General features: G+C 64.6%; 51 protein-coding genes and 1 tRNA gene (2 of these 52 only partly in view). 25 read left to right on the forward strand and 27 right to left on the reverse strand.

The annotated features are described in order from the left end of the window. The 3 genes in view from X265_RS29550 to X265_RS29560 are tightly spaced (at most 54 nt apart) and all read right to left on the reverse strand, a layout consistent with a single transcriptional unit that may run on beyond the window. A protein-coding gene (locus X265_RS29550) for a molybdopterin biosynthesis protein (protein ID WP_128968030.1) crosses the window boundary here: on the reverse strand, positions 1-1909 show its 5' portion. Its footprint begins 41 nt before the window's first position; only the first 1909 of its 1950 coding nucleotides appear in the window; its start codon is at positions 1907-1909; its stop codon lies beyond the left edge, outside the window. A 13-nt stretch (positions 1910-1922) separates the two neighbouring features. Further along, on the reverse strand, positions 1923-3029 hold the full coding sequence (locus X265_RS29555) for a molybdopterin-binding protein (protein WP_128969460.1): 1107 nt from the start codon (positions 3027-3029) through the stop codon (positions 1923-1925). Between the two features lie 54 nt (positions 3030-3083). Beyond that, on the reverse strand, positions 3084-3911 hold the full coding sequence (locus tag X265_RS29560) for an ABC transporter substrate-binding protein (RefSeq protein WP_128968031.1): 828 nt from the start codon (positions 3909-3911) through the stop codon (positions 3084-3086). Between the two features lie 29 nt (positions 3912-3940). On the opposite strand from X265_RS29560, the gene X265_RS29565 reads away from it, so the two are divergent. From X265_RS29565 to X265_RS29575, 3 genes are all read left to right on the forward strand, one after another. Further along, positions 3941-4195, forward strand: coding sequence for a hypothetical protein (locus X265_RS29565; protein WP_128968032.1), 255 nt, complete (start codon positions 3941-3943; stop codon positions 4193-4195). A 9-nt stretch (positions 4196-4204) separates the two neighbouring features. Beyond that, a complete protein-coding gene (locus X265_RS29570; RefSeq protein ID WP_128968033.1) occupies positions 4205-5098 on the forward strand; it encodes a substrate-binding domain-containing protein in 894 nt (297 codons plus the stop codon). 104 nt (positions 5099-5202) lie between these two features. Continuing rightward, complete coding sequence (locus tag X265_RS29575; RefSeq protein WP_128968034.1) at positions 5203-6417, forward strand: ABC transporter substrate-binding protein; 1215 nt, start codon at positions 5203-5205, stop codon at positions 6415-6417. 27 nt (positions 6418-6444) lie between these two features. Here the strand turns inward: X265_RS29575 and X265_RS29580 are convergent, their stop codons facing one another. Continuing rightward, on the reverse strand, positions 6445-7419 hold the full coding sequence (locus X265_RS29580) for a TAXI family TRAP transporter solute-binding subunit (RefSeq protein ID WP_128968035.1): 975 nt from the start codon (positions 7417-7419) through the stop codon (positions 6445-6447). A 104-nt stretch (positions 7420-7523) separates the two neighbouring features. Between X265_RS29580 and X265_RS29585 the strand changes: the two genes are divergently transcribed. The 3 genes from X265_RS29585 to X265_RS29595 all read left to right on the forward strand — a co-directional run bounded on the left by X265_RS29585 (position 7524) and on the right by X265_RS29595 (position 9884). Next, on the forward strand, positions 7524-8498 hold the full coding sequence (locus X265_RS29585; protein WP_164938848.1) for a Bug family tripartite tricarboxylate transporter substrate binding protein: 975 nt from the start codon (positions 7524-7526) through the stop codon (positions 8496-8498). Between the two features lie 339 nt (positions 8499-8837). Next, positions 8838-8913, forward strand: a tRNA-Ile gene (locus tag X265_RS29590). 653 nt (positions 8914-9566) lie between these two features. Continuing rightward, positions 9567-9884, forward strand: a complete 318-nt coding sequence (locus X265_RS29595; protein WP_128968037.1) for a hypothetical protein — start codon at positions 9567-9569, stop codon at positions 9882-9884. Positions 9885-9979: 95 nt separating this feature from the next. Here X265_RS29595 and X265_RS29600 read toward each other — a convergent pair whose 3' ends face one another. Beyond that, positions 9980-13024, reverse strand: coding sequence for an EAL domain-containing protein (locus X265_RS29600; RefSeq protein ID WP_244659423.1), 3045 nt, complete (start codon positions 13022-13024; stop codon positions 9980-9982). A gap of 530 nt (positions 13025-13554) precedes the next feature. Between X265_RS29600 and X265_RS29610 the strand changes: the two genes are divergently transcribed. Together X265_RS29610 and X265_RS29615 are read left to right on the forward strand one after the other, a co-directional pair. Continuing rightward, entirely contained in the window at positions 13555-13767 is a 213-nt protein-coding gene (locus X265_RS29610) for a hypothetical protein (RefSeq protein WP_128968040.1), read from the forward strand. 81 nt (positions 13768-13848) lie between these two features. Beyond that, a complete protein-coding gene (locus X265_RS29615; RefSeq protein ID WP_128968041.1) occupies positions 13849-14160 on the forward strand; it encodes a c-type cytochrome in 312 nt (103 codons plus the stop codon). Between the two features lie 22 nt (positions 14161-14182). On the opposite strand, the gene X265_RS29620 is transcribed toward X265_RS29615, so the two are convergent. From X265_RS29620 to X265_RS29630, 3 genes are read right to left on the reverse strand one after another with little or no spacing between them, the layout of a single operon-like run. Further along, positions 14183-15679 (reverse strand): SLC13 family permease, encoded by a 1497-nt coding sequence (locus tag X265_RS29620; protein ID WP_128968042.1) that lies wholly within the window; start codon positions 15677-15679, stop codon positions 14183-14185. Positions 15680-15723: 44 nt separating this feature from the next. Next, positions 15724-17823 carry an acetate--CoA ligase family protein gene (locus X265_RS29625; protein ID WP_128968043.1) on the reverse strand — a complete coding sequence of 700 codons (2100 nt, stop codon included), beginning with the start codon at positions 17821-17823 and terminating at the stop codon, positions 15724-15726. Beyond that, positions 17820-18620, reverse strand: coding sequence for an enoyl-CoA hydratase/isomerase family protein (locus X265_RS29630; protein WP_128969461.1), 801 nt, complete (start codon positions 18618-18620; stop codon positions 17820-17822). The genes X265_RS29625 and X265_RS29630 overlap by 4 nt, the downstream gene beginning before the upstream one ends. 309 nt (positions 18621-18929) lie before the next feature. On the opposite strand from X265_RS29630, the gene X265_RS29635 reads away from it, so the two are divergent. Continuing rightward, positions 18930-19706, forward strand: coding sequence for an IclR family transcriptional regulator (locus tag X265_RS29635; RefSeq protein WP_128968044.1), 777 nt, complete (start codon positions 18930-18932; stop codon positions 19704-19706). A gap of 2 nt (positions 19707-19708) precedes the next feature. Here X265_RS29635 and X265_RS29640 read toward each other — a convergent pair whose 3' ends face one another. Next, positions 19709-20656, reverse strand: a complete 948-nt coding sequence (locus X265_RS29640) for a LysR family transcriptional regulator (protein WP_128968045.1) — start codon at positions 20654-20656, stop codon at positions 19709-19711. 243 nt (positions 20657-20899) lie between these two features. On the opposite strand from X265_RS29640, the gene X265_RS29645 reads away from it, so the two are divergent. The 7 genes from X265_RS29645 (at position 20900) to X265_RS40765 (ending at position 25199) form a co-directional block, all read left to right on the forward strand. Then, a complete protein-coding gene (locus tag X265_RS29645) occupies positions 20900-21823 on the forward strand; it encodes an MBL fold metallo-hydrolase (protein WP_128968046.1) in 924 nt (307 codons plus the stop codon). 16 nt (positions 21824-21839) lie between these two features. Further along, on the forward strand, positions 21840-22835 hold the full coding sequence (locus X265_RS29650; RefSeq protein ID WP_128968047.1) for an alpha/beta hydrolase: 996 nt from the start codon (positions 21840-21842) through the stop codon (positions 22833-22835). 235 nt (positions 22836-23070) lie between these two features. Further along, the gene (locus X265_RS29655) at positions 23071-23589 is read left to right on the forward strand and encodes an Hsp20/alpha crystallin family protein (protein WP_128968048.1); all 519 of its coding nucleotides are present in this window, start codon (positions 23071-23073) and stop codon (positions 23587-23589) included. A 70-nt stretch (positions 23590-23659) separates the two neighbouring features. Then, on the forward strand, positions 23660-24382 hold the full coding sequence (locus X265_RS29660) for a CBS domain-containing protein (RefSeq protein ID WP_128968049.1): 723 nt from the start codon (positions 23660-23662) through the stop codon (positions 24380-24382). Positions 24383-24404: 22 nt separating this feature from the next. Continuing rightward, positions 24405-24584, forward strand: a complete 180-nt coding sequence (locus tag X265_RS29665) for a hypothetical protein (RefSeq protein WP_128968050.1) — start codon at positions 24405-24407, stop codon at positions 24582-24584. A gap of 221 nt (positions 24585-24805) precedes the next feature. Continuing rightward, complete coding sequence (locus tag X265_RS29670) at positions 24806-25006, forward strand: hypothetical protein (protein ID WP_128968051.1); 201 nt, start codon at positions 24806-24808, stop codon at positions 25004-25006. A 28-nt stretch (positions 25007-25034) separates the two neighbouring features. Continuing rightward, positions 25035-25199: a hypothetical protein gene (locus X265_RS40765; RefSeq protein WP_164938849.1), complete on the forward strand. Its 165-nt coding sequence runs from the start codon at positions 25035-25037 to the stop codon at positions 25197-25199. 42 nt (positions 25200-25241) lie between these two features. Here the strand turns inward: X265_RS40765 and X265_RS29675 are convergent, their stop codons facing one another. Then, entirely contained in the window at positions 25242-26000 is a 759-nt protein-coding gene (locus X265_RS29675; RefSeq protein WP_128968052.1) for a CBS domain-containing protein, read from the reverse strand. 116 nt (positions 26001-26116) lie between these two features. Here X265_RS29675 and X265_RS29680 point away from each other — a divergent pair, with 116 nt between their 5' ends. Both X265_RS29680 and X265_RS29685 read left to right on the forward strand, forming a co-directional pair. Continuing rightward, complete coding sequence (locus X265_RS29680) at positions 26117-26839, forward strand: c-type cytochrome (protein WP_128968053.1); 723 nt, start codon at positions 26117-26119, stop codon at positions 26837-26839. Between the two features lie 127 nt (positions 26840-26966). Continuing rightward, the gene (locus X265_RS29685; RefSeq protein WP_128968054.1) at positions 26967-27335 is read left to right on the forward strand and encodes a rhodanese-like domain-containing protein; all 369 of its coding nucleotides are present in this window, start codon (positions 26967-26969) and stop codon (positions 27333-27335) included. Between the two features lie 21 nt (positions 27336-27356). Here X265_RS29685 and X265_RS40770 read toward each other — a convergent pair whose 3' ends face one another. After that, the gene (locus X265_RS40770) at positions 27357-27527 is read right to left on the reverse strand and encodes a hypothetical protein (RefSeq protein WP_164938850.1); all 171 of its coding nucleotides are present in this window, start codon (positions 27525-27527) and stop codon (positions 27357-27359) included. 284 nt (positions 27528-27811) lie between these two features. Between X265_RS40770 and X265_RS29690 the strand changes: the two genes are divergently transcribed. Further along, positions 27812-30730 carry a tetratricopeptide repeat protein gene (locus X265_RS29690; protein ID WP_164938851.1) on the forward strand — a complete coding sequence of 973 codons (2919 nt, stop codon included), beginning with the start codon at positions 27812-27814 and terminating at the stop codon, positions 30728-30730. A gap of 54 nt (positions 30731-30784) precedes the next feature. On the opposite strand, the gene X265_RS29695 is transcribed toward X265_RS29690, so the two are convergent. The 6 genes from X265_RS29695 to X265_RS29720 all read right to left on the reverse strand — a co-directional run bounded on the left by X265_RS29695 (position 30785) and on the right by X265_RS29720 (position 35739). Then, positions 30785-31582, reverse strand: a complete 798-nt coding sequence (locus tag X265_RS29695; protein WP_128968056.1) for an adenylate/guanylate cyclase domain-containing protein — start codon at positions 31580-31582, stop codon at positions 30785-30787. Positions 31583-31665: 83 nt separating this feature from the next. After that, entirely contained in the window at positions 31666-32886 is a 1221-nt protein-coding gene (locus X265_RS29700) for an adenylate/guanylate cyclase domain-containing protein (protein WP_164938852.1), read from the reverse strand. Positions 32887-32999: 113 nt separating this feature from the next. Next, positions 33000-33584: a HutD/Ves family protein gene (locus tag X265_RS29705; protein WP_128968058.1), complete on the reverse strand. Its 585-nt coding sequence runs from the start codon at positions 33582-33584 to the stop codon at positions 33000-33002. 75 nt (positions 33585-33659) lie between these two features. Beyond that, a complete protein-coding gene (locus X265_RS29710) occupies positions 33660-34505 on the reverse strand; it encodes an SDR family NAD(P)-dependent oxidoreductase (protein ID WP_128968059.1) in 846 nt (281 codons plus the stop codon). Between the two features lie 9 nt (positions 34506-34514). Continuing rightward, positions 34515-35066, reverse strand: coding sequence for a carboxymuconolactone decarboxylase family protein (locus X265_RS29715; protein ID WP_128968060.1), 552 nt, complete (start codon positions 35064-35066; stop codon positions 34515-34517). After that, the gene (locus X265_RS29720) at positions 35044-35739 is read right to left on the reverse strand and encodes a TetR/AcrR family transcriptional regulator (RefSeq protein WP_128968061.1); all 696 of its coding nucleotides are present in this window, start codon (positions 35737-35739) and stop codon (positions 35044-35046) included. Before X265_RS29720 ends, X265_RS29715 begins: the two co-directional genes overlap by 23 nt. A gap of 160 nt (positions 35740-35899) precedes the next feature. Between X265_RS29720 and X265_RS29725 the strand changes: the two genes are divergently transcribed. From X265_RS29725 to X265_RS29735, 3 genes are all read left to right on the forward strand, one after another. Continuing rightward, positions 35900-36907 (forward strand): Bug family tripartite tricarboxylate transporter substrate binding protein, encoded by a 1008-nt coding sequence (locus X265_RS29725; protein WP_244659424.1) that lies wholly within the window; start codon positions 35900-35902, stop codon positions 36905-36907. A 22-nt stretch (positions 36908-36929) separates the two neighbouring features. Continuing rightward, positions 36930-37469, forward strand: coding sequence for a VOC family protein (locus tag X265_RS29730; protein ID WP_128968062.1), 540 nt, complete (start codon positions 36930-36932; stop codon positions 37467-37469). Positions 37470-37568: 99 nt separating this feature from the next. After that, positions 37569-38381 (forward strand): class I SAM-dependent methyltransferase, encoded by an 813-nt coding sequence (locus tag X265_RS29735; RefSeq protein WP_128968063.1) that lies wholly within the window; start codon positions 37569-37571, stop codon positions 38379-38381. A gap of 33 nt (positions 38382-38414) precedes the next feature. Here X265_RS29735 and X265_RS29740 read toward each other — a convergent pair whose 3' ends face one another. The 7 genes from X265_RS29740 to X265_RS29770 all read right to left on the reverse strand — a co-directional run bounded on the left by X265_RS29740 (position 38415) and on the right by X265_RS29770 (position 46990). Beyond that, positions 38415-39977 carry a L,D-transpeptidase gene (locus X265_RS29740; protein WP_128968064.1) on the reverse strand — a complete coding sequence of 521 codons (1563 nt, stop codon included), beginning with the start codon at positions 39975-39977 and terminating at the stop codon, positions 38415-38417. A 289-nt stretch (positions 39978-40266) separates the two neighbouring features. Next, positions 40267-40962, reverse strand: a complete 696-nt coding sequence (locus X265_RS29745; protein WP_092302244.1) for an ABC transporter ATP-binding protein — start codon at positions 40960-40962, stop codon at positions 40267-40269. Further along, positions 40962-41711 carry an ABC transporter ATP-binding protein gene (locus tag X265_RS29750; protein ID WP_128968065.1) on the reverse strand — a complete coding sequence of 250 codons (750 nt, stop codon included), beginning with the start codon at positions 41709-41711 and terminating at the stop codon, positions 40962-40964. The genes X265_RS29745 and X265_RS29750 overlap by 1 nt, the downstream gene beginning before the upstream one ends. Next, complete coding sequence (locus X265_RS29755) at positions 41708-43000, reverse strand: branched-chain amino acid ABC transporter permease (RefSeq protein ID WP_128968066.1); 1293 nt, start codon at positions 42998-43000, stop codon at positions 41708-41710. The genes X265_RS29750 and X265_RS29755 overlap by 4 nt, the downstream gene beginning before the upstream one ends. Next, the gene (locus X265_RS29760) at positions 42997-43944 is read right to left on the reverse strand and encodes a branched-chain amino acid ABC transporter permease (protein WP_128968067.1); all 948 of its coding nucleotides are present in this window, start codon (positions 43942-43944) and stop codon (positions 42997-42999) included. The genes X265_RS29755 and X265_RS29760 overlap by 4 nt, the downstream gene beginning before the upstream one ends. 122 nt (positions 43945-44066) lie before the next feature. Then, a complete protein-coding gene (locus X265_RS29765; protein WP_128968068.1) occupies positions 44067-45299 on the reverse strand; it encodes a branched-chain amino acid ABC transporter substrate-binding protein in 1233 nt (410 codons plus the stop codon). Between the two features lie 254 nt (positions 45300-45553). Beyond that, complete coding sequence (locus X265_RS29770; RefSeq protein WP_128968069.1) at positions 45554-46990, reverse strand: lipopolysaccharide biosynthesis protein; 1437 nt, start codon at positions 46988-46990, stop codon at positions 45554-45556. 285 nt (positions 46991-47275) lie between these two features. Between X265_RS29770 and X265_RS29775 the strand changes: the two genes are divergently transcribed. Next, positions 47276-48358, forward strand: a complete 1083-nt coding sequence (locus tag X265_RS29775; RefSeq protein WP_128969463.1) for a glycosyltransferase — start codon at positions 47276-47278, stop codon at positions 48356-48358. Between the two features lie 99 nt (positions 48359-48457). Next, on the forward strand, positions 48458-49525 hold the full coding sequence (locus X265_RS29780) for an endo-1,4-beta-xylanase (protein WP_128968070.1): 1068 nt from the start codon (positions 48458-48460) through the stop codon (positions 49523-49525). A 17-nt stretch (positions 49526-49542) separates the two neighbouring features. Here the strand turns inward: X265_RS29780 and X265_RS29785 are convergent, their stop codons facing one another. The 3 genes from X265_RS29785 to X265_RS29795 all read right to left on the reverse strand — a co-directional run bounded on the left by X265_RS29785 (position 49543) and on the right by X265_RS29795 (position 54840). Continuing rightward, complete coding sequence (locus tag X265_RS29785; RefSeq protein ID WP_128969464.1) at positions 49543-50493, reverse strand: DUF6492 family protein; 951 nt, start codon at positions 50491-50493, stop codon at positions 49543-49545. A 95-nt stretch (positions 50494-50588) separates the two neighbouring features. Then, a complete protein-coding gene (locus tag X265_RS29790) occupies positions 50589-51383 on the reverse strand; it encodes a protein-L-isoaspartate O-methyltransferase family protein (RefSeq protein ID WP_128968071.1) in 795 nt (264 codons plus the stop codon). After that, the gene (locus X265_RS29795) at positions 51376-54840 is read right to left on the reverse strand and encodes an ATP-binding protein (protein WP_128968072.1); all 3465 of its coding nucleotides are present in this window, start codon (positions 54838-54840) and stop codon (positions 51376-51378) included. The genes X265_RS29790 and X265_RS29795 overlap by 8 nt, the downstream gene beginning before the upstream one ends. 135 nt (positions 54841-54975) lie before the next feature. Here X265_RS29795 and X265_RS29800 point away from each other — a divergent pair, with 135 nt between their 5' ends. Then, a protein-coding gene (locus tag X265_RS29800; RefSeq protein WP_128968073.1) for a non-ribosomal peptide synthetase crosses the window boundary here: on the forward strand, positions 54976-57671 show its beginning. Its footprint extends 3730 nt past the window's final position; 2696 of the gene's 6426 nt are visible here — the first part of the coding sequence; its start codon is at positions 54976-54978; the stop codon falls past the right edge of the window.

Here is a 57671-nt window from a genome sequence, read left to right on the forward strand (position 1 = left end):
CCTCATTCGAGCCGAGCGCATCAAGAAAAGCCTGCACGGCCGGACGCTGCTTGCGCGCCGTCACCAGCGCAAAGTCATAATGCTCTTCCGCGAACGGAATGAAACCGAGGCCGGCCGCATCGGCGACCGGCGCAATGGTCATACCCCAATCGGCACGGTGCTGCGCGACGGCCGCTGCAACCGCATTGTGCGAGCGCGGCTGGTTCCAGTAGCCCTCCGGGCGCGTACCGCCAAGCAGACGGTCGATCAGAATGCGCGTGCCGGCGCCCTGGTTACGGTTGACCATGATGCAGGCCGGGTCAGCGAGCGCGGCTGCAACCGCCTCCTTCGCGCCGAGGCCTTCAAAGCGCTGGTCGCCCATGCGGAAGACAATGCCCTGCATCCGCCGCCAACCTGGGACAAGCTCGAGACCCTCGACCAGGTAAGGCGTGTTGTAGGTCTCGGTCTTGTCGTCGAGCAGATGGATCGGTGCGAGATCGCATTCGCCGCGCTTGGCGGCTGCAAGCCCGCCGAGACTGCCGACCGCGATCGAGCGTACGATCAGCCCGCCATGCGAGAGTTGCGCCGTGACGAGATCGAGGCCGGTGCAATGGCTGCCGACGATGACAAGATCGGGCACGCGCACATGCGGCGTGAACAGCGTCACTTCGGCTTCCGTGCCCGCCGGCATCTGGTCCGCGAGCGCCTCGATGCGCAGAAAGCCGTCAGCCTGGGCAAAGGACGTGATCGCGCCAGAGCCTTTGCCGGAGGGATAGGCGATCAGGCCCTCCCTGCCCTCGACCAGCGAGACCATGACGAATTCGGTGCGGCCGAGCTCGGAGGCAATACGCACCGGCACGGTCGCGCTCACCTTGGCATCCGAGCGCGGCGGCAGACCAGCCAACCTGCGCAACACCGGCACGATCATATCGTGGAAAGTGAACATCGCCGATGTCGGAAAGCCCGGCAGGATCACCACCGGCTTGCCGTCGCACACCGCAAGGCACAGCGGCTTCCCGGGCTTGAGCGCCACGCCATGCGCGATGACGCCGGGTTGGCCGAGCCGGCCAATAATGCGATGCGACAGGTCGCCCGCGCCCTTCGACGTACCGCCTGAGAGCACCAGCATATCGGCTTCCGCCAGCGCATCGCGCATGGCGGCTTCGAGCTTAGCCTCGTCGTCGGGGATCGCACCGAGGAAAATCGCTTCGCCGCCATTCTCATCGATCGCGGCCGCAACGATAGCGCCATTGGTGTCGTAGATCGCTGCCGGCGCAAGTGCCTCGCCCGGCTGCGCCAGTTCGTCGCCGGTGGAGATCACCGCGACACGGGGCTTCCGCGCCACATTCACCTCCGCGATCCCGCACGCCGCCAGCATCCCGATCTCGCGCGAGCCGATGATCGTGCCGGCGCGAAGCAGCGCCTCGCCGCGTGCGATGTCCGAGCCCGCGTAGGACACGAATTGTCCCGGCGAGACCGCCCGACGAACATCGATCGCCTGCGAGCCGGCCGGCTGGGTGTGCTCGACCATGACCACCGCGTCGGCACCACGCGGCAGCGGACCGCCGGTGGCGATCGGCGTTATGGTTCCTGCCGCCACTTGCAGCGCCGGCGCGGTGCCGCAGTGAATCGTCTCGCCGTTCAGCACGAGCCGTACCGGCGCGCCTTCACCAGCCGCTGAAAGGTCCCCCGAGCGTACGGCAAAGCCATCGACATTGGAGCGATCGAACGGTGGCACATCGATCGGTGCGGTGATGTCTTCGACAAGGGCTGCGCCGAGTGCATCGGCAAGCCTGCGCCGCTCGCTGGGGATCGCACGCGGAAACAGCGCCGCCTCGAAACGCGCCAGCGCCTCCTCCCGCGAGAGGATTCTTAGAAATTGCTCCTGCTCGAGCGCCCTACGATCTGGCGGCTTTGGGATCATCGTCATGCCGGAACCCTTATCATTCCCGCATCAGATAAGCATCGGCCGGCTCGCCCGCCGCAAATCCTTCGTGGCTGGCGGGAATGAGCAGCCATGCATCCGCGCGGGCGATGGCCTGGAGCGGCCATTCGCCCACGGCAAGCGGCATCCATGTCTTCTGTTCCTCGACCAGCAGCGCGATCTCGGCGACACCCACGTTGGAGGCAATCTTGTGAGCAAGCGGCAAGGTCACTGCGCGGCGCGGCTGCCGCGCAGAGAGGCGATCAACGAGCGGAAGCACCAGCGCAAGCCAGACCGCCAGCGCCTGAGCCGGCGAGCCGGGCAAAGCGGCGACCGGAACTTTTCCGAGCCACCCTGCCGCCGCGGTCCGTCCAGGCTGCAGCGCAAGACCATGGGCAAGTTGTGCTCCGCGCTGAACCAGCGCCGCGATGGCGGCATCCGTACGTCCGACGCCACTGCCGCCGATCGTCAGCAGGAGATCGCAAGAGGAGACGTCGAGCGCCTCCGCGATCGATCTGGCATCGCGCGATCCGGCTTCATGTGCGCTCACATCGAGTCCCATCGCACGCGCGAAGCCGGCGATCATGTGCGTCGTCGCGGTTGCGCCCGGTACATTGACGATACGTAGCCGCGGCCGCCTGACGCTGAGCTTGTCCACACCTGCAACGCGGGCGAGCAGCAGAGCAGCCGCGCCGACCGGACATCCCGCTACGGCCGCGGGCGCATTCTCTGCGATATCGCTGCCACGACGCGCGACGCCTTGTCCCGGCAAGCCCTCCGCCAGCACCAGGGCAAGCGGGCCCGAGACCTCGACCGCGCCGGCATCGAGCACGCAATCACATCCCTCCGGCATGACATCACCGACCTCGACCCATACCGGAAGCTCGGCCAGAGACAGAGGCGAATAAGAGGACGCGCCGACGAGATCGTTGGCGCGCAAAGCCCAGCCGTCCACTGCGGCGATGTCGCGCGGCGGGGAGGCCGGCAGCGATGGCATCCCCGTGGCGATGCAGCCGGCCGCGTCGGCCAGCGGCAATTCGACCGGCGTGACCGGAGCGACGCCGCGCAGCAACGCAGCGAGCGCGGTGTCGAGTGGCGTCAGCGAGGGCGGCAGGCGCTGGGTCATGCCTGACGATGGATCACGCATTGTGCGGTTTGGCAACCGCTGGTGCGTCGGCCATCATCCGCCCGACTTGTCAGCATTCGGAAAGAACACCTGTTGCCCGTCGACCTTGTAGCCGGCGATCGCCGCCTGTCCCTCCGGCGAGATCAACCAGTCGATGAAGGTCTGGCCCAGCTCCTTCTTGACGTTCGGATGCTTCTCCGGATTCACCAGCATCACGCCGTACTGGTTGAGCAGCCGCTTGTCGCCCTCGACAACGATGTCGAGATCGCCGCGATCCTTGAAAGCGATCCAGCTGGCGCGGTCCGAGAGCACATAGGCATTCGCCGTTCGAGCAGCGTCCAGGGCAGCCATCATGCCCGGCCCGCTCTCGCGATACCAGGCCCCCTTGGCGCCGGCGATGTCGATGCCGGCAACGATCCAGAGCGCGAGCTCCGCCGCGTGGGTGCCGGAACGATCGCCGCGTGTCACGAACGGGGTGCCCTTGGCTTCGATCGCCTTCAGCGCCGTGGCGATGTCCTTGCCCTTCACGGCTGCCGGATCGTTTTTCGGCCCGATCAGCACATAATCATTGTACATCACGTCGAACCTCTTCACGCCAAACCCGTCGGTGACGAACTTTTCCTCCTGCGGTCGGGCATGCATCAGCACGACATCGGCCTCGCCGCGTCGCGCCCCGTCGAGCACCTCAGCGCTACGGCGCGCGATCACAGTTACCTCGACACCGGTCTTGTCGCGGAAAATCGGCAGCAGGTAGTCCAACAGGCCGGATTCTTGCGTCGCCGTCGTTGTGGCGAGGACGATACCGCGGTCCTCCGCGGACGAGGCCGCAACGGCCACCGTGAGGCCGCAGGACAGCGCGAATGCAATGGACAGGCGGACCATGTCGGGTTCCCATTGGCTAAGACGTGATCATGATGATGACGGATTGCGCCGCACTCGTGACGCGATGGCTCATCGGGCACGTCTTTCGGGAAATCTCGGCAATGCGCCGAGTGCAATCGCAAGGCGGCGCTCGCGCGCACTCCAAGATCGTTCACCAAAGCAGAAAACGCGCGCGCGGATGTGTTGCAAAGCAGCGAGATGATCGGGCATGGTTCCCGCGGACGAAAACTGAAATGCAGAATTCCACCTGCGTGAACGTCAAAAAGAAGCAAGAATTTGCATAGGAATGCAGGATGGAATTCCTGACGACCAGCGAAGCCGCTGACTATCTCCGCTTAGGCGAACGCAAGCTCTACGAACTCGTCACCAATGGTGCGATCCCCTGCACCAAGGTGACCGGCAAATGGCTCTTCCCCCGGCATGAGCTCGATCTCTGGGTCCTGTCGGGCATGGCGCGACCGGCCGGCATGCTGACCGCAGAGCCGCCGCCCGTCGTGGGCGGCAGTCAGGACGAGCTTCTGGATTGGAGCTTGCGGGAATCCGGCTCTGGCCTCGGATCGATGACCGAAGGCAGTGCGCGTGGGCTCGAGCGTCTGCAACGCGACGAGGTGATGGCGGTCGCGATGCACTTCCACAGCCTCGATGCCGAAGGCAATCTCGCCTCCGATGCCAGCGTGACGGCGCTGCGCGACGCGCCGGATTTGCATGATGCGGTGCTGGTCGCGTTCGCGCGCCGCGAGCAGGGCCTCGTGCTTCCGCCGGGCAATCCGAAACGGCTGCGCGGTCTTGCCGACGTGCTCGCACTCGGCGCCCGGATGGCGACGCGGCAACAGGGCACCGGCGCGCAGATGCTGCTCGACGTGCTGCTGACGCGCGCGGGCGCCTCGATGCGTGATCTGCGGCGGGTGGAGACGCCAGCCCTCACCGGCCCCGATCTTGCCGAGGTCGTCCGTGCCGGCCAGGCCGATTGCGGCGTGGCGACGCGCGCCGCGGCACGCTCCGCCGGGCTCGATTTCGTGCCGCTGGTCTGGGAGAATCTTGATCTCGCGATGCGGCAGCGCAGCTATTTCCGCCCACCCATGCAGGCCCTGATTCGGTTTCTCGGCGAACGGCGGCTGCGCCAGCGCGCCGAGGAGCTGACCGGCTACGATCCCTCGCCCGCCGGGCAGATCCGCTTCGCCGCCTGAGATTGACGCCCACCCCAGAATAGTTGCAAAAGAAACCAATTCAGCCGGGCTGTACCCGGCACAGGCAACTTTCGGCCAACGCGCCGGATCAGGGGAGGACAAACGTGAATCCAAAAAGATTTGGACTACCGGTCGCGGCCGCCTTGACGGCGGCGCTGCTGTCGGGCTCCGCCATGGCGCAGGTGTCCGACGATGTCGTCAAGATCGGCGTGCTCACAGACATGAACGGCCCCGCCTCCGCGCCAACCGGCCAGGGCTCGGTGACCGCGGCGCAGATGGCGATCGACGATTTCGGCGGCACCGTGCTCGGCAAGCCGATCAGCATCGTGATCGGCGACCACCAGCTCAAGGCCGACATCGGCGCCGCGATCGCGCGGCGCTGGTACGACGTCGAGCAGGTCGATCTGATCGTCGACGTGCCGGTCTCGGCCGTCGGCCTTGCAGTGCAGAACATCGCCAACGAGAAGAAGCGGCTGTTCATCACCCATTCCACGGGTACTGCAGATTTCCACGGCAAGTTCTGCTCGCCTTACGCGATCCAGTGGGTGTTCGACACCCGCGCGCTCGCGGTCGGCACCGCGGACGCCGTGGTCAAGCGCGGCGGCGACAGCTGGTTCTTCATCACCGACGATTACGCCTTCGGCCATTCGCTGGAGCGTGACGCTTCGAGCGTCATCACCGCCAATGGCGGCAAGGTGCTGGGCTCGGTGAAGCCGCCGCTGGCAACGCCCGACCTCTCCTCCTTCGTGCTGCAGGCGCAGGCCTCCAAGGCCAAGATCATCGGCATTGCCGCAGGCCCTCCCAACAACATGAACGAAATCAAGACCGGCTCGGAGTTCGGCGTGTTCAAGGGCGGTCAGCAGATGGCGGCGCTGCTGGCCCTGATCACCGACATTCACGGGCTCGGACTGCAAGCCGCGCAAGGCCTGTTGCTGACGACCTCGTTCTACTGGGACATGGACGACAAGACCCGCGAATGGTCGAAGCGCTATTTTGCCAAGATGAACAAGATGCCAACGATGTGGCAGGCCGGCGTCTATTCCAGCGTGATCCACTACCTCAACGCCATCAAGGCTGTCGGCACCGACGATCCGCTCAAGGTCGCAGCGAAAATGCGCGAGACGCCGGTCGAAGATTTCTTCGCCCGTAACGGCAAGCTGCGCGACGACAATCTGATGGTGCACGACCTCTGGCTGGTGCAGGTGAAGACGCCGGAGGAGAGCAAATATCCGTGGGACTATTACAAGATCCTCAGCACCATTTCCGGCGACAAGGCCTTCGGGCCGCCGGACCCGGCATGTGCGATGGTGAAGAAGTGAGAGCGTGACGGTCGCGTCCAGCGACCGTCACTTCACCACCCCGATCTCGCGAAAATATTTCATCACGCCCGGATGGATCAGCTCGGGCTTCGGCGCCGCGGCGACGGTGTTCGCCGCCGTGGTCTCGCAGGCCTGGGCGAGCTTCCTGCAGAAGGTCGGCTCGAGGCCGTGCAGCGTCTTCGCCAGGCGATAGCCGATATCGTCGGGCAGGTCCTCGCGGGTCAGCACAAAGCTCCAGGAGCCGAGCGAGGCGATCGGTTCGGACTGTCCTGGATAGGAGCCGGCCGGCACGGTCAGCGGCTTCAGGAACGCGTGCTTGGCGCGGATGCGGGCGATCTCCTCCGCGTCTGGCGCGATGAAGCGCGCCCCTGTCGCGCTCGAAGCCACCGCCGCAAAGCCGGGCCAGCCGATGCCGGCGCCCCACAGCGCCGCGACGCGGCCATCCTCGACCATCGCAGGGCCGTCGCCGGCACGGTCGAGATAGACGGCCTTGAAATCCTCGTCCTGCCTCAACCCGAGGCCGTCGAGCACATAGCGCGCCAGGATCGGCAGGCCCGAGCCCTTGGCGCCGAACGCGACCGGCTGGCCCACGAGATCGTGGATGGTCCGGTAGGGACTGTCCGCCCTCACCACGAACATGCCGGGGTTGGAATAGATCGCGGTGAGAATCTTCAGCCGCACCTTCGCACGGCCGATGCCGGCGAAGGCCTCATAGGCCGGCTCGCCCGCGACCAAAGCGAGATCGAGCTCGCCCTTCTCCAGCAGCGGAATGTTCTCGTTGCTGCCCTTGGTGTTGCGCGGGGTGATGGTGAGCGCGCTATCAGCCGCATTCATCACCTCGGCAAAGGCGTTGCCATAGAGAGGGAAGCCGCCGCCCGGTGTCGCGGTGCCCAGGCTGATCGTGGTGCTCGAAATGGCGTTGCCTCCGGTTTGAGCGGCGGCGGGGCCTGCAAGGTGATTTGCAAGCAACGCCGCGGCGAGAAGGGTGAGAGCGAATTTCATGGTCGGTCCGGCTGCGCCTGCGTCAACATCGACTTGCGGCGATGTAGGCAGCGGGCGGAATTTGTGAAAGCATGCGCTCCAACAATAAGGCAATGGGAGGCGTCATGTTGCGAATTTTGCGTAACGGTGTGTTCGGGCTGGTCTTGCTGTCGGGTCTTTTCGCCGCCGCCCCTCCCGCCTCCGCCGCCTACCCCGACCGCCCCGTGCACTGGCTGATCGGCTTTGCGGCCGGCGGCCCCGTCGACATCGTCGCCCGCATCATGGCGCAATGGCTGTCGGACCATCTCGGCCAGCAGTTCATCGTCGAGAACCGGACCGGCTCCGGCGGCAACATCGCGGCCGCCGCGGCTATCAACTCGCCGCCCGACGGCTACACGCTGCTGTTCGTCGCGCCCAACAACGCGATCTCGACCTCGCTCTACAAGAAGCTGCCGTTCGACTTCCTGCGCGACACGGTGCCGGTCGCGAGCATCATGCAGCTCACCAACATGCTGGTCGTCTCCAACGCGTTTCCCGCCAAGACGGTTCAGGAGTTCATCGACTATTGCAAGGCCAATCCCGGCAAGATCTCGTTTGCCTCGTCCGGCAACGGCACCTCGGTGCACATGTCGGCCGAACTGTTCAAGGCGATGACCAAATGCGACATGGTGCACGTGCCCTATCGCGGCTCGGCGATCGCCTTCCCCGACATCATCTCCAACAAGGTGCAGCTGATCTTCGACAACCTGCCCTCCGCGATGGAGCAGGCCAGGGGCGGCAACGTCCGCGCGCTCGGCGTGACCTCGCCGCAGCGCTGGCCGAGCGTGCCCGACGTGCCCGCGATCGCCGAGACCGTGCCCGGCTTCGAATCCGTCGGCTTCTACGGCATCTCCGCGCCGAAGGGCACGCCGAGCGAGGTGGTCGAGATCCTCAACAAGGCCGTCGGCGAAGCGCTGAAGGACCCGAAGCTGGTGGCGCGCCTCGCCGAGACCGGCGGCATCCCCAAGCCGATGACGCCTGCCGAGTTCGGCAAGCTCGTCGCTGACGAGACCGAGAAGTGGCGCAAGGTCGTGGAGTTCGCCGGGGTCTCGGTGGACTAGAGCAGCGGCGCGCCACGGGCCTGTCGCCGACGAGACGGAGGGGACCTCCCGGGTCCCCTCGCCTGAAAAATCGAAAACAACCCCATGCACAGTAGAAAGAACACGAAATTACAATGAGTTACGGAACGGATAGGCGAAGTTCGCGGAAAATCGTTTGACTCGTCGGGCAAAACAGGAGCATAAGGGCATCATCGCCGATTTCGGTAATTCGAAAATTTTGGATCTGGGTGCGCACCGGGCTTTCGTCCGCGTGCGCCAGCATTGCACCCCCGCCTCCATCCCTGTAAACGAACCGCGCACCGTTGCCGGCCCGCGCGTTCCCGCGGGGCCGCCGCGGCGGGGCCTGTAGCTCAATGGTTAGAGCCGGCCGCTCATAACGGTCTGGTTGCAGGTTCGAGTCCTGCCGGGCCCACCAGCCTTCGCTCGCTTCGCGAGCTTCGGCTCGGCAAGCCAGTGCCGCACATCAAGAGCGAGACGAGCGAAGGCTGCCGCGCCGAAGACCTGAGAGGGCCAAGGCGGGCGCCCGGGCACGCGAGTTCCGCATCGGACCTCACCCCGCCGCGCCTCCGGATTGCATCTCAGGCGGAGCCTTTCGGTCCGACGACATGAAAGCAAACGCGGAAGAGCAGCCTTCCCCAACGAACCGCTCAATTCCGCTAGGCGCCGCAATGCCTAAACTCGTCAGTTGAGTGCATTTGTTACGGTAGTGAGGACGCATCCTGCCAGCTATCTCGGCGGACGATATTCAGGAGGACAGACCGTCTCTCCGGTGGCCGCTCTGCTGCACGGACCGGTCGCTACGGAGCCCTGCTGAGGCCAGGTGAGCACGAGATAAGCCAGCACGACCGCAACAGCGGCAGCTACACCCGCGATCAGCCATCGCAACCTCATGACCGTCCCCGACGGTGTTCCCCGAGCGGCATGTCAGCGGCCTTATGGTTCGCATTCCTCCGATCTGCTCAAGATTTGTCGATCCCGCCGGGGTTCCGGGATGCCTCGTCTCACCCCGCGCGGCCGGAACGTCGAAAGCTGCGGGTCGTTGACCCCTGCTGAAACTGGAGGACAGAGATGAAAATTGTTCCAAGCATTGGATTGATTGCAGCGTCGCTCGTCGCGGCTACGGTGGCTTCTCCGAGCTTTGCTCAAGGGCCGGGTCCCGGACCCTGCACAAGTTCGGGCAACAGCGCAGTCGGCGTGGAAGGCCCCGCGATGAACGGCGGTCAGTTGATGGCCGGCGTCGGAAACTGTCGTCATCGCCACGCCAGGTGGCGCGACAGCTACGGCTATTATCGGGCGCCGGCCCGCACCGTTTATGATCGCGACTATTACGATCGAGGATATGACGGCCCCGGTGTCACCATCGGCGTCGGACCCGATCGCTGGTAAAGCCCAAGCGGAGGCCGCCCCTGGAGGCGGCCTCTCTCCTAATGACGTTCGGAGCTAATTGTCGGTCGAGGATGGAGTCTTCCCTCGCCGGTCGTTCAGGACACCGCTCGTATCGGGATATTCCGGTTGCGATCGGACGACTCGAGCCGTTGCGGGCGGCCGAGCAGATAGCCCTGCATCTCGTCGCAGCCTTCCTCGACGAGCAGCGACATCTGGGCTTCGGTCTCGATGCCCTCGGCGAGAACCGGGACTCCGAGCCCATGGGCAAGCCCGATCACCGCCCGGACGATGGCGAGCGAGCGCTCGCTCTGTCCGAGCGCGGCGACGAAAGACCGATCGACCTTGATCCTGTCGAGCGGAAACGCTTCGAGGTAGGACAGGGACGAATATCCCGTGCCGAAATCGTCGAGCGCAATCAGGATTCCGAGCGCCTTGAGCGAGGCCATCGTCCGCTTGGCGCGGGACATGTCCTCGATCAGCACGCCCTCGGTGATTTCGAGCTCGAGACGCGTGGCCGCAAGCCCGCTCTCCCGCAGCGCCCGGCGAACCTCGCCGTCGAGGTTTTCCCGGCGGAACTGCGCGGCCGAGACGTTCACGGCGATGCGCAGCGGCCGGTCCCATGACGCCGCTTCCCTGCATGCTTCCATCAGCACCCAATCGTCGATCTGCGCAATGGTGCCGCTTTGCTCCGCGATCGGAATGAACTCTCCCGGCGGAATGACACCGCGCACCGGATGCCGCCAGCGCACCAGCGCCTCGTAGGCGACAAGAGTGCCGTCCCGATGCTGCTGCGGCTGGTACTCCAGATAGAGCTCCCCGCGCTCCACGGCGAGGCGCAGATCGTGCTCCAGCGCACGGCGGTCCCGCAGCTGCTGGTCCATGGCACTGGTGAACAGGCGTATCCCGCCCCTGCCCTCGTGCTTGGCGCGGTAAAGGGCGGCATCGGCGTTCGCCAGCAGCGAAACGGCATTGTCCGCGTCGCGGGGATACATCGCCGCTCCGACACAGAGGTCGATCTTCAGGGCGTGACCATCGACCTCGATCGGACGCTCGAACTCGGCCCGCATCCGCGTAGCGAGCAGCTCGGCCGCTGCAGGAAGGGGCAAGCGGTCGGTGATGCCGACGAACTCGTCGCCGCCGACACGCGCCACATACGAGCCTTGCGCGGCGTCCTGCAGGCGTCGCGAAGCTTCGCGGAGCACGGCATCGCCGACGGCATGGCCGAAACGATCGTTGATCGCCTTGAAGTGGTCGAGATCGATACAGAGCACGGCGAACGGACTGTCGGTGATGTCCGCGCGTTCGATCGCGGCGCCGATCTGCTGGTCCAGGGCCGCCCTGTTGGGCAGTTCGGTGAGCGCGTCGTGGCCGGCGAGATAGCTCACCCGCTGCTGTGCCCGGTTGCGTTCGGTGACGTCGAAGGCCACGCAGACATGAGCCGGCCGCCCCTCGTAGATGAGCGGCCGTGATTCGATCACGACCTCGATCGCCTCACCGTCGGCCGTCCTGTGCAATCCGTGATCGCTTTCGGTGTCCTGCTGCTCGCCATATTCGAGCTGATGTTCGAACATCGCCAGCAGCTCCTGGCGCGAATAGCCGTAGTGCCGGCACATCGCGCCGTTCACGGCAATGAGGTGCCGCGTCTTCGCATCCACCACCCACATCGGAAGCGGATTCTCCTCGAACAGGAGGCGGAAGGAAGCCTCACGGCGCTTGAGGTCGGTGATATCGATGCGAACCCCGATGCTGCCTCCATCAACGGTGCGTCTTTCCTCGACGCGAATCCAGCGGTCGCCCGCCAGATGCTGCTCGTGCGAGTGATGGGGAAGCGCGTGGTGGGCCATGCGCTCCGCGAACCACTCCGCCTCGCGCCCGGCGGCATCAGGATATTGTCCCCCGGCGAGGCCAGTCCGGAGGATGGTTTCGAACAGCGTGCCGACCGCAAGCGCCTGCCGGCTTGCCGAGTAGAATTCGGCGTATTGATGATTCCAGAGGACCAGGCGATCGTCCTTGTCGAACACGGCCAGGCCTTCGGGGACGACATCGAGAGCTTCGGTCAGGTGAGCATGAGCGGCGCGCGCGGCAGCTTCCGCCTGCTCGGCCGCCGCTTTCGCTTCCGCAAGGGCCCTCTCGGTCCGGTGACGATCCGTGATGTCCTCGTGGGTGGCGACCCAGCCGTTGCCCTGCATGGGGCGATGCCGGATGCGGACGATGCGTCCATTGGTCAGTTCGACCGTCGTGTCCGACGGCGCGGCAATCACAGCGGCGCTGTTTCGCCAGACCAGGTAGTCCTGCTTTTCCATCTTCGGCGCGCTGCCGACGGAGTAGCGAAGATCGACGATCTCGTTCAGCTGCATGCCCGGCCGGACCAGCTTCGGATCGAGATCATAGACCTCGAGATACTGCCTGTTGCAGACGATCAGGCGCTGATCCTCGTCGAAGAAGCAAAGCCCCTGGGACATGTTGTTGAGCGCCCTGTCGAAGCGCTCGGCGAAGGCGGTCGCGGTCTGCTCGGCGGCGCGGGCGCGGTCGCCCTCCTCGGACAGCCGGGCGTGGGTCTCGACCAGCTTCACGAAAGAACGGAAATTGGTGCTGATCATCCGGGCAAGCAGGACAAGCAGCGCCAGCAGATTGATCCCGACCGAGACCAGCATCCCCTCGCCCGAGAGCAGCAGCAGCGTGCCGATCGGCACGCCGGCGATCAGCATCGCCAGCCTGGACGAGGGCGGGAAACTGCCGAGGCAATAGGCGGTCCCGACGCATCCCATGAAGAGCAGCAGGGCGATCGAGGCGCGCAGGGCGGGATCGACCACCATGAACAGCGCCAGGATCCAGATCACGAAGCCGGAGCTGATCACCACCGTGGCGAGGCGAACCCTTGCAAGCTCCCGATGCGCCTCCTCGGCGGTGAACTCGGCCTTCTTCAGCCGGAGCCACTGCGCCAGCCTGAAGAGACAGGCCGTCAGGAGAGCGCCCGGCAAGGCAAATCTCAGCCAGGGCGAAACCGTGTTGGGGAGAAACAGCCCTACGCTGATACTGTTGACGAGCAGCACGGCATAGAGAACCGGCACCTGCTCCCGCAGCACCCGGAACTGCTCGACGAGCAGCGAACGACCGAGCGGATCGGTCGTATCACCCACGGAGAAAGAGTTGCGAAGCCGCGCGAAGCCCATCACCTGTTGTCCCAGCCGCCCGAAGGCTAGGGGCAAGAGGCGAAGGACCCGTAAAAGCGCTTGGTGTCTCGGAGCTTAACGGAGTGCTGAAATTATGGAGAGAGCGAGTTCCATGCCCTCCGTCTCTTCGAGGAGGCGACGGATCAGGACGCCCGCTCCCGCCGATCCAACTGCGCTCGTGCGAGGCGACCGTGGCTCTCGTCAGCCAGCAGCTTGCCGGTCGCGCTATTGACGAAGTGGACCGAGCCGCAGGCGAGGCACGTGACGGAAAGATGCGAGTTCCCCGCCTCGGATATGTCGGCAGACGGACCCGAAAGCCGGTGTTGCACGTTCATGCCCGTGCGAGGGCACTTGAAGAGGATGTTGCGATCCATGGACCCAATATGCGCCTTCGCACGCGGCAGCGAAATTGCGGAGCAGTACGTAAGGGCTTGGCCGGATTCCGGGGACGCCTTTGCCAGAGACGCAGAACGTCACGTGAAGGAACAGTAGCCACCATGACCCGCTTCATCGTTCGCTTCATGAAGGAGGTGCTCGGCGAAAGAGGGCAGAGCTCGGAAGTCTGTCAGACTGCCGTCGAGCTGGACGCTCGCAATGCGGAAGAAGCCGAGCAAAAGGCCAAGGATCGCTTCTGTCGAATGCACGGCACGGAGGAGTGGTCTCTGCATGCCGATCACATCAAAGTGGACCCGGCCGATTTTCCATCCTGATCTCGAGCGGAAGGTCTCACCATGGGTCGAAGTCCCGAGCGGCCCGGCCCCATTTCTCTCCCCCAAGCCCGGAGGTCTGGCATGTCGAAAGCGCTGAGTCTCTTGATCCTTGCCGTGGTCGTGTTCGCGCCTCCCAAACCGGCGGCCGCAGCCGATGCACTTCATGGCAAGGACATCGCGACGCGCTGGTGCGCGAGCTGCCACATCGTCGAGAAAGGCCAAACGAACGCGACAGACCAGGCTCCGCCATTCTCCTACCTGGCAAGATCGCCTGATTTCGATCAGAACAAGCTTGCGTTCCTGCTGCTCAAGTCGCACCCGAACATGCCGCAGGTCTCGCTCAACAGGGCCGAAATTTCCGACCTGGCCGACTACATCCGCTCGCTGAAATGACCCCGGCAAGGCCGCAGCGCAATCACTTCCACAACCCGACGAACGGCCAGTAAGTGAACATGAACAGCATGATGAGGCCGTACATGATGACGGCGAGCGGCAGACCGAGCCGCATCATGTCGCGCGTCGTGAAGCCGCCGGCGCCGTAGGCGATCATGGCAGGAGCCGAGGTCACCGGGATGATCGAAAGACATTGGGCGATGAGCGCCACAGCGAGCACGATGCCGACGATCGGCAGGTCCGGATTATGCAGCGAGACCAGGAAGCCGATGATCGCCGGTGTGATCGCGGTGAGGCATGAGGTGATGCTGGTGAAGCAGAAGCGGACGAAGAACACGACGACGAAGATCATGATCGCCAGTGCCGTGACCGACAGGCCTCCCATCCCGGATTCGACGAACGCCACCTTGGACAGCCACGCCGCACCGCCGGTCCTGGTCAGCATCTCCGCCATCGAAATACCCGCGCCGAACAGCAGGATCGAGTTCCAGTCAATTCGCTTGTAGAGCTCGTTGCAGGTGATGACGCCGACACCCGGCAAGACGAGCAGGAGCACGCAAAGCACCGAAATGGCGGATGCCTCGACATGGTGGATCTTGTCGGTCGCCCAGAGCAGGATCGTCAGCGCCATGATGAACGACGCCCGCTTCTCCGCCGTCGACATCGGCCCGATCTCGGCGATGCGCGCGGCGATGTAGTCAGGGCCTCCCGGCAATTCGGCAAACTCAAACTTGAAGAGCCGCGTCGCCAGGAAGTACAGCCCGATCGAAAACACCACCGTGTAGGGAAAGAGGTCGATCAGCCAGTCGAGATAGCCGACCTGAGGCTGACCGGCCCCGGTCAGGAAGTTGACCATCACCGGGTTGGGTGCGGCCCCGGTGAGCACGCCGACACCGGTCACCGACGGCAGGATGCCGGCAAGCAGGAGCATGGCCCTGCCGATCTGGCTGTTGCGGGGAAGACCGAAGGCCTCGGTCAAGCCGATCACGATCGGAACGAGCGTCGCCGCGCGGGCGATCACCGAGGGAATGAAGAAGGTGAGCGCAAAGGCGGTCAGGATGATCCCAAACATGATCGCATGGGTGTTCGCGCCGACCAGCTTGAGGATCAGATAGGCCACCCTTTTCTCGAGCCCCGTGCTGGTGATCGCCGCCGCCATGGCCAGACCCGCCGCGACGAACAGCCAGCCGCTGTTCGAGAAGCCGCTGAGTGCGAGCGGAATGGCCTTTGCCGTTCCGAGCATGGCGCCGGTGCCGCCTGCCGGGGGCGAAAAGCCGAGCGCAAGGATCAGCAGGAAGACGAGCGCGACCGCGCTGACGCCGTACGGAATCGCCTCAGTGATCCACATCAGCACGACGAAAGCCATTACGGCGATGACGCGCTGGCCCGCCGGTGAGAGACCGGCCGGAGACGGCGCCATGATGATCGCCATCGTGATTGCGAGGCCGATCAGCACCGTCAGGAATTTCCTCGTGCCCGGTCCGGTCGTTTCGGACGCAGCATGAACCAGCGTCGACATGCGTTTCCTCCATCCTTTTTTTGTTCGGCGAGGTGCCGGTGGCGTCAGGTTCGACCTGCCGCGCCCAGCATCACGACGCCATCGGCGGCGCGCACACCCTGGCCCGCCGGCAGGACGAAGACCGGGTTGATCTCGGCCTCGATCAGGCGCTCGCCGAGCTGCGCCGTCATCAGCGAAAACGCCACGATGGCAGACTCCAATGCCTCGACGTCCAGCTTCGGCCGTCCGCGAAATCCGTCGAGCAGCGGCCAGGTGATCAGGTCATGCAGCATCGCGAGCGCCTCCTCGCGGCTGAGGCCGCCCATCGGCGGCAGCAGGCGCATGGTCGTGTCCTTGAAGAGCTCCGCGGTGACGCCGCCCATGCCAAGCAGGACCGCCGTGCCGAGCGCATCGCGGTGCATGCCGAGAATCAATTCAGTGCCGCCCGCGACCATCTCCTGAACCAGGAAGCGTTGCGGGCGCTGGCCGGTCGCCTTCTCCACGTCGTTTGCCATGGCGATCAATCGCTCGCCGATCGTATCGGGCGTCAGATTGACGGCGACGCCGCCGACCTCGCTCTTGTGCGTGATCTCTCCGGACAGGATCTTCAGGACGACTTTTCCGCCGAGCTCGGCCGCCGCCGATGCCGCCTCGTTCGGCGTCTGGACAATCCGCTCGCTCACCCCCGGGATGCCGAAGCGCGCGAACAACGCCTTGGCCTCGGCCTCGTCGAGCGAGCCTTCCGGCAGGTCGGCGATGTCAACCTGCCGCTCTAGCAACGAAGCCACTTCGCCCCGCGCGGACCGGCTGGCCTGCAGCAAGCCGGAGAATGCGGAGGCGCAGCTTTCGGCCGATGTGTAAGCCGGCACGCCGCGTGCGGTGAGGACCGCGCCGACATCAGGCGCGTGCGGGCTGACATAGGCGATGACAGGCTTGTCGGATTCGTGCAGACAGTCATGGACGGCGTCTGCCAGCAACGCTGGAGATCCGACCGCCGACGATCCCGCGATCACGACGAGCGCATCATAGGACGGGCTCGCGAGCAAGGCGCGGATCGCACCCCGCAGGATATCCGGATGCAAGCCGGCCAGGGTCAGGTCGACCGGATTGCGGTCGAAATTGGCGTGGGAGCCCGATTGCAGAGCGGCGAGCCGCGCGGCGGTCTTCGCGTCGGGCGCGGGCGTCTCGAAACCGGCGACACCAAGACTGTCCGAGACGATGGTTCCGGCGCCGCCAGTGGACGTGAGGATCGCCACGCGCCTGCCGCCGAGCTTCCGCCCGGCAGCGAGCGCCGCCGGAATATCGAGCAGCTCCTCGAACGTCTTCGCGCGGATCACGCCCACCTGCCTGAACAGCGCATCGTACATCCGATCAGAGCCGGCGAGCGCGCCGGTGTGCGACACCGCCGCCTTGGCGCCGGCCTCGGAGCGGCCGATCTTGAAAGCCACCACCGGTTTGCCGGTTTCGCGCGCCTTTCGTACCGCCTCGCGGAAACGGCCCGGGTGCCTGATTGCCTCGACATACAGCGCGATCACTTTGGTGGCTTCGTCCGCGGCCAGAAACTCGATGAAGTCCGAAAGATCGAGATCGGCTTCGTTGCTGGTGGAGACCAGCTTCGACAAACCGATGCCGCGCGCCGCCGCGCGAGACAGCAGGGCACCGAGAATGCCGCCGCTTTGCGATACCAGCCCGATGGAACCAGCAGGGAAATGATCCATCGCCAGCGCGCCCGAGGCAGACAGCACGATGTTGTCGGTCAGGTTGACGAGACCAATCGTGTTGGGGCCAAGGATGCGCATCGAGCCGGCGGCTTCCAGAAGCACTTTCTGCCGCAGCGCCCCCTCCTCGCCGGTCTCGGTATAGCCGGCGGCAAGGACGATCGCCGCAGCGGCGCCTTTCCTGGCGAGCTCCCGTACGGCGAGATGCGCGCGCTCAGCGGCCAACAGGACAATCCCGACGTCGGGTACACAGGGGAGTGCCTCGATATCGCGGTAGCAGGTCAGCTCCCCGATGCGTTCCACCTTCGGGTTGACGGGGTAGATGGCGCCCGCAAAGCCGTGCTTCTGCAGGAACGACACCGGCCGCCCCGAGGTCTTGTTCGGATCGGCCGAGGCGCCGATGACGGCCACGCTCCGCGGCCGAATGAGACGTGCGACGGCGTTCATGGCGTCACTCCTTCAAGGACCGATTTTGCAAGGAACGCCATCACCGCTTCACGATGCTCGGCGCTGGTGTAGCAGATGGCCTGGGCCTGGCTGCCGAGATCGAAGATCTCGTGCGCCGAACGCTCGAAGGTCTGGTTCAGGATCTTCTTGCTCAGCGCCAGCGCGGTGGGCGATCCCTGTGCGAGCTCGACCGCCCATGCCTGTGCTGCCGATAGCAGCTCGCCGGAAGCGACCTTGCGATCGAGAATGCCGAGCGCGAGAGCCTCTTCCGCCTCCACCATCCGCCCGGTGAAAATCAGCTCCTTGGCCCTGGGGAGCCCGACCCGGCGCGGCAGAAAATAGGATCCGCCGCCGTCGGGGATCAGTCCACGTTTGATGTAGGACCAGGTGAATTTCGAACGCTCCGAGCCGATCAGGAAATCGCATGCGAGCGCGGTATCGGCGCCGAGACCGGCCGCCGCGCCGTTGACAGCGGCGATGGTCGGCTTCGGCAGGTTGAGCAGCATGGATTGCACCCGATGCACGCCCTGCTGCCGGCTCCAGCCATTGAACGCGACTTCGCCCTGCGGAGCTTCCAGGCGCCGCTTCATGCCGCTGATGTCACCGCCTGCACAAAACGCCGAGCCCCGCCCTGTCAAGACCAGCGCCCGGATCGCGTTGTCGCTCGTGACCGCCTGGAGCGCATCCACGAACTCGGTGCGCATGTCGTCGCTCATGGCGTTGCGGCGATCGGGCCTGTTCAACGCGATCGTCGCAACGCCGGCGTCGACCGAGAATTCGATGAGTTGATAGGTCATGTGCAGGCCTTCGATCGTTGTTGGTGCATTCATCGTAGAGGACGCATCATTCCGGCCGCGCCGGCGGTGCCGACCCGGGTCTTGCGGCGCGCTTGCGCCGGGAGATCAACGATGTATCGATTTCAAGCCGGACTCCGTCGCGTCCAAATCGACGAGCCGGGCCGGAAATTATCCAGCAGGACTATGAGACAGCGTTTCGTGCTCCCGAGATGCTTTGCGCTTGGTTTTATGGCTTGCGTCTATAGCGAACTGTCATAGAAAGGTGCAGCCTACGTTTCCATTAAGTGGAATTTGCTCGAGGAGAGGCGGATGGCTCTGACGCGGCAATATGCCGGCGGCGCAAATGGAAACCGATCGCTGGAGCGCGGCATCGAAATCCTGCGCGCGTTCCGGCCCGGCGTCGATACGCTCGGGAATGGCGAGATCGCCGAGCGGACCGGTCTGCCTCGCTCCACGGTCAGCCGCCTGACCAAGACGCTGGTCGCGTTCGGCGTGCTCGACGAAGTCCGGACCGAGCGGACTTATCGATTGGCCGCCGCCGTCCTCAGCCTCGGCCACGCCGTTCGGATGGGATCGCCGGTGCTCAAGGTGCTGGGTCCGCTGATGCGCGCCGAATCCACGCGGCGCCGGCTCAACGTCGGTCTGGCGACGGCCGATCGTGCGATGATGGTCTATCTGGAATCCATCCGCTACAGCCCGCGCCCGACGCTGCGCAGCATCGTGGCGGGTCAACAGGTGCCGATGGAACTGACCTCGCTCGGACGCGCCTATCTCGCGGGGCTTTCGGACGAGAGGCGCGAGAGGCTGCTCGCACAGTTCAGACGCCGCAATGCCGCCGCGACCAGGACCCTGATCGCCGAGGTGCAGAAGTCGATCCGCTCGGTCAGGCGCGACGGCTATTGTGCGGTCTCCTGGCAGCCCGGCGTCCTCGCCGTCGCCACGCCGGTCGTCCTCGAAGGTCTACCGGTTTACGCGCTCAACATGAGCGTGCAAGACATTGAGCCGACCGAAGCCCTTGGTGCGGAGATCGGCAGCTACCTCATCGCGTTCGCCGCGCGATGCAAGGGAGCACTCGCGGGGCGGTGATCTCACGTCGCCGCGGCCGCCTGGTAGAGCCGATCGCGCAGCCAGGCGTGACCTGCATCCTCCTGGTTGCGCGGGTGCCACAGCGCGACGATGCGGGCGGGCGGCAGATCGAGCGGCGGAGGCGTGAGGTCGAGCTCGTGGGCGAAGCGCATCAGGAAGCGCCGCGGCAGCGTGCAGATGCAATCGCTGTGCGCGAGGATGACCGGGGCGAGCGCATAGGTCTGGATCGAGACGGCAACGCGCCTGGAACGGCCGAGCGCAGCCAGCGCGTCGTCGACCAGGCCTGCGAAGCCGCCGCCATCCGCGGAGATCAGCAGATGGTCGGATGCGCAAAACTTGTCGAGATCGAGAGCACCTGTTCCGCGCGGGTGGCCCTTCCGCTGCGCGGTCAGGAAGCTGTCCTCGAACAGTGGACGCTGCATCAGCTCGCCGCTGGTCCGGTCGGGCCCTGTGACCAGAACATCGATCTCGCCGCGTTCGAGGCGATCGACGATATCGGGCGTGGGGTGGACAAGCGCGAGCCGCGTGCGCGGAGCCATCGCGGTCAGTTGGGCGACGAACCCGGGCGCCAGCGTCACCGCCGGATTCTCGTGAATGGCAACGACGAAGGTGCGCTGGTCCCGCGCAGGGTCGAATACCGCCGGTCCCTCGACCATGCGGCGCAGCCGGCCGAGCACCTCTGCGAGCTCCGCCTGCAGCTCTACGGCCCGCGTCGTCGGCACTACGCCCCGCCCCGACGCTGCGGGCACGAACAGCGGGTCGGCGAACACCTGCCGCAGCCGGTTCAGCCGGGCCGACAGCGCCGGCTGCCCGATGTTCAGCCTTAACGCCGCACGGGTGACGTTGCGCTCGCGCAGCAGCGCCTCCAAAGCGAGCAGCAGGCCGAGGTCGATCTCGGCGAGGTCGGAATCGTCGACCGGCCGGCCCGGACCACGTTCGACATCCGTCATCGAGACATCTCCATTTACGCAGACGAGCGCGGCCGGATGAGCCGCGGAGACACAGTTAGGGCTTTCGCGCCGGCATGAAAAGGCAGGCCGCCAGCCCGCGGCATCACCGGCATCGATGTGACCTATCGAGCTCGCGGTACTCCCGGCGGCGCAGCCCGGCTCGTACCTCACGGCCACCACGGCGGGTCCGGGACGTCGGCAATTACGCCGCGTCCGGCCTCAAGCGAAGCGAAGGAGGCCTCGGTGACGCAGGAGACGAAGACCTACCACATTGGTGATGCAGCTATCACGCGGATCGACGAACTGGCGCTGGCGGCCTTTCAGTTCGGCACGCTCTATCCCGGCGCGGATCCGGAGGCGCTGGAACGCCAGCGGGGGCGGCTCGAAGCCGGATCGTTCGATCCTGCGACCGGCACATTCATCCAGAGCATCCACAGCTGGCTGGTCAGAACGCCGCACCACACCATCCTGATCGATACCGCAACCGGCAACGACAAGGACAGACCCGACATTCCGCCGCTGCACCGGCTCAACCAACCCTTCCTCGCGCGGCTGGCTGCTGCGGGCGTCACGCCGGAGGACATCGACTATGTGCTGCTCACCCATGTCCATGCCGATCACGTCGGCTGGAACACGCGCCTTGTCGACGGTCGCTGGGTCCCGACGTTCCCCAACGCGACCTACATCTTCTCGCGCGTCGAGCAGGCCTATGGCGAGAGCCTGGCCAAGGGCGCGGAGCCGGACACGAATCCGGCGCTCGGCCCTGCCCTGCGCAAGCCCGCCGATCGCGTCTATGACGACAGCGTGCGGCCGGTGATCGATGGCGGCCTGGCCCGGCCTATCACCGTGGACGGCGGCGAGGTCCTGGAGGGAATTTCGTTCATCCCGACGCCGGGCCACAGCGTCGACCACGCCTCGATCCGCCTCGTCTCGCGCGGCGAGACAGCGCTGTTCGCCGGCGACGTGATGCATCATCCGCTCCAGGTCTACGAGCCCTCGCTCAACTCCTGCTTCTGCGAATTCCCGGAAGCAGCGCTCCGTTCGCGCAAATTCGCGCTGGAGGACGCGGCCGAGCGCGGCGCTGCCGTCTTCACCACCCATTTCGCGCAGTCCTCCGCCGGGCGCATCACGCGCAACGGCGAGCGCTTCGCCTGGCAATTCCTTTGATCGGGGAAGAACGACGATGGACCAGTACGTTCCTGCACATGAATACAGCGCCGATCTCGTCGTCGAGGATTTCATGATCCCAAGCGACAGCGCCGGCATTTCGCTTCACCTTCGCAACAAGCGCGCCGCCGCGCAAAAGGCTTGCTCCGCCGAGCGGACCATCCTGATGGTCCATGGCGCAACCTATTCGTCGACGAGCCTGTTCGATGTGCCGCTCGGCGGCACCTCCTTCATGGATCATCTCGCCGCGCAGGGCTACGATGTCTTCGCGCTCGACGTGCGCGGCTATGGCGGATCGACCCGGCCACCGGAGATGGACGCGCCGGCGGAGGCTTCGCCGCCGCTCGTTCGTACCGATGTCGCGGTGCGCGACCTCGCCAGTGCGGTCGCGTACATCCTCGAGCGTCGCGGCATCCCGCGGCTCAATCTCGTCGGCATGTCCTGGGGCGGCTCGGTCGCCGGCGCCTACACCGCCGACAACAACGACAAGATCGAGAAGCTCGCGTTGATCGCGCCGCTGTGGCTGCTGGACACTCCGGCTCCGATCGATTCCGGCGGCGCGCTCGGCGCCTATCGCAAGGTTCCCGTGCTCGGTTTCAGGGAGCGCTGGCTCGCGGCGGCGCCGGAGGCGGCGCGCGCGAGCCTCATTCCGGAGGGCTGGTTCGAGCGCTGGGCGGAAGCCTCGCTCGCGACGGATCCGCAAGGCAACACCGAACGCCCCCGCGTGATGCGCGCGGTGAACGGTCCGATCCAGGACATCCGCGACTACTGGGCCGCCGGCAAGCCGCTCTATGACGCCAGCGACATTCGCGTCCCCGTGCTGCTCGTCCACGCCGAATGGGACCGCGACGTGACCACGTCCTCGACGCAGGATCTCTTCCTCTCGCTCAAACGGGCACCGTACCGACGATGGGTGGAAATCGGCGAAGGCACCCACATGGTGCTGCTCGAGAAGAACCGGCTGCAGGCTTTCAATGCCATCAGTCAGTTCCTGGCCGAACGCTGCACATGAAGGACACCGCTGATTGCCGGCGGCCAAAAACGTCTGCAAGGCTGTCCTATGATGCTTGATTGAGCAGGTATCCACGCGCTGCAAGCCGGCTTGGCCATGATCCCGGCAACTCGCAGCCATGCAACTGATGCACCGACGCCGCGTGCAAATTTGCGCGAAATCAACCTGTGCATCAGGAGCCGGGACTACGCTTCGCGGCGACCGGAATGGTCGACCGCGAAAGGAGAGCATGATCATGGCAACCGAGACCAAATTACCCGTCACCAAAACCTCCGCCGCCCCCGCGACCGGCGAGGCGTGGCAGCCGTTCCAGGCGCTGAGAAACGAAATCGACCAGATCTTCGACGATTTCGGCAACGGCTTCTGGAAGCGGCCGTTCCGCTCGCTGGCCCGGCTCGAGCGTGACCTGTCCAGGAATTTCAATGCGCCGGCCGTCGACATCGCCGAAAGCGAGAAGGCCTACGAGATCACGGCTGAGCTTCCCGGCCTCGACGAGAAGAACATCGACGTCAAGCTCGTCAACGGCGGCCTCACCATCCGCGGCGAGAAGAAGGAAGAGACCGAAGAGAAGAAGAAGGACTATTACGTGTCCGAGCGTCGCTACGGCTCTTTCGAGCGCTACTTCGCGCTACCGGAAGGCGTCAACGCCGACAAGATCGAGGCGACCTTCAAGAACGGCGTGCTCAAGGTCGTCCTGCCGAAGACCGAAGAGGCCCAGAAGCCGGCCAAGACCATCGACGTGAAGGCCGCCTGAGGCCCACCGACGCGAGGCTGCGGCCATCGCAGCCTCGCCTCACCCATTCGCCGGCGAACAAGGATCGAACATGCGCGCGCATCATATCATGACGAAAGACGTCGTTTCCGTAACACCGCACACCACGATCGAGGAGGCGGCCAAGATCATGCTCCAGATGCACATCAGCGGTCTGCCGGTGATCGACGATGCGGGCAATCTCGTCGGCATGGTCTCGGAAAGCGACTTCCTGCGTCGCAGCGAGATCGGCACCGGCCGCAGGCACGCTGCATGGTTGAAATTCTTCATGGGACCGGGACGGGCAGCTGCGGAGTTCGTTCACGAGCGCGGCCGCAAGGTCGAGGACGTCATGACCAAGCAGGTGGTCGCGGTGCAGGAAGATACCGGTCTGGCCGAACTCGTCGACCTCATGGAGAAGAACGACATCAAGCGCGTCCCCGTCCTGCGCGGCAAGGCGCCGGTCGGAATTGTCACGAGGACGAATATGCTGCAGGCCGTGGCGAGCCTGGTGCACGAAATTCCCGATCCGACCGCCGATGACGAGCACATCCGCGAACGCATCACACGCGCCGTCAACGCTACCGACTGGCGCCCGATCGGCTTCGAAGTGAATGTCCGCGAGGGTGTGGTGCATCTGCACGGCCTGATTACCACCGATGAGGCCCGTCAAGCCGCAATCGTCGCCGCCGAGAACACCTCCGGCGTCAAGAAGGTTCACGACCATCTCTGCCTCGTCGACACCTATTCCGGATTCTATGTGGAATCGCCCGACGACATGAAGGCCGCGGGCTGAACGCCCGCGGAGCGAAGCGACAATGCTTGGATGGATCGTTCGGATTCTCTTTGCCATAGCAGCGCCGATCACGGCGCTGTTCGTGGCACGTGATGCCCTGAACTTCGGCTTGATCCAGACCATCGTGACCATGTTGCTGGTCACCGGCCTGGTCGGGCTGGTAGCCGCCTTCTCCGGGCGAGACCGACAAGCCCCCCGGTAACGGCCGGCGGGACGCGGCGGCCTCCTCATTCCCGACCCGTTGGTTCTCCGGCTGCTGCCGAACCGATTGAGTGTCCACGGTCCGGCGGGATTCGAGGACGTGACGGCTGCTGTCTCTCCCGTGCAGCTACGGATATCCCCTTAGGTGATGCTCCCAAATTTCGGCCAGAGAATTTATGCGTTAGAAATGATTCATCAGCACGCACCAGCAAGGGGCCTGCAATGAATCACTCGATGCACACGGCGGACAGGGCAACACATCTGAAGGTAGTCGTGGCCGGGCTGATTGCCGGCACCGCGATCCTCACGACAGCGCTGGCTTTGCACCTGACCTATCCTGACATGGACGTGCAGAAGCCGACGACGGTGGCGGTCCACCAGCCTCACCCGGCCCATGTTTTGACCAGGATCGCACAACGCTAGCAGAGAAGGCCTTGCGGAGGATATCCAGATGACCAACGAAGCAATCAAGGCGCTGATGGTTCTCGCGATGTTTGGCATCCTCGAGCTTGCGCTTTATTTTTCGTCGATGACCAGACCTGCCAGGCAGCCGGTCCGCTCGAACAAAGGCCGGGGCCCGACCCGCCCTTTCAGCCGTCGCGCATCCGTAGACTAGGCGATCGCTCACCTGATCAATCGCAGTATCGGGACAGGCAGGTTACAGCGGCTCATCATCCAGCGTGGATGGCTCCGCCTGCACCGAAACGAAGTCCCCACCGCCATACTCGTCCTCCGGATCGGGGCGGGTCGACTGAAGGCACAGGCGGTCATCGACTTCGCGAACGCCTGAAGCGTTCTCACATGCCACGATCGCCGCCTGGCGCGCATTGTCGCCGTTCACGACGCCTCGCAGCGTCACCACGCCGTTCCTGACGCTGACGTTCAAGCCGAGGGGCTGCCAGGACTTCCCCGCCATCGCCGCGAGAACCGTTCGGCGAATCTGGTCGTCGTCCTCCGAATAGCCGGAAGCGCCGGTCAGCGGACCGGCAACCGCAGACAGGAAGTCAGAGCGGGTAATGATGCCGACGATGTGCTCATCGCGCATGATCGGGACGTGGTTGAGATGCCGGCGCTCCATCAGATCGGCAATCTCCTCGAGGGACGCGTCCTCCCCGACCGTCGCGAGATCGCGCGTCATCACCTGCTCGACCTTGCGCCCATGCTCCTTCACGAACTCGCGCGCGATCCGGTCCGCGCCAAGCAGGACGCTCAGCAGCCGGTTGTGGCTGTGCTCCGTTTCCAGCTCCGCCCGCCTGAGAAAGTCGCTTTCGCAGATGATGCCGACCAGCTTTCCCGCCGGATCCGTGACCGGCAGACCACTGATGTGATGCGCCAGCATGATCTTGATGGCCTGAGCGATGGAGGCTTCAGGCCGAATAGTTATGACCCGCCGGGACATTATCTGGTGCGCGCGCATGTCTTCCACTCCGCAGAGAGCCTACAGGTAGTTGCTGGCTCCAACGGGGTCTTGATTGAGATCAACTCCCGGCCGCGATCGACTGTCATGCTGCCGTGAAATCCGGGATATTGGCCATGCGTCTGCCAGCTTTGCTCATCGCTGCGATCTTGACGGCAGTGGCCGCATCGAGCGTCGAGGCGCCGGCTCAAGGCACGTCCGTCGGCGGCTCCGCCGCGCTTTCCGACCTCATGACCCGGCTTCAGCTGCAGCATGCCAAGCTGTGGTTTGCGGGCAAGCTCAGCAATTGGAGCCTGGCGAACTACGAAACCCTGCAATTGGACGACGGCCTTGAAAGGGCGAGCAAGCTCTTGCCTGATCCGGCACGCACCGCGCCGGCCAAGCTTCAGCTGCAAGCCGTGCGACAAGCGATACAGCAGAAAGATGTAGCCGGGTTCATCAAAGCCTATTCGGCCTTGACGGACGAATGCAACAGCTGCCATCGGGCCAGCGGATTCGCCGCGATCACAATCCAGGTACCGCTTCGGCCGCCGGTCGAGAACCAATTGTTCGTCGATCAGATTGCGGAAGGCCGGGCGCAGGCCCATGGGTTCTGCGGAACGTGCCATATCGTGGAGGATGCCGCCAAGGAATCGCCGGCGTACCGCCCCTCGCCACCGAGCTTCCTTGAGATCATCAATCGTCCCTCGTTCTCCCCCGATGCCATCAGGCAATTCCTGACGTCGAGCCATCGCAGGCTTGGACCCGACCAGGCCATGCCCAACCCGCGACTTGCGGATTACCAGATCGACGCGATCGTGGCGTATCTCGAAACATTGAAGGCCCGCTCGTCGCGCTAGGCCGTGCCTTGCTTCCCAGCGCCCATGGCTCCGCGCCAAAGCCGCGATACTCCTCCGATAGGAGGAGGCGAAGCGCGAGCGGTATGCTATCTTCTCCGGCGGCAACAGAAAGAACCGGAGAGAACCAATGGCCACCAGCGTCAAGCAAATGCTCGAAGCAGCGAATGCGGCAGTTCCCAAGATCACGTCGGAACAGGCTTCCGAGATGATCAAGAACGGCAATACGCTTGTCTTGGACGTTCGCGACGCACCGGAGGTCGCGGCCAGCGGCAAGATCGCCGGCGCCGTGAACGTCTCGCGCGGCATGCTGGAATTTCGCGCCGACCCGGAGTCGCCCTATCACGACAAAGCGTTCGACAAGAGCAAGACCGTGATTCTCTACTGCGCGTCCGGCGGCAGATCGGCGCTGGCAGGCAAGTTGCTCAAGGACATGGGTTACGAGAAAGTGTTCAACGTCGGCGGATTCAAGGACTGGACCGGGGCGGTCGAGAAATAGGGCGGCGTCACCGCCGCCGGCCTATTCCATCCACCTCTTGTCTTTCAGGTCCCGGATCCGTCGCTCGGCCTCTTCCCTGGAGGTGACGATCTCGGACTCGTCCGGCACGCGCGCTTCCCTGCTCAATTTCCTGAGCTCGGCCAGTTGTTCCTGGGTGGGCTTTTCCATCGCTCGAACCTTGTCGTAATGCATGGAGGATGACCCGCTTCGCCCACCGGCGGAGCGGCCTTTCGGCAGGCGTGCCGAGCGAACCAGCAAGCCAAGCCTTGGTTCCTAGCGGACGCAGATGCGTGCGAAAGCACCACCTGCGCCAGCCTCACACCAGCTTCGCACCAGAAACTGCGTCGACCGGGATGCCACAATTGCGCTCGGCAGCAACCCGATATCCTCCAGTTTCTGATCAGCCTATGAACCGTCAAGAGCGCCGGTCTGCGGCCAGGCCATCCCGGAACGTCGCAGCGCCAAGTCTCGCCGCCGTGCAGCAAAGTCTGGAAGCCGCGAAAAAAGGCCAATCGCTCTTCAATCTCGGCCGGTATGCGGAAGCGCTGGAATGCTTCAACGCATTCGACAAGCTCAATCCCGGCGTCGCCCCTCTGTATCAGACGCGCGGACTTTGCTTGCAGCGGCTGGGCCGGTTCGACGAGGCGCAGGCCGACTTCGAGAGATCGATTGCGCTGTACCCCCGCGAGTCGGAGACGCACAAGAATCTCGGCACGCTTCATGCGAGATTGGAGCGGATGGAGCAGGCCTTCGCGTGCTTCGATCGCGCGCTCGCGCTCCGTCCGAATTTCCCCGCGGCGCTCAACGAAAAGGCGCGGGCGTTGTGGAGCCAGCTCCTGCTGGACGAGGCTTTTGCGATCTTTCACCAATCGCTGGCCGTCGACCCCGGCAATGCGGACACGATCTGGAATCTGGCGCTGCTCCAGATGCTGACTGGCGATTTCGAGCGGGGTTGGCGCGGACGCGAGGTCCGGTGGAAGGCGTCGTCTCTCGGCCTCGCCGGTCGCAGCTTTTCCCAGCCGCTCTGGCTTGGGGAGCAGTCTATCGAAGGCAAGACCATATTGCTTCATGCCGACGAGGCACTGGGCGACTCGATCCAGTTTGCGCGCTATGTGCCAATGGTGGCCGCGCTGGGGGCCCGGGTGGTCCTGGAGGTCAGGCCTGCAGTCAGGTCGCTGCTGGCCGGGATGCCCGGCGTTGCAACCTGCATCGACCGGTCGTCGACGCCCTCGCTGGCATTCGACCTGCATTGCCCTCTCGGCAGCCTGCCGCTGGCATTCGAAACGCGGCTCGACACGATCCCGTTGGCAGAATCGTATGTCCCCCCGCCGTCCGCGGCGCGCGTGAAGGCGTGGGACGACCGGCTCGGCCCGCACACGCGCTTGCGTGTCGGCCTGGTCTGGTCGGGGGATCCGGGTCACAAGAACGACCACAACCGGTCGATCCTCCTGCGCATGCTTGCGCCTGTGCTGGATTGCGACGTCCAGTTCGTCTCCCTGCAGAAGGGCGTCCGCGATCAGGACCGCGCCTTCCTCAGCGAACGCCATGACATCGTCGACCTGACCGAGCAGCTCACGGATTTCAGCGAGACGGCCGCGCTGGTGTCCTGCCTTGATCTCGTGATCTCTGTCGACACCAGCGTCGTCCACCTCGCGGGCGCACTGGGCGCGCCGGTCTGGACGCTGTTGCCCTTCAATCCGGACTGGCGCTGGCTGCTCAACCGCAACGACAGTCCGTGGTATCAGTCCATGAGGCTGTTCAGGCAGCCCAAGCGAGGCGACTGGGCCAGCGTCGTGGACAGCGTTCGCTGCGAACTCGAAGGGCTGGTTTCCGCCTGGCGACCGGGAGCACGGCAGCACCAGAGCAAATCCGCGACCGCCAAACCACAGGAGGCGGTCCTCTCGAATTGCCTCGGCCATCTGTTCTGGCAACGCAAGCGCATGGAAGAGGCTGTGCTGCATTTCCAGCGGGCGCTGCAACTTGATCCGCAATACCTGGAAGCTGCGAACAGCTGCGGCTGCCTGCTCTTCAACCTCGGCCGTTATGCGGAAGCGCTGGAATGTCTCGATATCGCCGAGAAGCTGGATCCGAATTCCGCAGCCCTGTATCAAATGCGCGGCGCCTGCCTCCAGGAAGCGAACCGGTTCGAGGAAGCAGAGGCCGATTACGAGAAGTCCATTGCGCTGGACTCCGGCCTGGCGGAGACGCACAACAATCTCGGCCTGCTTCATTCGCGGCTTGGCCGGTTCGAGCAGGCCATTGCATGCTTCGATCGGTCGCTTGAACTTCGTCCGGATTTCTCTGCCGTGCTCAACAACAAGGCGCTGGCCTTGATGAATCTGCAGTTGCTGGATGACGCTTCGGCGACTTTTCACAGATCGCTGACGGTCGAGGCGGGCAATGCGCCGGCGACCTATAATCTGGCGACGCTTCAGCTCATGACCGGAGACTTCGAGCGCGGCTGGCTTGGACGCGAAGCGCGCTGGAAGCTTCCTGTCGGTTTGCCCGAACGCGGCTTTGCCCAGCCCCTTTGGCGCGGCGACCAGCCGATCGAGGGCAAGACCCTGTTGCTCCATTCCGAAGAGGGATTGGGCGATGCCATTCAGTTCGCGCGCTATGCGCCCATGGCCGCCGCACTCGGGGCACGTGTCATTCTGGAGGTTCAGGCGCCGATCCGGCAGCTCCTGGCCGGGGTGTCCGGCGTCGCCCATTGTGTCACTCGGCCGTCTGCAACGTCGCTGGCATTCGACCTGCACTGCCCTCTCGGAGGCCTGCCACTGGTGTTCGGAACGCGGCTCGATACGATCCCCTTCGCGGACTCGTATGTTCCGGCGGCGACCGCGGCGCAGGTGAAGGCCTGGGACGAGAGGCTCGGTCCCCGCAATCGTCTCCGCGTTGGTCTCGTCTGGTCGGGAAATCCAGATCACAAGAACGATCACAACCGCTCGGTCCCATTGGGCACACTCGCGCCGCTGCTGGATTGCGACGTCCAGTTCGTCTCCTTGCAAAAAGGCGCCCGACATCAGGACAAGGCCTTCCTCCGCGAACGTCCTGAGATCATCGACCTGACGGAGCAGCTCGCGGATTTCAGCGATACAGCCGCGCTGATCGGCTGCCTCGACCTGGTGATATCGGTCGACACCAGCGTCGTGCACCTTGCCGGTGCGCTTGGCGCGCCGATCTGGACGATGTTGCCGTTCACCCCGGACTGGCGCTGGCAGCTCCGCCGCGACGATAGTCCGTGGTATCAGTCCATGCGGCTGTTCAGGCAACCCAAGCGAGGCGACTGGGTCGGCGTCGTGGATGTTGTCAGGCGCGAACTCCAGGAGCTCGCTTCGGGGCGGCGCAACCGCGACAAAGCGAACGGCGTACGCGTCAGCCATCCAACGCGCTGACCAGGGCTGACCTCGCCTCAGAAGTGGACCAGTTGCGCAGGGGGCATGGCCCCTTCAGTCCTCGACCCGATACAGCCGCCACCGCGCCGGTACGCCCTTGAGCTGGTGGCTGCCGTGATCCCTCAGACGAATCTGTGATTGCGCGGCGAGCAGATCCTTGACCGCGCTCGAGACCAGGACTTCGCCGGCGCGCGCCTTCGCGGCGACGCGGGTGCCGATATGGAAGGCGAGACCGACCATCTCGCCACCGCTCATCGCATATTCGCCGGCGTGCAGGCCGACCCTGATGTCCAGGCCGAGCGTGCGCACGGCCTTTTGGATCGCGGTCGCGCAATTGATGCCGGCTGCCGGCGCCTTGAAGGTCGCGAGCACGCCATCTCCGGTCGTGACGACCTCCTTGCCGCGCGAGGACTTCAGCTCTTTGCGGACCGCCGCGTAATAGAGGCCCATCACCTTGGTCCAGCGCGCATCGCCGAGCTTTGCCGCTTTTGCCGTGGAGCCGACGATGTCGACGATCAGGATCGTGGCGAGTGCCTGCTTGAGCTCGGCGCTGCCATTGGCGGATTTGCGCCGCGCCAGAATGGCGCCTGTCAGCGGCTCATAATCATGGCTGCGCCGCCGTGCGATCGCGGATCTGGTGTAGTCCTGGGCGCGCTGCGCCGTGCCGCAGCGGATCGTTTTCTCCTGCGGCAGACGCGTCCAATAAACCTTACGGCTCTTGCCGGCGCCCTGGACCTCGACAGCGCCCCATTTCAGATACACCGCCGAGCCGACCCGCCGCACGCACCATGCCTTCGACGTGTATCCCGATACGTTCGACTGATGCAGGCCGATGCGGAGGAATTTGGGCATGAATTTACGGCCAATCGCTGGACCATCTTGGCGGACCTGAACGAAACGTAGTTGGACGTTTGCGGCTTGGCAACAGCGCGCGATCAAGCAACCCGGTCGTTGAGCCCGGCGCCCGGCTGAAATGCGAACAGCTCGATCGGTTCGCTGAAGCCGCGCACGGCGTGCTGACCGACGCGCTCCAGCTCGAACTCCGGCGCCACCAGTTCGGCAAAATCGCGCGACAGCAGCACCGGCTTGCCGATCTGCTTGGTGAGCGCCTCGAGGCGCGAGGCCATGTTGACGGCAGGGCCGATCACGGTGAAGTCCAACCGGCTGCTCGAGCCGATATTGCCGTACATGACGTCGCCGACATGAACGCCGATGCCATAATTCAGCGGCGCGCGGCCTGTGCCCTTGTTCCGCTCGTTCAGCGCGACCATGGCATCGCGGGCCTCGGTGACGGCACGCAGGAGGTTGGCACAGGCATTGGGCTGGCTCAGCGGGAAGATGGCGAGCAGCCCGTCGCCGATGAATTTCAGGATCTCGCCGCCGTGCCGAGCGATCGGTTCGGACATCGCGTCGAAATAATCGTTGAGGAGATCGATGACGTCATCGCGCGGCCAATTATCGGAGATCTTGGTGAAATCCCTGAGGTCGCAGATCATGATCGCGGCGCGCACCGTGGTTCCGGTGCCGCGCCTGGTGGCGCCGGCGAGGATCAGCTCGCCGGCATGGGAGCCGACATAGGTCTCCAGCAGCGTGCGCGCCAGGCGATTCTTGACGCGGATCTCGCTGACCAGCGCCAGCACCGGCAGCACCTTCTTAAGCGCCGCGATATGCGCATCGTCAAAACCGCCGCTTCGGTCCGTCGCGAAGGTGATGAGATGGCGCTTGCCGAGGGTGTGATAGAGCGGCCAGGCGACATAGTCGGTCAGGCCCTTGGCCCGCATCTCGTCATAGAGTGCGTGCTTGCGGCCGAGCGCGGGATCTCGTTCGAGGTTCTCGCGGACTTCAGTGGCGCCGTCCTGCATCTCGTTGGCGGGACTGCCGATATATTCGGAACGCCCCCTCACGTCGAAATCGACCCGCCCAATCTCGGCCTCGCGCATGCCGTCGGACCACATGATACGGGCCCCCAGCCATTGCGGATGCTGGATCTGGACATGAAGCGTCGAGCGCTTGAGCGGAATGCCCGCCTGCTGCAGGCGGATGCACATCTCGGCAAAGATGTTGTCGATGAAACGCTGGTCGCGCGTGCCGTTGGTCAGCCAATCGATGACGCCGTCGGAAAGCGTGGCAGCGGGATTGTTGTCGGGCGCGTTCATGTCCTGGCCATCTAACTTGCCTTGGGCGGCGGTCCGCATCGCCGCAGATATCGTATTCCGAATGGGTTGCGTCAACCTAGCCAGTTGCACGGATTGTGCGCAGCGGCCGCCGCCTAGCCGACGAGCCGGATCGAGCCCAGCACGGCAAGGCCGGAAACGAAGCTCAGCTTCGAGGCCGCAGACAGCTCCATCTTCAATGTGCAGCCGCTTGAAACGACGTATTCCTTGCCCTCGAGTTGAATGCAGCAATCACCGGAAACCGCATAGATGAGGTGCGTGCCTGACAGCAATGGCCGCTCGCGGGGTTCCTTGAGTGCCAGGAGCTCGATCTCCGCCGCCCCGCGCCGCGCCATCAGGTTGACGACCTCGACCGGGCCGGCTTCGAGCTCGGTCACGATCTCCATCTCGCCGGTGAAACGGACGGTCATGAAGGGCTCGCGCTCGTCGAACTCCTGCCCGGGCGCCCTCAGTACCAGCCCGCGCCCGCCTGTCACCATCTGCAGGCGATCAATGCCGGGCATGTGAGAGAACGGTCCCGGCGCCACAATCGGCGTGGACGCGAAGCGCCACAGCAGGCTGTCCCAATCCCTGGTCGTCACACCGGGACGATGCTCGTCCGCGATATCGGTAAAGACGCCGCCGCCGTTCTTCCAGGGCGAGCGGGTATAGTCTTCGGATTTCAGAAGCGTGGCTTTCATGTCCGGGGACTATGTTAGCACATCATTGCGGGCGCAATGTGAATTTGAGGTCGGCGTGCATCGACAGGCGCGGCGCTACATTCCGCTCAGCCCGCTATCCACCGCAAGGGTCTGCGCGGTGACGTAGACGCTTTCATCCGACAGGAAGAACAGCACGGCGTAGGCGATCTCCCATGCGGTCGCCTGGCGGCCGAACGGGATGTGGCCCCTGCCGCGGTTGGGACGGCCGGCGCCGGCCTCGCGGCCGTTCGGCGTGTCGACCAGGCCGGGATAGACGAGATTGGCGCGGATCCCGCGACGCGCTCCGAGATGGGCGATGTTGCGCATCAGGCCGCCAAGCGCGGCTTTCGAGGAATCGTACACCGCCATCTGCGAACCGGCCTTGAGCGCGGCGATCGAGGAGATGAAGACGATGGCGCCGCCATTGTCGAACTGCGGCATGGCCGCGCGGCAACACAGCATCGGGCCGCGGACATTGACGTCGTAGATACTGTTCCACTCGTCGGGACTGACATTGTCGAGCCCGGTCTTGCCGAAGGTGCCGACGTTCAGCACCATGCCGTCGACGCCGCCCATGGCGCGGTGGGCCTCCCCGATCATGCGCTGGACATCCGCCTCCGACGTGACATCGGCCGCGATCGCAAAGCCCTCGCCGCCTTCGTCGGTGATGCGCTTCACCGTCTGCTCGGCGGATGTGCGATTGAGATCGGCCACCACAACCTTCGCGCCTTCGCGCGCACAAAGGATGCTCATGGCACGGCCGTTGCCGATCGGATCGGTCGCCGCGTCGAACACGCGCTGGCCGCCACCGACGATCAGGATGCGGCGGCCTTTCAGACGGTCTCTGCCCGGCGCTTCGCCCAACGACTCCGTGCTGGGCGGGCGGACGTAGCGTTCCGGCTTGCTCTCGGTGTCGGCCATCTCGGCTACCTACTTCTTGCCGCCCTCATAGACCTTCATGCCGGCCGCCGGATCGAGATCGGTCTCGGTGGCTTCGGTGACGCGGGCCATCATCATGTAGAAGCCGAGTGCGACGATGGATTCGACGATCTCCTGGTCGCTGAAATGTTTCCGGGCAGCGGTGAAGGTTGCCTCGGAAACGCGAACGTTCTCGACCACCTCGCGGCCGAACTTCAGCAGCGCGCGTTCGGCTTCGCTGAACGCGGCGGCATCGTAGTCGGCGTGCTCCACCGCATCGACCTGAGCTTGGGTGCAGCCGACCCCGAGCGCGATCGGCACGTGCTGGCGCCATTCATAGGCGCCGCCCTCCAACTGCGCGGCCTGCAAGATCAAGAGCTCGCGGTTCACCGCGCTGAGCTTTTGCTTGTGCAGGATCGAATTGCCGAGCCGCATCGCCGGAATCATGTTGGCCTCGGCATGCGCCATCATGCGGAAGATGTTCAGCTTGACCGGCATGCGGTCGAACGAGGCGCGGATATCGCCGCTCGTCGTCTCCGGATCAATCAGGGGCAGCCTTGCCACGGTTCTCTCCCTTGGGTTTTCGCTTCTTGTTGTTGTCCTTGTCCGCCGCAATCAGCGACAGGAAGAAGGCGAGATAACGGTCGATCGCCTCGATCACCTTCGCTCGCGGCGAAGGTGCCGCGCCCATCACGTAATGTTCGAGCCTGATATAGATGAGGCCGGCCGCGAACAGCCGCGCGGTCTCGCGCGCATCAGGCGTCGCGACGAGGCCGGCGAGCGCAAAGCCGCGAAAATAGTCCGTCATCAGACGCTGCTCGCGTGCGTAAAACTGGTCGGCGAACTTGGCGCGAATGCCGGGCACGCGGTTACGCTCGGCGGTGATGACCTTCTGGAACTGGTGCTCGCGCGGATCGGACCATTGCTCGACGAGATCGAGCGCGAACTGCCGGCAGAACGCGGCGGGCTGGCGCGCCAGCTGCTTGTAGCGCGGCTCCTCCAGCCGGCTCGCCGAGCTTGCAGGACCGTGTTCGCTGACGATCGCCTCCAGGATCGCCGCCTTGCCGGAGAAGTGATTGTAAAGGCTGCTCTCGCGGATGCCGACGCGGCGCGCCAGCTCGCGCATCGAGGCGCCGCCATAACCGCTCTGCGCAAACAGATCGAGCGCTTCGTCGAGGATGCGCTCGCGGGTCGTGGGCGCGGCCGCTTCCGGAGCGCTTGTGGTGTGGACAGCCATGCCGCCTTGACTAACGAACGATCGTTCAGTAGTCAACCTGACGAACGATGGTTCGTCCCGCGGGCGAACGCAATTCGCGGCAGCTACGGCTCTGCAAAAAAGCGGCCGCATTCAACTCCGCTCGATCTGAGAGGCGGAGAGCAATTTGGGGGACAACGCCATGGCGCTCTTCGCTCGCCTTTTGCCCGCGCGGCAAACCATCCTGACGCTGCCTATCGTTGCGATGTCGGTGCTCACCCTATCCGCGGCGCTGCCGGCGCGCGCCGAAGATCCCACCGCCTACCCTACTCACAAGATCAGGATGCTGCTGCCTTACGCGGCCGGTGGCGGCGGCGACGTCATCGGCCGGCTGCTCGCCGACAGGATGGGCAAGACGCTCGGACAGAGCATCTATATCGAGAACCACACCGGAGCTGCGGGCACGCTCGGCACGCAGATGGTCGCGACCTCTGCGAATGACGGCTACACCATCACCGTCGGAGGCATGACCACGCATGTGCTGGCGCCGGCGATCTATCCAAAACTACCCTACGATTCGATCAAGGACTTTACGACCATCGGTCGCATCGGAACGTCCTCGATCATGCTGGTGGCGACCAAGGATTTTGCCGCCAACGACATCAAGGGCCTGATCGCGCTCGCCAGGAAGGGCGAGCCGATTCAGTACGGCAGTTGGGGCATCGGCTCGACCGGGCAGTTCTGCGCCGAGATCCTGATGCAGCAGAGCGGCATCAAGATGGAGCACGTGCCGTTCAACGGCATCGCAAAACTCGCCGGCGATTTGCTCGGCGGCCACATCTCGCTGGCGACACTCGACATGGCGACCGCAACACCGCTGGTGAAGGACGGCTCGATCAAGGCGCTGGCCGCCTGCGGCGAACGTTCGCCGAGCCTGCCCGGGGTTGCGACCTATCAGGAGCAGGGTGTGCCGTTCGAGCGCAGCCTGTCCTGGGCCATGTATGCGCCCGCGGGCCTCGCCCCACCGATCGCAGCAAAGCTGTCGGCGGCGCTGAAGGAGGCGCTCGGCGATGCCGAGGTGAAGGAGAAGCTCTTGGGGCTCGGCATCACCCCGCAATTCGTCCCCGGCGACGAGCAGCGCGACATCAACGCCCGCGACATCGCGGCCTGGAAGCAGGTTGCCAGGGACGCCGGCATCGAGGTCAAGTGATCAGCTTGAGAGGAGCGCGGGCATGAGCCGCATCTTCGGCGCGGTGCGCCAGAACGGATATGTGGTGCGCGACATCCAGGCCGCGATGAAGCACTGGATCGAGGTCATGGGTGTCGGCCCCTGGTACTACATGGACCGCGTCAAGACCGACTGGTTCCGCCATCGCGGCCGGGATTCCGCGGTCGAGATGAGCATTGCGCTGGCGAATTCCGGCGATCTCCAGATCGAGCTGATCCAGCAGCGCAACGACGCGCCCTCGCTGTACAGGGAGTTTCTGGACGCCGGCCACGAAGGCCTCCAGCACATGTCGTACTGGAGCCACGATTATCAGGCGCTCTACGACAAGGCGATCGGGCTCGGCTACAGGATCGGCCACGAAGGCCAGATCGGGGGCGACAAGGGACGCTTCGCCTATTTCGACACGCAGGCGCATCCGGGCACGATTGTCGAGATCTCCGACATCAGCGGCACCAAGGGTCCGTTCTTCGAGAAGGTCAGGCTGGCGGCTTTGAGCTGGGACGGTACGCGCCCGATCCGCGAGGTCGGCGGCGCGAAGCCTTAAGCCCTCTGCTTCGCCGGTGCCGGGACGGGTCACGCCGTTGCCGGGCGGAGGATCCGTGCTAGCATGTCGCCTCCCGTCCCAGGGTTCAGCGAGGCAAGCATGTCTGCGACTGACAAGGTTTTCGCCGGCTCGGTCCCTAAGCTCTACGACGAATATCTGGTCCCGCTGATCTTCTCCGTCTACGCCGACGATCTTGCGAGGCGCATCGCTGCGCTGTCGCCCTCGGATCTGCTCGAGGTCGCCGCCGGCACCGGCGCCGTCACCAGAGCCGTGGCAGCGCTGTTGCCTCCTGACGTCCGCTATGTCGCGACCGACCTCAATGAGCCTATGCTCGCAGTTGCGAAGCAGCGTCAGGGTGAGGATCCCCGCATGAACTGGCGTCAAGCCGATGCGCTGACGCTGCCCTTCGGCGATTCCACGTTCGACGTCGTCTGCTGCCAGTTCGGTGCGATGTTCTTTCCTGATCGCAGCAAGGGCTATGCCGAGGCGAAGCGCGTGTTGAAGCCCGGCGGCACGTACCTGTTCAGCGTCTGGGACCGTATCGAGGACAATGTATTCGCGGATGATGCGACCGTCACGCTTGGCAAGATGTTTCCCGACAATCCGCCGCTCTTCATGGCGCGAACGCCGCACGGCTATCACGACAAGGCCGCCATCAAGGCCGACCTGGCGCGCGCGGGCTTCCGCGACATCTCGATCGAAACCAAGACGGCAATGAGCCGCGGCCCCTCAGCCGAGTACGTGGCGATCGCGTACTGCCAGGGAACGCCGCTGCGCGGCGAGATCGAAGCCAGGGATGCGAGCAAGCTCGAGGCCGCAACGGACGCCGTTGCCGAGGCGATTCGAAAACGCCACGGTCCGGGGCCGATCGAAGCCAAGATTCAGGCCCTGGTCATCACAGCCCGGCCGTAATGGCCGGAGCCGCTGCGCTCCCGGCTTCACGCGTTACCAGAAGCTCCGCTGCATCGGCTGCGTCGATTGGTAGTACTGGTATTGACCGCCGCGCCGACGCGGATTGGCCGGTTGCACATAGGGATCGCGCGGCTGGAAGAAGAAGCCGAAGCCGTTGCCGCCGTTATCCCAGCCATCGTCGCTGGCGATCGCCATCGGCGCGGTCGGCTTGCGGGTGATGAAGCCGCCCTGGGGCTGGTTGCTCAGGACCGCGACGAACTCGGTGCGGTAGTTGGTCTCGGCACTCAAGGGCTCGTCCGAGACGATGATCGACGAGCGCGGCAAGGCGGTCGGCCCGATGCGGTCCCACACCTCCTGCGGGATGGTGATGCGATCGAGTGCGTCCTTGGCATCGTCCCCCTCGTCGATGCTGACCACGCTCCAGCGCAGGCCCGTGTCGGTCTTGGCCATCGCCGTGAAGATGTGCGTGCCGAGCGGCTGGTCGGGATTGCGAATGGTGACGGGAACCTCGATGCTGGTGTCGAACACCTCGCCGCCGCCATCCGGCGCGGGCTTGTGGGTATTGCGACGGACGTAGAGCTTCTGCGTTGCGCGGCTGATGTAGACGGAGACCGGTTCGAGCGCGAGCTTGGCGTCGGTCGCAGCCTTCACCGCATCGGCCTTCTTGGCGGCGGCGACCTTGGCCGCCTCCTTTGTGGTGGCCACAGCATCGCGCTTGGGCTGTGCGGCGGCCTTGGCGGCGTCGAGCTGGGTTGCTGCATCCGCGGCCTTGGTCGCGGCCTTCTGCTTCAGTTCGTCGGCCTTTGCCTTGGCCTGGTCGTTCTTGGCATTCGCGACCAGCTTGTCCGCATAGGCGTTCTCGGCATCTGCGCGGGCCTTCTGCTGTTCGAGCTTGCGCAGCTGTGCCGGGATCGATTGCGCGTCTTTCGCCGCTGCCGCCGCGGCCTTTTTGGCTTCGTCGGCGGCCTGGGCGACCTCCTCCGCCTCGGCGGAGAGCTTGTCGGCACGCGCAGGCGCCGCCGCAAGGGCCTCCCTGCTCGGCACGAACAGCGAGGGATGCGAGAAATCGACCGGAGCCGCGTCGTTAGGCGAAATGATCACCCGCATGCCGATGCTGGTCTTGTCGAACAGGCTCTCGGCGAAACCGAACGGCATGCGCACGCAGCCATGCGAGGCCGCGTAGCCGGGCAGCGGCCCGCCATGCAGCGCGATGCCATTCCAGGTGATGCGCTGCATGTTCGGCATCCAGGCATCGTCATACATGGAGGAGTGATGGTCCTTGTCCTTCTCGACGACGGCGAAGACACCGGCGGGCGTCTCGCGCCCGGTCGTGCCGGTCGAGACCGGCGCCCGCAGGATCCAGCCCTCGGAATCATAGAACGTGACCTTTTGGCTCTTGATCGAGACGATCGCCATGATCGGCTCGCCGGCCTCGCGCGGCGCCACCGCCTCGGCGGTCTGGCGCGGCTGCTTCGCCGCCATGGCGGCGGAGGTCAGCGTGGTCAGGGCGAGCGCCGCTGCGAACATCACAATTCCGGGAGGCCCCCAACGCCGCATCGCTCCATTGGATTGCGCCGTCGTCATCAGGTCTTTCATGCCATTCCCCGATTGCCTGTCCGCACTTTCGATCATCGGTCAGATTGCGCTGTTTGGATTAAGAATTCGCAGCCACCATCTGTTCCGTTTCCGGCGATATTGGGTCCGTTCCGCCGGCGAAACTCTCATATACGACGGTCCGCGCAGGCGGAAGGGCGGCTCGCCGCCGGGGCTGGCCAGGAGCTGGCGGCGGCACTGCGGCAGAATGCCCGCCGCTAGAGCGGCGGCAGGGGTGTGACCCGAATCACAGAGAATTGGTTCACTGAGGCGCCGATGCGCTGGTCAGTGCTTAGACTTCGAGCCATTCCTGCCGCACGGCGGCGTTGGCCTTGAGATCATCAGGCGTGCCTTCGAACACGACGCGGCCGTGGCCCATGATGTAGACGCGCTTGGAGATGCGCATCGCGATCGACAGCTTCTGCTCGACGAGGAGAATGGCGACGCCGGCCTCCGCAATGCGGGCGATGAGATCGCCGACCTGCTGCACGATCAGCGGCGCGAGCCCTTCGGTCGGCTCGTCGATCATGATCAGATCGGGATCGCCCATCAACGTCCGGCACGTCGTGAGCATCTGCTTCTCGCCGCCGGACAGCACGCCGGCAGCCGTGTCGGCGCGGGCGGCGAGATTGGGGAACATGTCGAGCATGTCCTGAAGCCGCCACTTGCCGGGACGGCGCGTGTCCTTGATGCCGAGCAGCAGATTCTGCCGCACCGTCAGGCTCGGAAAGATATCACGATGTTCAGGCACGTAGCCAAGGCCGAGACGCGCGATCTTGTAGCTGGGCAGGCCCGCGATGTCCTTGCCCTTGAAGCGGATCGTGCCTTGCGGGGCGACCTCGCCCATGATCGCCTTGACCGTCGTGGAACGCCCGACGCCGTTGCGGCCGAGCAGGCTCACGACCTCACCGGCGGCGACGTCGAGATCGACGCCCTGGAGGATGTGGCTCTTGCCGTAATAGGCGTGGAGATCCCTGACCTCGAGCATCAGTGCGCTTCCTCGCCGAGATAGGCTTCCTTGACCTTGGGATCACGCCGGATCTCTTCCGGCGTGCCCGAGGCGATGATATGGCCGTAGACCAGCACCGAGATGCGGTCGGCAAGGCCGAACACCACGCTCATGTCGTGCTCGACGATGACGAGCGTCTTGCCCTCGGTCAGCCGGCGGATCAGCGACACCGCGCGGTCGGTCTCGGCGTGACTCATGCCCGCGGTCGGCTCGTCCAGCATGACGACGGTGGCACCGCTGGCGATGGTGATGCCGATCTCGAGCTCGCGCTGTTCGGCGTAGGTCAAGAGACCAGCCGGCACGTCACGCCGATGCGTGAGATGAATATCGTCCAGGATCTGCGCGGTGCGTTCGCGCACCTCGGGCAGACTGTCGACATTCTTCCAGAACGCGTAGCGATGCCCCGTCGCCCAAAGCACGGCGCAGCGCACGTTCTCCCAGACCGTCATGCGCGCGAACACGTTGGTGACCTGGAACGAACGCGACAAGCCACGACGATTGATCTCGAAGGGCCGCAGGCCCGAGATCACGTCGCCGTTCAGCCTCACCTCTCCCGAGGTCGGCTTGATGTGGCCGCTAATCAAGTTGAACGTCGTGGACTTGCCGGCGCCGTTGGGGCCGATGATGGCGTGACGCTCACCTTTGGCGACGGTGAGATTGAGGTCGCGGATGATGCTGACATTGCCGAAACGCTTTTCGACGGCGCGGACTTCGATCGCTGCGCTCATGCCAGATACCCCCGGTCACGGGCGACCGTCGCAGCCCTGTCCCACGCATCTGCGATCCGTCGCCAGGTCAGCCGCGCGACGAAGAAGCCGCCAACGACGAGAACGGCCGCGGCAATCCAGGTCACCGGCGAGGTCGGGTTGAAGGCAATGCCAAACAGGTTGATGGGATCGCCGCCGGAGAAACGTGCAACGGTCTCGATTGTCAGGATCACGCCGCACGCCAGTGCGACCGTGGGTACGATCGCAACGAGATAGGATGGGATCACGGTCCACAGCGTCCCGGCACGGATCAGCGGTCGGTGCATCATCAACAGGCCGGCGATGCCGCCGGGCGAGAACATCACGATGCCGATGAAGATGATGCCGAAATAAAGCTGCCAGACGCCGGTGAGGTTGGTCAGCCCGAGTTGCAGGTAGGTCACCAGGATGGCGCCGAGGATCGGGCCGAAGAAATAGGCGGTGCCGCCGATAAAGGTCGAGAACAGCACGAGGCCGGACTGGATTGCGCCGAGATAGGCGGAGTTGGCGATCTCGAAATTGATCGCGGCAAGCCCGCCCGCGACGCCGGCGAAGAACCCGGCGAAACAGAAGGCGAGATAGCGCACCACGTGCGGATCGTAGCCGATGAACTGGACGCGTTCGGGATTATCGCGGACCGCATTGCTGATCCGTCCCAGCGGCGTCCGGGTCAGCGCGTACATCGCGATTGCCGACAGCACCAGCCAGAACGCAATGAGATAATAGACCTGAAGCTGCGGCCCGAACGACCAGCCGAGCATCTTCGGCAACGCGGTGCGGTCCGTGGTGATGCCGGACTCGCCACCGAACACCGAGCGCAGGATCAGCGATGAGGACGCCACCAATTCGCCGATGCCGAGCGAGATCATCGCAAACACCGTACCGGCGCGCTTGGTCATCACCCAGCCGATGATAACAGCGAAGACAAGGCCGCCGAGCCCGCCGAACAGCGGGATGAAAGGCAGCGGGATCGGCCAGCCGTGCGACACAACCGCATTCATCATGTGGCAGGCGGCGAAGCCGCCGAGGCCGTAATGCACGGCATGACCGAACGACAACAGGCCGGTCTGGCCGAGCAGGATGTTGTAGGACAGCGCGAACACGATCGCGATGCCGATCAGGCTGAAGGAGGTGAGCGAGCCGCCGGAGGAGAAGATCATCGGCAGCACGATCAGCGCGGCGATGCCGAGCAGCCAGACGCCGTAGAAGCGCAGGCTTCCGCCGGACGCATCCGCCGCCACCTTGGAAGTCGAAGTCGGGGCCGTGGTCATGATTCGCGCGTCCCCATCAGGCCCATGGGGCGTACGATCAGAATGATCACGAGCAGAAGATACGGAACGATCGGCGCGACCTGCGCGATCGTGACGTTCCAGATGTCGGTGAGAACCGACGGACCCGCCGACGGATCGAGCGGCCCGAAGGCGCTCGCGAGCGAGCCATCCAGCGCCACGGCAAAGGTCTGGACCAGGCCGATGACGAGCGAGGCGATGAAGGCGCCCGGCAGGGAGCCGAGGCCGCCGAACACGATGACCACGAACAGGATGGGCCCGAGCGAGGCGGCCATGTCGGACTGCGTCACCAGCGCGGGACCTGCAATGACGCCGGCAAGACCGGCCAGCGCGCTGCCGACCCCGAACACGGCCATGAAGACACGCCCGACATTATGGCCGAGATGCCCGACCATGTGCGGATGCGTCAGCGCCGCCTGCACGATGAGGCCGACGCGGGTGCGCTTGAGCACGACCAGAAGCGCCACGAAAATGACGACCGAGACGGCCAGCATGAAAATCTTGTAGGCCGGATAGTTGGTCGAGAAGATCGTGAAGGCCGGGAAATCCAGCAAAGCCGGCACGCGGTAATCGAGCGGGCTCTTGCCCCAGATCATCGAGACGATTTCTTCGATCGCGAATGCCAGACCAAAGGTCAGCAGCAGCTCGGCGACATGGCCGTGCTTGTGGGTGTTGCGCAGGCCGTAGCGCTCCACCGCCATCCCGATCGCGCCGACCAGAAGCGGCGCCAGCACCAGCGCCGGCCAGAAGCCGATCCATTTGGTGAGCTGGAAGCCGAAGAACGCGCCGAGCATGTAGAAGCTGGCATGGGCGAAATTGAGCACGCCCATCATGCTGAAGATGACGGTGAGCCCGCTCGACAGCAGGAAGAGCAGCATGCCGAACAGCACACCGTTCAGGGTCGAAATGACAACGAGTTCAAGCACGGCTCACTCATGAATATCCGGGGCCGCATGGCCCCGGCGAACCTCGTCCAGGCGATCAATTGCATTCCGGCCGCCGCCCTCCCGCAACCGGTCGCGGTGCGGGATGGCGACGTACTCCGTGATTACGGGCGCACCATCTTGCAGGTCGTGGAGACCATGGCCTGCGGCGTATCGACCCGGGAAACCAGATGCCAGCCCCAACCGGTGCCCTCCTCGTCGAACGGCTCGTTGGCGGCGAGCTTGCCGAAGGAAGAGACGTAGATCGGCTGGAAGAACTGATGGTCGTCCTTGCGCATGAAGCCCTGTCCGCCGTCGAGGACGTCGAACTTCATGTCCTCGAGCGCCGCTGCGACCTTTACCGGATCGATCGAATTCGCCTTCTCGGCCGCAGCCTTGAACATGCGCATCTCGTTGACGGCACGAGGATACCACAGGGATAGGTTCACCTTGGCGCGGAAGGCCTTCTCGAAATCCATCGCGGTCTGATTGCCGGAGTTGGGGAAACCTTCAGTGATCTGGAAGACCTGGTGATCGAGACCGGTCTGCTTGATCGCGGTCGGACCGCCGGCGCCACCGGCATAATAGGTGTACCAGTTGACCTTCAGGCCGGCATCGGCCGCTGCCTTGAGCAGCAGCGCGAAGTCCTGGCCCCAATTGCCGGTGACGACGCTATCGGCGCCCGACGCCTTGATCTTGGCGATGTAGGGGGAGAAGTCCGTCACCTTGAGCAGCGGGTGCAGCTCGTCGCCGACGATCTGGACGTCAGGCCGCTTCGCGCCCAGCATCTTGCGCGCATCGGAGCGCACGGACTGGCCGAACGAATAGTCCTGGTTGATCAGATAGACCTTTTTGATCGACGGGACGTCCTTCATGTAGTTGGTGAGCGCCTCCATCTTGATGTCGGAGCTGGCATCCCAGCGGAAATGCCAGAAGCTGCACTTCTCGTTGGTCAGGCTCGGATCGACAGCGGCGTAGTTGAAGTACAGAACTTCCTTGCCGGGATTGCGCGTGTTGTTCTTGGTGACGAAGTCTTCCAGTGCAGCGGCGACGGAGGAGCCGTTGCCTTGGGTGATGTAGTGGGCTCCGGCGTCGATCGCCTTCTGGGCCTGCACCAGGCTTTCCTGCGGATTGGTCTTGTTGTCCAGCGGCAGGATCTCGACCTTGTGGCCGAGGATGCCGCCCTTGGCGTTGATCTCGTCGGCCAGATACTGGAACGTCTTGAGGCCGCCCTCGCCGACACTGGCACCGCCGCCGGAAAGCGGATCGATATAGCCGATCTTGATGGTATCCTCGGCCGACGCTGCTTGGCCGAGCATCGGGGCAATCACGGCAATGGCCAAAGTGAGCTTGCGCATTATTTTGTTTCCTCGCTGGCTATCGACTTTAGTCGACGGGCTTTTTTGCGCATGATGCAGCGCAATTTCGAAACCCTAATGAGCAGAACGAACCTTGCTTTTCAAGCGCAACGGAGCATGGCTCGGCCCGGCCGGCATGAAAACTGACACGGTCGCCCGGCTCGTCTGCAACATTCCGCGACAAGGAATAGAACGCAAGGAGAAATAGTGCGCGACAGGCGGCGCTTTGGACCGGGCTGCGCTGCGTTGGGCGGTCAGACGCCCAGTGGCTTGCGATTGAAGGTCCTGAGGAAGCGCAGCGACAGCGTCCGCACGTTCGCGACGTTCAACAGCCACGCAGCCGTGATGTAAGCAAGACCGCCTGCAACGCTCACGATGATGAGCGCCACGAAGCCAGTGCCGCTGACCTGCGACCGCGCGACGCAGATCGTCCCCGCCATGGCCGCGGCCGACGCCGCAACGCCGGCGAGTCTCATCACATCGAATGGCACGGGATAGGCACGATGCATCAGCGCGACGGCGACGACGAAGCCGATCGCCTCGGTCGCGAGCGTCGCCAGCGCGGCGCCGTAAATGCCGTAGCCTGCGACCAGTGCGAACATCAACGCGATGCTCACGACCAGCGTCAGGAACGACTGCGCCGCCAGCATGAACGGCCGCTCGGCGAGCTGAAAGCTGATCTGGACGTAGAACTGATTGGCGATGCCGAAGAAACGGGCGAGCACCAGGGTCGGCAGCAGCGCCGAGACGCCGGCGCGGAAATCGACGCCGACCAGCGTGCCGGCGACCTGGTCCGCCGCGAGCGCAAGCCAGACGGCCACGGGCGCGACGACCACGAGCAGCAGTTCGAGGCTCTCGGTCAGCCGCTCCCGCGTCGCGTCATTGTTCTTCTCCGAGAGCGAGCGGAACACCAGTGGCACCGTGGCCGCGGCGACGCTGGAGGCGATCATGACCATGAACTGGCGCGGCAGGTCGGCGGCAACGCCGAAAATGCCGGCGGCGTCCTTGCCGAGGAGATAGGCGACGATGAGGCGGTCGCTGGCCGAGTAGACCGCGACCGAAAGTCCGGCCAGCGTCAGCGGCAGACCGTAGCGCGCCAGCTGCATGAACTGGCTGCGCTGGAAAGCGGCGATTTTGGTGCGATCACCGGCGAGATTGAGAACGATGCCGGTCAGCGAGCCCAGGCCGAACGCCGCGAGCAGGCCCATGCCGCCGAAGCCCAGCCAGATTCCGAGCAGGCCGAAGCCGACGCTCGACACGCTGCGCACGATCGAGATCGCTGCGAAGCGATAGGGACGCAGCTTGGCGCGCTCGAACTCCTGGCCGACATCGACCGCATTCGACATGATCGCGACGAACATGCTGGCGAGCACCAGCTCGACACTGACGTCGCTGCGGAACAGGAACACCAGCGGGGTCGCGGCGCACATGGCAACGACTGTGAGCGCGAACGCGACCATCGCCGTCCCGCGAAAATCCACCTCTGCCGACATGGCCTGGTAGCGCGACACCGACAGCTTGATCCAGGCGAAGAAGATCGCGCCCAAAATGCCGGCAATGCTGATGCCGACGACATAGACGCCATACTCCGCGGGCGTCAGCAGCCGCGTGTAGGCGGTGACGGCGAAGAAGCCCACCGCCGCGGGCAGGATGTAGGCAACGAGATAAATGGAGAAATGGCGATTCAGCATGCGTGCACGGGACCGGCCTTGAAATCGAGCGGCCGTTAATCAGTTGGACCTTGGCGTGACGATTAGAGGCTTGATGATCGAAGGCTTGGCGATGGACCGCGTCGCAGCATCTCCCAGGATAGTCATTTAAGTCTGCAAATCGGCGGCCGAATGGGGCCGCCCCACCGCTTTCGCGCGTTAGCGTTAAATTTGCCCTGTCCTTGAACGGGCCGCCGCGATCACCGAAAAGAAACCATGATTTCAGGAGGTCGCCCGACCTCCAGACAATGCGTGGACGTGACTAAGATGGATGTTGCCGAGCGTATCAGGGCAAATTCGGCCTCCCTGCCCCATGGCGGGACAGATGCGTCCCTGGTTCCGGCCGCCCCCGGGGACGAGCGGATGACGCTCAATCTGTTCTTCGAGGAGCGGGATGACCGCTGGTTTCCGGGCGACCGCCACGTCCGCCCGGTGCTGCGGCGGATGCTGCTCGGCAAGTCCTGGATCAGCGGACAGCGGCGCGTGTTCCTCAATCTCTGTGCGGGGCTCGACCGGGTGGGCATCCGCTATCGCGTCAACGACTACGGCTATATCCGCAAGCACCCGAACGAGCTCGCCTGCATCATCGGGCGCCCCTTCGTGCTGGACTGGTTCGAATGGAAGAACCCGCTCCTGCTCGGCGTTGCCATGTACAACCATCCGGTGGATGCGCCTGGGCACCTGAAAGATCTCCACACCAGGACCATCCTGGTGCCCTGCGATTGGTATGCGCAGATGTGCCGGCCGTACTGGCCCCATATCGAGGTCTGGCCGGTCGGCATCGAGACCGATCTGTGGACCCCGACACCAACAGCGCAGAAGAGCATCGACGTGCTGCTCTATGACAAGGTGCGCTGGGACCACGAGCGCTATGAGAGCGAGCTAATCGGTCCGATCCGCAGGCATCTCGAAGCCAGCGGCCGATCGGTCGAGGTGATCCGCTACGGCCGTTACAACGAAGACGGCTACAAGGCGGCGCTGGCCCGTTGCCGCAGCATGGTTTTCCTGTGCGAACACGAGAGCCAGGGCATTGCCTGCCAGCAGGCGCTATCGAGCGGCGTGCCCGTTTTCGCCTGGGATCGCGGCGGCCCGTGGCAGGACCCGGCGTATTTTCCGGACAAGGTGCGATACGAAGGCGGCGTGTCCTCGGTGCCCTATTTCGATGCGCGTTGCGGCCGCACCTTCATCGACACAGCCGGCTTCATCTCCGGCTGGAGCGACTTCTGGTCGCAGGTGACCGCGGGCGGCTTCGCGCCTCGCGACTATGTGATGGACAATCTCACGCTCGAAAAGGGCGCGCTTCATTACTACGGGATCGCTGAAGCCGTGATGCAGCGTCGGATGCGCTGACAGACTGTTCGCAACAATTAACCCAACAACAGGAAACCGCGGCGTCGGAAGGCGCCGCTTGGTACGATGGCGCGTTGGTTCCGAAAGGACTGCAGCCACGTGACCAAGCTCGACAGACGCGAATTCCTCCTCGGCAGCGCCGCCGCGCTCGCGGCGGGCGCGTCAGTATCCGCGGCACCAGTATCGAAATTTGCGCAGCGCCATCAGGGCTATGGCGCCGCTGCCACGCTGTGGGATTTGCAAGCCGATCCGCGGCTCGGCGAGGCCATCAGCACCTATTGCACCCAAGTGGTGCCGGTGCTCGAACTGAAATGGCCAATGCTGCGGCCGGACCCGCACACCTTCGCCTTCGAGCGTGCCGACGCCATCTATGATTTCGCCGAGAAGAACGACCTGAGCATGCGCGGCCACGCGCTCGCCTGGTATCACGACATTCCAGACTGGACCAAGCAGATCAAGGATTCCAAAGGCGTCGAGCGCGCCTATGTCGATCACATCAACACCGTCGTGTCCTATTACAAGGACAAGCTGACCTCCTGGGACGTCGTCAACGAGCCCATCCCGGACAATCCTAAAGGCGTCACCGACCGGCGCGATACGTTCTGGACGCAGCACCTCGGTGATCGCTGGATTCCGCTGGCGTTTCGCACCGCGGCCGCGGCCGACCCTTACGTCAAGCTCGCGATCAACGAATACGACATCGAGTCCGCAAAAGATTCGTTCATCGCCAAGCGCGCGGCCTATCGCAACCTCATCATGAGCCTCCTCGACCAGGGCGTGCCGCTGCACGCGGTCGGGCTGCAATCGCATCTGCATGCCGAACTCGAGATCGACACCCATGGACTCGCGGAGTTCGTCACCGAGCTGAGATCATGGGGCCTCGAGGTCTTCGTCACCGAACTCGACGTCGATGATCAGAAGCTCACCGGAACTGCTTCGGAGCGCGACGCCATCGTCGCCAAGCGCGTCGACGACCTGCTGACGGCGATCTCGACCAGCGGACCGGTTCGCTCGATCCTGACATGGGGCATCTCGGATCGCTACAGCTGGATCAACGGCACTTTCAAACGCGCGGACAAGCAGCCGAACCGCCCGCTGCCGCTCGACGGCGAGTTCAAGCCAAAACCGTTCATGGACGTGATCAGCAAATTCACGAAGGACGCGTAAAGCCCGACGCGCGGTTTCTAGCGCGTCTTCGGCGCCTCGAGTGCGGTCGTATCGCCCATGTGATCGGGAGACAGGCTGGGACCGCGACGGTCCCGCGAATTCAGGCGGAACACGTCTCTGATGTCGTCGATGGATGTCGACGAATAAGACTGGATGCAGAGCGCGACCTGCTCGGGCGATGCGGCAGCCATCATGGCTTCGATCGCGGCGCGGTCGAGGCGGGTATCGTCCCAATGCGAGACGGCAATGCTGTCTTCCGTCACGCGATGGGCCGCCAGATGTTTGGGCGAGTTCGCGACGAAGTTTCCGTAAAGCAGGTACTCGGAGAATTTCTTCTTCCGGCACAGCGCCAGAGCCCAGCTGAGGCCCGTCGCCGATTTGATGGCGTCGGTCATCGCGCGCGCAGCGTCCTTGTCCCAGACCAGCGCATTGCCGACGTAATCGTCGGCCGGGAACGATCGATCCTTGATCCCGAGAAGCTGATCGATGGTGCGGAGCCACAGCACATGCAGGGGATGATCGGCGTCGATGCCGTTGCGCGTCACGAATAATGGCGTCTTCTCGGCGCCGGCATACTGGCCGACGTCGAATTCGCGGAAGAACAGATTGTCCGAATCCAGAATACAGACGCGTTGCTCGGGAGCGTTGAGCACGCCGGCAATCTTCAGGATCTGCTGGATATGCCAGCCATGAACAGGTGACGACAGCAGCGACAGCCAGACGCGGCGATTGCTGATGAATTTCAGCGCCGGCGGCAGCGCCCAGAGCCATTTCGGCAGGTAGCGCGAAGCCGGAACGATGACTCGCTTGTCGGATGCGAACTGCGCAAACAGCGGCACGTCCTCATCGTTAACAAGAACATAATGCCGCGTGTAACCCGAGAGCCAGGTGTCGATGCTCTCGCTGAGCAGCGAGAAGCGCTCGATATCCTTGGCATAGCTGGCGGTCAGCAGGGCAACGGAATGCATCATGCGTGCTCAAATGGCCATCGGACCGCACTCATACAAGCGAGGCGATGTATTTGAAACTTCGATTCGCAATCAAGGTAAAACGAAACGAATTATTAGCCATCCGACGGCAGCCCCTGCGCGATGCCGCGAAAGCGCAGCGGCGCCAGCGACGCTGCTCGCTGCCACCAATCGGCGACGCGATCGTCGAGCGCCGTCACGCCACGGCCATGACCGGGAAAGATCCGGATCTGCTGCACAGCCTCGGCCTCGAACCCCTTGCCCTTGCGCGTGATCTTGAGGGCGGTACCCTCGCGGTCCCGCTGCGTCAGCGGCACCAGCAGGCGACCGCGCGGGCGGAGCGCACCGAGCCAGAGCGGATGCGGATGCGAGAAGCCGGCATGCACGATGATGACGTCGACCGGATCGATGATGTCCGTACTGCCGTCAGCATGAATGACCTCGACATTGTGATAAGCGCGAAGATAGGCCGCGGCGCGCAAGGCGAGCCGCTCATCGCATTCGATGGCGTGCACCCTGCCCTTCGGACCCACGATCTCCGACAGGACCGCCGAGAAATAGCCGAGCCCGCATCCGATCTGAACCACGCGATCCTTTTCTCCGACATCGAGCAGATCAATAAAGTGCGCCCACAAGCTCGGCAGCCCGGTGTCGAGCTTGCGGCGCGCGTCGATGGCGACCAGCACATTGTCGTAGAGATGAATGGGATCGGCGTCGGGCGTCAGCCGATAGCTGCGTGCCGCCGCGCTCTTGATCCGCCAAGGGCCCTTCGCAAGAAACTCCTCGCGCGGCACCTTCGCCAGAGCTTCGAGCAGGCGTGGCGAGGCAATCCGCTCCCGCCTGGCAATCAGCGCTGCGTAGCGGGCACGCGCCGCGGACAGCTCACTCATTTCGCGGAATTTGCGGACGAACGGGCGCTTCGCCCCCGAGCTCGTGCACGAGCTGCATGGCCAGCTTCAGGTCGGGCGTCAAAAACCCCTCGTTGAACTTGCCGACGATCGGCAAGAGCAACAGGCTCGCCTGTTCGCGCTTGCCGGCCTCGAGCGACAGCCGCGCCAGGCTGACGGCGGTCCTGAGCTCCCACGACAAAGCGCTCTGCTTGCGCGCCGTCTCCAGCGACAGGCCGAACAGGTCTTCGGCCTCCTGCACCGAGACCGGATCGCCATCCGATAGCGTGATCTCGCCCTGCAGGCGATAGACCTCGGCGAGGTAGGAGTGATCGCCGGTCCGTCTTGCGGTCGCAAGAGCACCGTCCAGCGCACGCAGGGCGGCATCGCGCATGCCGACCTTGGCGTAGGCCTCCGCGAGCAGGCAGCGGAACCAGCAGCCGGCGAGCCATGAATCCATCGCCTCGTATTCATCGAGGCCGGAACGCATCTGGGTGATGCCTTCTTCGGCTTCGCCAAGCTGCGCCAGCGCCCAGCCCCGCAGGATCGTGGCCTGCTGCTTCCAGTGCAGGAAATTGTGCTCGGTGGCGATGATCATGGCGCGATTGGCATGGTCGCGCGTGCCCTCGATGTCGCGCAGATGCTGGCTGAGATAGGCGCCGAACACCAATGCGAAGGCGAGCGAGAAAGGATGGCGGATCTTCTCCGCAAGCTGGATTGCCTGTTCGCTGTGCTGGCGCGCCGCGTCAGGCTGCCCCAGGAACCAGAGGAGATAGCCGAGATAAGACAACGAGACGACGCCGGGATCGGTGCCGTGACGCTCCATCAGATCGGAGTGCAGGTCGGGGCTGTAGAGATCGATGCAGCGATGCAGATGATGCTGCGCGGCGGCGAAGCGCCCGCGATACAGCATCGTCATCGCGATCGAACGGTGCGCCTCGATCAGATAGCCGGTCTGCTGCGCCGGCTCCGCCTGCTCGTTCAACCGCTCCCGCTTGGCGAATTTCAGCAGCTCAACGCTGAGATCGTGTGCGCGGGTGAGATCGGCGCGGATGAAGTGACAGACCCAGAGGCCGCGGGTGGCTGCAAACGCCTTTTCGTCGTCCTCGAGTTGCTGGCCGAGCTCGAGCGCACGGATATAGTTCTCCTCGACCTCCTGCACGGCATAGCCCTTGGCTGCGATCAACGCATTGCCGAGCGCAATGCGCAACTCGAGCTCCATCTCGTCGGCGCCCTGCATACGCGCATTGGCCTGCACGACGCTCAAGCCCCGGCGCAGATGTCCGATCGCCTCCAGATTGGCGCCGCTCCTCGCCGCCTGCTTGCCGGCCTTGAGCCAGAAGCTGGCCGCGCCCTCGCTCTGGCCAGATTCGGTGAGGTGATGGGCGAGCAGCTCCGGCTCGCGCTCGGTCTTCTCCGGGTACATCTCGACAAGCACCTGGGCGATACTCGCATGCAGCTTGCGCCGTTCGCTGTGCAGCAGGCTCGCATGCGCCGCGTTCTGGATCATGACGTGCTTGAAGGAGTAGAGCGCATCGGGCGGATGACCGCGGCGCATGATGAGCCCGGCTTCCTCCAGGTGCGTCAGCGCCGCCTCGATCTGCTCCGCCGGCGTGTTGGCGACCGCGTGCAGCGTCTCGTAGGAGAATTCGCGGCCGATGGTGGCGCCGATCTGTGCGATACGCTTGAAGGGGCCCATCCGGTCGAGACGCGCCATCAGTGAATCCGTCAGCGTTGCCGGGATGGCAAGCTGCCGCCACGGGCCCGACAGCACATAGCGCCCGTGCCGCTCGGTCAGGAGGTTGGATTCGAGGACCGTCTTCGTCAGCTCCTCCAGGAACAGCGGCACGCCGTCGGTCTTGACGATGATCTCCTCGACGACCTCCTTGGGAAGCTCGCGCCCTGCGACACGTTCGACCAGCGTCGTGCGCAACGGCCGGCTGAGCCGGTTCAGCACCAGCGTGGTGATGTGCGAATGCGCGTTCCAGCTCGGCTGGAATTCGGAGCGCGCAGTGAGGATGGCGAGAATCGGCCGGTTCTGCACCCTGTCGACCAGGAGGTCGACCACCTCGCGGGAGGTCGGATCGATCCAGTGCAGGTCCTCAAAGACCATCACCAGCGGCATCTCGCGTGCGAGGCCGAGGAAATGGTTGACCAGAGCTGCGACCGTGGCGTCTTTCTGCTGCTGCGGCGAGAGGTCGAGCGGCGGATAGCGCTCCCCGGTCGGTATCGACAGCAGCGCGGCAAACAGCGGCGCCACCTGCTCGACATCGCCGTGCGCGGCGGCGATCGCCGTCTCCAGGCTCGCCAACGACAGCGCGGACGCATCCTCGCGATCGAGGCCGAGCGAGAATTTGAGCTGCTCGACGAACGGGTAGAACGCGGTGGAAGTGTAATAGGGCGAGCACTGGAACGAGACCTGACCGTGCCGGTCGCCGGCGATGCGCTCGAAGATCTCCCGGATGATGCGGGACTTACCGATGCCGGGCTCGCCGAACTTGACGACGACCTGGCCGTCGCCCTCCTTGACCTGCTGCCAGCGCCCCATCAGCAGCGCGATTTCCTCCTCGCGATTGACGAGGGGCGTCAGCCGCGTGCCCATGGCGGCGGCAAAGCGGGTCTCCACCCGGGTCGCCCGCACGACGTGCCAGGCCTGGGTTTTTTCCGAGATACCTTTCAGGGCATGGGTGCCGAGATTGCGGTAATCGAACTTCCCCTTCAGCAGCGATTGCGTCGAGGCGGAGATCACAACGCCATTGGGCGGCGCCAGCGCCTGCAGACGCGCCGCCAGATTGACGGTCTCGCCGACCGCGGAGTCGCGCTCTTCGGTGCCCTGGCCAACGAGGTCGCCGACCACGACGAGACCGGTCGCGATTCCGATACGGACGGCGGGGGCATGGCTGAGCGCCCCGCGCGGCTCGATCGCACGCGCCGTCGAGAGCACCCGCACGATCTCGAGCCCGGCGCGCACCGAGCGCTCGGCGTCGTCCTCGTGTGCGGTCGGATAACCGAAATAGACCAGGATGCCGTCACCGACGAAGCGGGCGGCGAAGCCTTCGTAATGCTTGACCACGCGCACGCAGGTCTCGCGAAAGCTCGCGATCATGTCGCGCACGTCTTCCGGATCGAACTGGGCCGAGAGCGCGGTGGAATCCACCATGTCGCAGAACATGGTGGTGAGCTGGCGCCGCTCGGCGCCGACTTCGGTACGGGCCGGCGGGTGCGCGGGTGCGACCGACGCTTCCGCCGTCTCGGCCTGGAACAACGCGGCCATAGCACGCTGTAACCGCTTGCGATCGCCGAGCGGCAGGCCGAGCTCGGCGAGGTCTGCCTCGGTGAGGTCCCCAATGACGTCGAGATCGAGGCGGTGCTGCGCGAACAGGTCGGTGTAGTGGCCGAGGCCGGCGCCTTCGAGCCAGCGCCTCAACCCGGCTTCCGTCTGCGGCTCTTTCTCCAGCATGGTGATTCCGCCCGACTTTCCCTCCGTCGAAGGGCTAATGGGCCCTCAACCACAGATTTTGGGGCCCAAACTTCACCTCAGACTGGACGCGTTCCCTAACTCCGGGGAAGAATAGCCCAATCGGATCAAAAGGGAATGGCATTGTCGGCAATTGCATCCGGAGCACGAGGTGGGTCGGCCGGCACGGGCGGAGCCGATACCATCGGCGGCCTTCTCGCCTTCCATGCGCGAACCATTCCGGCAGCACCTGCCCTGCTGGCCCCCGGCCGGCCGCCTTTGAGCTATGGCGCGCTGGGCGCCAGGCTCGAGCATCTCGTCGGTACGCTGCGCGGGCTCGGCATCGCTCCCTCCCACCGGATTGCTGTTGCGCTGCCGCGCGGGGCCGACAGCGCGTTGGCTCTGATCGCGGTTGCCACGGCCTGCGCCTGCGTCCCCGTCAACCCCGATCTGACGATGGACGAGCTGCAACGCTATTTCAGCGAGATGAAGCCGGCGGCGCTGGTGACGCGGGCCGACACGAATTCGCCGAGTCGCGACATCGCCAGGACGCTCGACATTCCCCTGATCGACTTCGTGCCGGGGCCGGAGACGGATCTCGGCGAGTGTGGATTCTTCGGCCCGACAATCGGTCCGGCCAGCACGGGCGGCGCAGCGAGCGCCGAGGACGATGCGTTCATCCTGCTGACATCGGGCACGGCGGCGCGACCGAAAATGGTGCCGCTGACGCATCGCAACGTCTGCCTCTCCGCCCAGAACGCCGGACGCGTGCTGTCGCTCACCCCGCACGATCGCCTGCTCAACGTCCTGCCGCTGTTTCACGCCCACGGCCTGATCTCCGGCCTGCTGACGGCGCTCGCGGCCGGCTCCAGCGTGATCGTGACCGGGGGGTTCGACGCACCGTCCTTTTTCGGTTGGATGCGGGATCTGCAACCGACCTGGTACACGGCAGTGCCGACCATTCATCGCGCATTGCTGACAGCCGCGGAAGCCAGCCCCGAACGTGTCCGATCGTCATCGCTGCGCGTGATCCGCTCGGCTTCGTCTTCGCTCGCGCCCGCCATCCTCAACGGCCTGGAGGCGGCGTTCGGCGTCCCCGTGCTCGAGACTTACGGGATGACCGAAGCGGCTTCGCAGATTGCTGCCAATCCGTTCGAGCTGCGCAAGGTCGGATCGGTTGGCCGCGCCGCGGGTCCTGAGATCGCGATCATGGACGAAACCGGCCGGACGCTCGCGCCCGGCGAGCGTGGCGAGATCGTGCTGCGCGGGCCGAACATGAGCCGCGGCTATCATAATGACGAAGCGGCCACCCAGGCCGCGTTCCGCGACGGCTGGTTCCGGACCGGCGATCTCGGCTACCTCGATGCCGACGGCTATCTCTTCATCGTCGGCCGCATCAAGGACATCATCAACCGCGGCGGCCAGAAGGTGTCGCCGCTGGAGGTCGAAGAGGTGCTGCTGGCCCACCCGGCAGTGCTGGAAGCCGGAGTCTTCCCAATTCCGCACGCAAAGCTAGGCGAGAACGTTGCCGCCCTCGTGGTTCTGCGTCCCGATTCCGAGGTAAGCTCGGATCGGTTGCGCCAATTCGCACGCAAGCGTCTTGCCGCCTACAAGGTGCCGAGCCTGATCCGCAGCGTGGCCGCTCTGCCGAAGGGCGCGAGCGGCAAGGTCAAGCGCAATGCGCTGGCCGAGCTGATTTCGGTTGCCCATGACGACGACGATACGCAGCTGCCGCGCAACGCGCTGGAGACCCAGCTCGCGGAGATCTGGGCCAGTCTGCTCGAGCTTCCGCAAGTCGGCGTCGATCAGGACGTGTTTGCGCTCGGCGCCGACTCGCTCGCGGTCACGCAAATGCGTTCGCGCCTGCGCGAGCGCTTCAACGTGGACTTCTCGTTCGAGGACATCTTCGATTGCGCCACCGTCGGTGGTCTTGCGGCCCGGATCGAGGCCACGACGCATCGCGACGGGATGCTACCAGCATGGCGCCACATGGCTTCCGACGAAGACGCGCCGCTCTCGTTCCAGCAGCAGCGGATGTATGTGCTCTCGCGGCTGGATCCGACGCGCTACAATTACAACGTGGTCGAGGTCGCTCTCCTCAGGGGCGAGGTGGACCTCGCCGCGCTCGAGGCGGGCCTTGCTGCGATCTGCGCGCGTCACGAGGCGCTCCGCTCGGTCTTCGTCGAATGCGAGGGCGCACCTGTGCAGCGCGTGCTTCAGGCACGCCCGCGGCTCGAGCGGATCAAGCTCAAAGCCTGCCCTGCGCACCGGCGGGCTGCGCTCATTCGGCGCGAGGCGCTGAAGCTCGCGCAATACGCATTTGATCTGGCCCGGGAGCCGCCGCTCAAGGTGACGCTGCTCTCGTTCGACAGATCCAGCCATGCGCTGGTTGTCAACGTCCATCACCTCGTCACCGACGGCTGGTCGCAGCGGCTGTTCTGGGAGGCCCTCGCCGCCGCATATTCTGCGGCACGCAAGCAAGGCACGGCGGAGCTACCCCCGCCCAGCTTCCAATATCGGGACTTTGCTCGCTGGCAGCTGAGCTGGGCGCAAACGCCCGCAGCAAAGGAGCAGCTCGATTACTGGCGGGCGCAGCTCGATGGCGTCACCACGCTGCCGCTGCGGACCGACCGGCCGCGGCCGGAGATCTGGAGCGGTCACGGCGCCCGCCACTATTTCGAATTCCCCAGGAGCCTTTCGGCCGGCATTCGCACGCTGAGTCAGGATCAGGGCGTGACGTCTTTCATGACGCTGCTCACCGTTTTTCAGTGTCTGCTGTTCCGCCATACCGGGCACGAGGATGTCGCGACCGGATCGCTGATCGCGAACCGTAA

It is taken from the genome of Bradyrhizobium guangdongense (assembly GCF_004114975.1).
Taxonomy (GTDB): Bacteria; Pseudomonadota; Alphaproteobacteria; order Rhizobiales; family Xanthobacteraceae; genus Bradyrhizobium; species Bradyrhizobium guangdongense.

Coding starts and splice junctions, on each gene's coding strand:
- X265_RS29790 (WP_128968071.1), bottom strand. CDS start 51,383: ATGAGTGAGCTGTCCGCGGCGCGTGCCCGCTACGCAGCGCTGATTGCC.
- X265_RS29565 (WP_128968032.1), top strand. CDS start 3,941: ATGATGATGACGGATTGCGCCGCACTCGTGACGCGATGGCTCATCGGG.
- X265_RS29665 (WP_128968050.1), top strand. CDS start 24,405: ATGCTTGGATGGATCGTTCGGATTCTCTTTGCCATAGCAGCGCCGATC.
- X265_RS29725 (WP_244659424.1), top strand. CDS start 35,900: ATGGCGCTCTTCGCTCGCCTTTTGCCCGCGCGGCAAACCATCCTGACG.
- X265_RS29685 (WP_128968054.1), top strand. CDS start 26,967: ATGGCCACCAGCGTCAAGCAAATGCTCGAAGCAGCGAATGCGGCAGTT.
- X265_RS29695 (WP_128968056.1), bottom strand. CDS start 31,582: ATGCCCAAATTCCTCCGCATCGGCCTGCATCAGTCGAACGTATCGGGA.
- X265_RS29595 (WP_128968037.1), top strand. CDS start 9,567: ATGAAAATTGTTCCAAGCATTGGATTGATTGCAGCGTCGCTCGTCGCG.
- X265_RS29615 (WP_128968041.1), top strand. CDS start 13,849: ATGTCGAAAGCGCTGAGTCTCTTGATCCTTGCCGTGGTCGTGTTCGCG.
- X265_RS29705 (WP_128968058.1), bottom strand. CDS start 33,584: ATGAAAGCCACGCTTCTGAAATCCGAAGACTATACCCGCTCGCCCTGG.
- X265_RS29700 (WP_164938852.1), bottom strand. CDS start 32,886: ATGAACGCGCCCGACAACAATCCCGCTGCCACGCTTTCCGACGGCGTC.
- X265_RS29755 (WP_128968066.1), bottom strand. CDS start 43,000: ATGACCACGGCCCCGACTTCGACTTCCAAGGTGGCGGCGGATGCGTCC.
- X265_RS40770 (WP_164938850.1), bottom strand. CDS start 27,527: ATGCATTACGACAAGGTTCGAGCGATGGAAAAGCCCACCCAGGAACAA.
- X265_RS29770 (WP_128968069.1), bottom strand. CDS start 46,990: ATGCTGAATCGCCATTTCTCCATTTATCTCGTTGCCTACATCCTGCCC.
- X265_RS29580 (WP_128968035.1), bottom strand. CDS start 7,419: ATGAAATTCGCTCTCACCCTTCTCGCCGCGGCGTTGCTTGCAAATCAC.
- X265_RS29630 (WP_128969461.1), bottom strand. CDS start 18,620: ATGACCTATCAACTCATCGAATTCTCGGTCGACGCCGGCGTTGCGACG.
- X265_RS29710 (WP_128968059.1), bottom strand. CDS start 34,505: ATGGCCGACACCGAGAGCAAGCCGGAACGCTACGTCCGCCCGCCCAGC.
- X265_RS29570 (WP_128968033.1), top strand. CDS start 4,205: ATGGAATTCCTGACGACCAGCGAAGCCGCTGACTATCTCCGCTTAGGC.
- X265_RS29610 (WP_128968040.1), top strand. CDS start 13,555: ATGACCCGCTTCATCGTTCGCTTCATGAAGGAGGTGCTCGGCGAAAGA.
- X265_RS29735 (WP_128968063.1), top strand. CDS start 37,569: ATGTCTGCGACTGACAAGGTTTTCGCCGGCTCGGTCCCTAAGCTCTAC.
- X265_RS29785 (WP_128969464.1), bottom strand. CDS start 50,493: ATGCATTCCGTTGCCCTGCTGACCGCCAGCTATGCCAAGGATATCGAG.
- X265_RS29745 (WP_092302244.1), bottom strand. CDS start 40,962: ATGCTCGAGGTCAGGGATCTCCACGCCTATTACGGCAAGAGCCACATC.
- X265_RS29775 (WP_128969463.1), top strand. CDS start 47,276: ATGGATGTTGCCGAGCGTATCAGGGCAAATTCGGCCTCCCTGCCCCAT.
- X265_RS29555 (WP_128969460.1), bottom strand. CDS start 3,029: ATGACCCAGCGCCTGCCGCCCTCGCTGACGCCACTCGACACCGCGCTC.
- X265_RS29740 (WP_128968064.1), bottom strand. CDS start 39,977: ATGAAAGACCTGATGACGACGGCGCAATCCAATGGAGCGATGCGGCGT.
- X265_RS29795 (WP_128968072.1), bottom strand. CDS start 54,840: ATGCTGGAGAAAGAGCCGCAGACGGAAGCCGGGTTGAGGCGCTGGCTC.
- X265_RS29750 (WP_128968065.1), bottom strand. CDS start 41,711: ATGAGCGCAGCGATCGAAGTCCGCGCCGTCGAAAAGCGTTTCGGCAAT.
- X265_RS40765 (WP_164938849.1), top strand. CDS start 25,035: ATGACCAACGAAGCAATCAAGGCGCTGATGGTTCTCGCGATGTTTGGC.
- X265_RS29730 (WP_128968062.1), top strand. CDS start 36,930: ATGAGCCGCATCTTCGGCGCGGTGCGCCAGAACGGATATGTGGTGCGC.
- X265_RS29655 (WP_128968048.1), top strand. CDS start 23,071: ATGGCAACCGAGACCAAATTACCCGTCACCAAAACCTCCGCCGCCCCC.
- X265_RS29680 (WP_128968053.1), top strand. CDS start 26,117: ATGCGTCTGCCAGCTTTGCTCATCGCTGCGATCTTGACGGCAGTGGCC.
- X265_RS29625 (WP_128968043.1), bottom strand. CDS start 17,823: ATGAACGCCGTCGCACGTCTCATTCGGCCGCGGAGCGTGGCCGTCATC.
- X265_RS29720 (WP_128968061.1), bottom strand. CDS start 35,739: ATGGCTGTCCACACCACAAGCGCTCCGGAAGCGGCCGCGCCCACGACC.
- X265_RS29660 (WP_128968049.1), top strand. CDS start 23,660: ATGCGCGCGCATCATATCATGACGAAAGACGTCGTTTCCGTAACACCG.
- X265_RS29560 (WP_128968031.1), bottom strand. CDS start 3,911: ATGGTCCGCCTGTCCATTGCATTCGCGCTGTCCTGCGGCCTCACGGTG.
- X265_RS29650 (WP_128968047.1), top strand. CDS start 21,840: ATGGACCAGTACGTTCCTGCACATGAATACAGCGCCGATCTCGTCGTC.
- X265_RS29635 (WP_128968044.1), top strand. CDS start 18,930: ATGGCTCTGACGCGGCAATATGCCGGCGGCGCAAATGGAAACCGATCG.
- X265_RS29585 (WP_164938848.1), top strand. CDS start 7,524: ATGTTGCGAATTTTGCGTAACGGTGTGTTCGGGCTGGTCTTGCTGTCG.
- X265_RS29640 (WP_128968045.1), bottom strand. CDS start 20,656: ATGACGGATGTCGAACGTGGTCCGGGCCGGCCGGTCGACGATTCCGAC.
- X265_RS29765 (WP_128968068.1), bottom strand. CDS start 45,299: ATGCGCAAGCTCACTTTGGCCATTGCCGTGATTGCCCCGATGCTCGGC.
- X265_RS29620 (WP_128968042.1), bottom strand. CDS start 15,679: ATGTCGACGCTGGTTCATGCTGCGTCCGAAACGACCGGACCGGGCACG.
- X265_RS29675 (WP_128968052.1), bottom strand. CDS start 26,000: ATGCGCGCGCACCAGATAATGTCCCGGCGGGTCATAACTATTCGGCCT.
- X265_RS29670 (WP_128968051.1), top strand. CDS start 24,806: ATGAATCACTCGATGCACACGGCGGACAGGGCAACACATCTGAAGGTA.